The 56,828-nt window shown below is 73.1% G+C and carries 51 protein-coding genes and 2 pseudogenes (2 of these 53 running past the window's edge); 22 read left to right on the top strand and 31 right to left on the bottom strand.

Annotation, left to right across the window (positions count from 1 at the left end; translation table 11 throughout):
* Positions 1-42 carry the 5' portion of a hypothetical protein gene (locus tag B7R87_RS30165; protein ID WP_130584769.1) on the bottom strand. Its footprint begins 201 nt before the window's first position, so 42 of the gene's 243 nt are visible here — the first part of the coding sequence; it begins with the start codon at positions 40-42; its stop codon lies beyond the left edge, outside the window.
* A gap of 375 nt (positions 43-417) precedes the next feature.
* On the opposite strand from B7R87_RS30165, the gene B7R87_RS30170 reads away from it, so the two are divergent.
* Complete coding sequence (locus B7R87_RS30170; RefSeq protein WP_006345223.1) at positions 418-1,026, top strand: hypothetical protein; 609 nt, start codon at positions 418-420, stop codon at positions 1,024-1,026.
* A 73-nt stretch (positions 1,027-1,099) separates the two neighbouring features.
* On the opposite strand, the gene B7R87_RS30175 is transcribed toward B7R87_RS30170, so the two are convergent.
* The 3 genes and pseudogenes from B7R87_RS30175 to B7R87_RS34325 all read right to left on the bottom strand — a co-directional run.
* The gene (locus B7R87_RS30175) at positions 1,100-2,050 is read right to left on the bottom strand and encodes a hypothetical protein (RefSeq protein WP_006345222.1); all 951 of its coding nucleotides are present in this window, start codon (positions 2,048-2,050) and stop codon (positions 1,100-1,102) included.
* Positions 2,047-2,304: an RNA polymerase sigma factor gene (locus B7R87_RS33900; protein ID WP_006345221.1), complete on the bottom strand. Its 258-nt coding sequence runs from the start codon at positions 2,302-2,304 to the stop codon at positions 2,047-2,049. The genes B7R87_RS30175 and B7R87_RS33900 overlap by 4 nt, the downstream gene beginning before the upstream one ends.
* Positions 2,305-2,428: 124 nt before the next feature.
* Positions 2,429-2,665 (bottom strand): annotated as a pseudogene (locus tag B7R87_RS34325) (sigma factor); the annotation flags it as partial.
* A gap of 450 nt (positions 2,666-3,115) precedes the next feature.
* Here B7R87_RS34325 and B7R87_RS30185 point away from each other — a divergent pair.
* Entirely contained in the window at positions 3,116-4,333 is a 1,218-nt protein-coding gene (locus B7R87_RS30185; RefSeq protein ID WP_040913082.1) for a hypothetical protein, read from the top strand.
* A 132-nt stretch (positions 4,334-4,465) separates the two neighbouring features.
* Here B7R87_RS30185 and B7R87_RS34200 read toward each other — a convergent pair whose 3' ends face one another.
* The 3 genes from B7R87_RS34200 to B7R87_RS30200 all read right to left on the bottom strand — a co-directional run bounded on the left by B7R87_RS34200 (position 4,466) and on the right by B7R87_RS30200 (position 7,546).
* Entirely contained in the window at positions 4,466-4,594 is a 129-nt protein-coding gene (locus B7R87_RS34200) for a hypothetical protein (protein ID WP_269847480.1), read from the bottom strand.
* 370 nt (positions 4,595-4,964) lie between these two features.
* Positions 4,965-5,768, bottom strand: a complete 804-nt coding sequence (locus tag B7R87_RS30195) for a phosphatidate cytidylyltransferase (protein WP_006345219.1) — start codon at positions 5,766-5,768, stop codon at positions 4,965-4,967.
* A complete protein-coding gene (locus B7R87_RS30200) occupies positions 5,765-7,546 on the bottom strand; it encodes a histidinol-phosphate aminotransferase family protein (protein WP_040913080.1) in 1,782 nt (593 codons plus the stop codon). The genes B7R87_RS30195 and B7R87_RS30200 overlap by 4 nt, the downstream gene beginning before the upstream one ends.
* A gap of 302 nt (positions 7,547-7,848) precedes the next feature.
* Between B7R87_RS30200 and B7R87_RS30205 the strand changes: the two are divergent.
* The 7 genes and pseudogenes from B7R87_RS30205 (at position 7,849) to B7R87_RS30235 (ending at position 14,644) form a co-directional block, all read left to right on the top strand.
* A pseudogene (locus tag B7R87_RS30205) lies at positions 7,849-7,921 on the top strand.
* Positions 7,922-7,978: 57 nt separating this feature from the next.
* Positions 7,979-9,133 carry a leucine-rich repeat domain-containing protein gene (locus tag B7R87_RS30210; protein WP_006345217.1) on the top strand — a complete coding sequence of 385 codons (1,155 nt, stop codon included), beginning with the start codon at positions 7,979-7,981 and terminating at the stop codon, positions 9,131-9,133.
* A complete protein-coding gene (locus B7R87_RS30215; protein ID WP_006345216.1) occupies positions 9,130-10,938 on the top strand; it encodes an ankyrin repeat domain-containing protein in 1,809 nt (602 codons plus the stop codon). The genes B7R87_RS30210 and B7R87_RS30215 overlap by 4 nt, the downstream gene beginning before the upstream one ends.
* Positions 10,935-12,137, top strand: coding sequence for an AAA family ATPase (locus B7R87_RS30220; RefSeq protein ID WP_006345215.1), 1,203 nt, complete (start codon positions 10,935-10,937; stop codon positions 12,135-12,137). Before B7R87_RS30215 ends, B7R87_RS30220 begins: the two co-directional genes overlap by 4 nt.
* Positions 12,138-12,148: 11 nt before the next feature.
* Positions 12,149-13,348 carry a vWA domain-containing protein gene (locus B7R87_RS30225; RefSeq protein WP_130584770.1) on the top strand — a complete coding sequence of 400 codons (1,200 nt, stop codon included), beginning with the start codon at positions 12,149-12,151 and terminating at the stop codon, positions 13,346-13,348.
* Positions 13,349-13,516: 168 nt separating this feature from the next.
* Positions 13,517-14,077, top strand: a complete 561-nt coding sequence (locus B7R87_RS30230) for an EF-hand domain-containing protein (RefSeq protein ID WP_006345212.1) — start codon at positions 13,517-13,519, stop codon at positions 14,075-14,077.
* Between the two features lie 78 nt (positions 14,078-14,155).
* Complete coding sequence (locus B7R87_RS30235; protein ID WP_006345211.1) at positions 14,156-14,644, top strand: GNAT family N-acetyltransferase; 489 nt, start codon at positions 14,156-14,158, stop codon at positions 14,642-14,644.
* Here the strand turns inward: B7R87_RS30235 and B7R87_RS30240 are convergent.
* From B7R87_RS30240 to B7R87_RS30250, 3 genes are read right to left on the bottom strand one after another with little or no spacing between them, the layout of a single operon-like run.
* Complete coding sequence (locus B7R87_RS30240) at positions 14,625-15,830, bottom strand: bifunctional 2-methylcitrate synthase/citrate synthase (protein ID WP_040913074.1); 1,206 nt, start codon at positions 15,828-15,830, stop codon at positions 14,625-14,627. The two genes, B7R87_RS30235 and B7R87_RS30240, sit on opposite strands and share 20 nt — an antisense overlap.
* Positions 15,831-15,855: 25 nt before the next feature.
* The gene (gene prpB, locus B7R87_RS30245) at positions 15,856-16,761 is read right to left on the bottom strand and encodes a methylisocitrate lyase (RefSeq protein ID WP_006345209.1); all 906 of its coding nucleotides are present in this window, start codon (positions 16,759-16,761) and stop codon (positions 15,856-15,858) included.
* Positions 16,761-18,296 carry an MmgE/PrpD family protein gene (locus B7R87_RS30250; RefSeq protein ID WP_006345208.1) on the bottom strand — a complete coding sequence of 512 codons (1,536 nt, stop codon included), beginning with the start codon at positions 18,294-18,296 and terminating at the stop codon, positions 16,761-16,763. The genes prpB and B7R87_RS30250 overlap by 1 nt, the downstream gene beginning before the upstream one ends.
* A gap of 281 nt (positions 18,297-18,577) precedes the next feature.
* On the opposite strand from B7R87_RS30250, the gene B7R87_RS30255 reads away from it, so the two are divergent.
* Entirely contained in the window at positions 18,578-19,579 is a 1,002-nt protein-coding gene (locus tag B7R87_RS30255) for a GlxA family transcriptional regulator (protein WP_006345207.1), read from the top strand.
* Positions 19,580-19,601: 22 nt separating this feature from the next.
* Here B7R87_RS30255 and B7R87_RS30260 read toward each other — a convergent pair whose 3' ends face one another.
* Entirely contained in the window at positions 19,602-20,042 is a 441-nt protein-coding gene (locus tag B7R87_RS30260) for a PPOX class F420-dependent oxidoreductase (protein ID WP_006345206.1), read from the bottom strand.
* 140 nt (positions 20,043-20,182) lie between these two features.
* On the opposite strand from B7R87_RS30260, the gene B7R87_RS30265 reads away from it, so the two are divergent.
* Complete coding sequence (locus tag B7R87_RS30265) at positions 20,183-20,983, top strand: SAM-dependent methyltransferase (RefSeq protein WP_040913076.1); 801 nt, start codon at positions 20,183-20,185, stop codon at positions 20,981-20,983.
* A gap of 43 nt (positions 20,984-21,026) precedes the next feature.
* On the opposite strand, the gene B7R87_RS30270 is transcribed toward B7R87_RS30265, so the two are convergent.
* From B7R87_RS30270 to B7R87_RS30280, 3 genes are all read right to left on the bottom strand, one after another.
* The gene (locus B7R87_RS30270; RefSeq protein WP_006345204.1) at positions 21,027-21,998 is read right to left on the bottom strand and encodes an NAD(P)-dependent alcohol dehydrogenase; all 972 of its coding nucleotides are present in this window, start codon (positions 21,996-21,998) and stop codon (positions 21,027-21,029) included.
* 75 nt (positions 21,999-22,073) lie between these two features.
* Positions 22,074-22,289, bottom strand: a complete 216-nt coding sequence (locus B7R87_RS30275) for a helix-turn-helix transcriptional regulator (protein ID WP_198965083.1) — start codon at positions 22,287-22,289, stop codon at positions 22,074-22,076.
* On the bottom strand, positions 22,286-22,711 hold the full coding sequence (locus B7R87_RS30280) for a hypothetical protein (protein ID WP_006345202.1): 426 nt from the start codon (positions 22,709-22,711) through the stop codon (positions 22,286-22,288). The genes B7R87_RS30275 and B7R87_RS30280 overlap by 4 nt, the downstream gene beginning before the upstream one ends.
* Before the next feature lie 221 nt (positions 22,712-22,932).
* Between B7R87_RS30280 and B7R87_RS30285 the strand changes: the two genes are divergently transcribed.
* Positions 22,933-23,139 carry a hypothetical protein gene (locus tag B7R87_RS30285; protein ID WP_006345201.1) on the top strand — a complete coding sequence of 69 codons (207 nt, stop codon included), beginning with the start codon at positions 22,933-22,935 and terminating at the stop codon, positions 23,137-23,139.
* A 10-nt stretch (positions 23,140-23,149) separates the two neighbouring features.
* Here the strand turns inward: B7R87_RS30285 and B7R87_RS30290 are convergent, their stop codons facing one another.
* Positions 23,150-24,352: a YncE family protein gene (locus tag B7R87_RS30290; RefSeq protein ID WP_391116895.1), complete on the bottom strand. Its 1,203-nt coding sequence runs from the start codon at positions 24,350-24,352 to the stop codon at positions 23,150-23,152.
* Positions 24,353-24,673: 321 nt separating this feature from the next.
* On the opposite strand from B7R87_RS30290, the gene B7R87_RS30295 reads away from it, so the two are divergent.
* Positions 24,674-25,366, top strand: a complete 693-nt coding sequence (locus tag B7R87_RS30295) for an HNH endonuclease family protein (protein ID WP_006345199.1) — start codon at positions 24,674-24,676, stop codon at positions 25,364-25,366.
* A gap of 161 nt (positions 25,367-25,527) precedes the next feature.
* Positions 25,528-26,106, top strand: a complete 579-nt coding sequence (locus B7R87_RS30300; protein ID WP_006345198.1) for a DUF2165 domain-containing protein — start codon at positions 25,528-25,530, stop codon at positions 26,104-26,106.
* Between the two features lie 38 nt (positions 26,107-26,144).
* On the opposite strand, the gene B7R87_RS30305 is transcribed toward B7R87_RS30300, so the two are convergent.
* The gene (locus tag B7R87_RS30305; protein ID WP_006345197.1) at positions 26,145-26,585 is read right to left on the bottom strand and encodes an RNHCP domain-containing protein; all 441 of its coding nucleotides are present in this window, start codon (positions 26,583-26,585) and stop codon (positions 26,145-26,147) included.
* Positions 26,586-26,640: 55 nt separating this feature from the next.
* Positions 26,641-27,045: an RNHCP domain-containing protein gene (locus B7R87_RS30310; RefSeq protein WP_006345196.1), complete on the bottom strand. Its 405-nt coding sequence runs from the start codon at positions 27,043-27,045 to the stop codon at positions 26,641-26,643.
* Positions 27,046-28,280: 1,235 nt separating this feature from the next.
* Here B7R87_RS30310 and B7R87_RS30315 point away from each other — a divergent pair.
* Positions 28,281-29,174 (top strand): S1 family peptidase, encoded by an 894-nt coding sequence (locus B7R87_RS30315; RefSeq protein WP_040913065.1) that lies wholly within the window; start codon positions 28,281-28,283, stop codon positions 29,172-29,174.
* Between the two features lie 257 nt (positions 29,175-29,431).
* Here B7R87_RS30315 and B7R87_RS34205 read toward each other — a convergent pair whose 3' ends face one another.
* From B7R87_RS34205 to B7R87_RS30345, 6 genes are all read right to left on the bottom strand, one after another.
* Entirely contained in the window at positions 29,432-30,697 is a 1,266-nt protein-coding gene (locus B7R87_RS34205; protein WP_006345194.1) for a TetR/AcrR family transcriptional regulator, read from the bottom strand.
* A gap of 226 nt (positions 30,698-30,923) precedes the next feature.
* The gene (locus tag B7R87_RS30325) at positions 30,924-32,000 is read right to left on the bottom strand and encodes a zinc-binding dehydrogenase (RefSeq protein ID WP_006345193.1); all 1,077 of its coding nucleotides are present in this window, start codon (positions 31,998-32,000) and stop codon (positions 30,924-30,926) included.
* Between the two features lie 47 nt (positions 32,001-32,047).
* Positions 32,048-33,529 carry an aldehyde dehydrogenase gene (locus B7R87_RS30330; protein ID WP_040913061.1) on the bottom strand — a complete coding sequence of 494 codons (1,482 nt, stop codon included), beginning with the start codon at positions 33,527-33,529 and terminating at the stop codon, positions 32,048-32,050.
* 53 nt (positions 33,530-33,582) lie between these two features.
* A complete protein-coding gene (locus B7R87_RS30335) occupies positions 33,583-35,286 on the bottom strand; it encodes a class I adenylate-forming enzyme family protein (protein ID WP_006345191.1) in 1,704 nt (567 codons plus the stop codon).
* A gap of 250 nt (positions 35,287-35,536) precedes the next feature.
* Entirely contained in the window at positions 35,537-36,520 is a 984-nt protein-coding gene (locus tag B7R87_RS30340; RefSeq protein WP_130584771.1) for an esterase/lipase family protein, read from the bottom strand.
* A gap of 283 nt (positions 36,521-36,803) precedes the next feature.
* Positions 36,804-38,060: a helix-turn-helix domain-containing protein gene (locus tag B7R87_RS30345; protein ID WP_130584772.1), complete on the bottom strand. Its 1,257-nt coding sequence runs from the start codon at positions 38,058-38,060 to the stop codon at positions 36,804-36,806.
* 235 nt (positions 38,061-38,295) lie between these two features.
* Between B7R87_RS30345 and B7R87_RS30350 the strand changes: the two genes are divergently transcribed.
* Entirely contained in the window at positions 38,296-38,706 is a 411-nt protein-coding gene (locus tag B7R87_RS30350) for a helix-turn-helix domain-containing protein (RefSeq protein WP_130584773.1), read from the top strand.
* 132 nt (positions 38,707-38,838) lie between these two features.
* Here the strand turns inward: B7R87_RS30350 and B7R87_RS30355 are convergent, their stop codons facing one another.
* The 5 genes from B7R87_RS30355 to B7R87_RS30375 all read right to left on the bottom strand — a co-directional run bounded on the left by B7R87_RS30355 (position 38,839) and on the right by B7R87_RS30375 (position 45,494).
* The gene (locus B7R87_RS30355; protein WP_157997820.1) at positions 38,839-40,764 is read right to left on the bottom strand and encodes a hypothetical protein; all 1,926 of its coding nucleotides are present in this window, start codon (positions 40,762-40,764) and stop codon (positions 38,839-38,841) included.
* A 228-nt stretch (positions 40,765-40,992) separates the two neighbouring features.
* Positions 40,993-42,210, bottom strand: a complete 1,218-nt coding sequence (locus B7R87_RS30360) for a chymotrypsin family serine protease (RefSeq protein WP_006345185.1) — start codon at positions 42,208-42,210, stop codon at positions 40,993-40,995.
* 211 nt (positions 42,211-42,421) lie between these two features.
* Positions 42,422-42,655, bottom strand: a complete 234-nt coding sequence (locus tag B7R87_RS30365) for a hypothetical protein (RefSeq protein ID WP_006345184.1) — start codon at positions 42,653-42,655, stop codon at positions 42,422-42,424.
* Between the two features lie 217 nt (positions 42,656-42,872).
* The gene (locus B7R87_RS30370) at positions 42,873-44,297 is read right to left on the bottom strand and encodes an amino acid permease (RefSeq protein ID WP_389882773.1); all 1,425 of its coding nucleotides are present in this window, start codon (positions 44,295-44,297) and stop codon (positions 42,873-42,875) included.
* A 201-nt stretch (positions 44,298-44,498) separates the two neighbouring features.
* On the bottom strand, positions 44,499-45,494 hold the full coding sequence (locus B7R87_RS30375; RefSeq protein WP_006345182.1) for a hypothetical protein: 996 nt from the start codon (positions 45,492-45,494) through the stop codon (positions 44,499-44,501).
* 1,555 nt (positions 45,495-47,049) lie between these two features.
* Here B7R87_RS30375 and B7R87_RS30380 point away from each other — a divergent pair.
* On the top strand, positions 47,050-48,573 hold the full coding sequence (locus B7R87_RS30380) for a DNA-3-methyladenine glycosylase 2 family protein (RefSeq protein ID WP_006345181.1): 1,524 nt from the start codon (positions 47,050-47,052) through the stop codon (positions 48,571-48,573).
* Between the two features lie 44 nt (positions 48,574-48,617).
* Positions 48,618-48,803, top strand: coding sequence for a hypothetical protein (locus B7R87_RS30385; protein WP_130584776.1), 186 nt, complete (start codon positions 48,618-48,620; stop codon positions 48,801-48,803).
* A gap of 141 nt (positions 48,804-48,944) precedes the next feature.
* Here the strand turns inward: B7R87_RS30385 and B7R87_RS30390 are convergent, their stop codons facing one another.
* The gene (locus B7R87_RS30390) at positions 48,945-49,373 is read right to left on the bottom strand and encodes a cold-shock protein (protein ID WP_006345179.1); all 429 of its coding nucleotides are present in this window, start codon (positions 49,371-49,373) and stop codon (positions 48,945-48,947) included.
* Between the two features lie 512 nt (positions 49,374-49,885).
* Between B7R87_RS30390 and B7R87_RS30395 the strand changes: the two genes are divergently transcribed.
* The 4 genes from B7R87_RS30395 (at position 49,886) to B7R87_RS30410 (ending at position 54,670) form a co-directional block, all read left to right on the top strand.
* Entirely contained in the window at positions 49,886-51,109 is a 1,224-nt protein-coding gene (locus B7R87_RS30395) for an MAB_1171c family putative transporter (RefSeq protein ID WP_130584777.1), read from the top strand.
* Complete coding sequence (locus tag B7R87_RS30400; RefSeq protein ID WP_006345177.1) at positions 51,106-52,563, top strand: FAD-dependent oxidoreductase; 1,458 nt, start codon at positions 51,106-51,108, stop codon at positions 52,561-52,563. Before B7R87_RS30395 ends, B7R87_RS30400 begins: the two co-directional genes overlap by 4 nt.
* 192 nt (positions 52,564-52,755) lie before the next feature.
* The gene (locus tag B7R87_RS30405; protein WP_006345176.1) at positions 52,756-53,397 is read left to right on the top strand and encodes a hypothetical protein; all 642 of its coding nucleotides are present in this window, start codon (positions 52,756-52,758) and stop codon (positions 53,395-53,397) included.
* 7 nt (positions 53,398-53,404) lie between these two features.
* Positions 53,405-54,670, top strand: coding sequence for an MAB_1171c family putative transporter (locus B7R87_RS30410; RefSeq protein ID WP_006345175.1), 1,266 nt, complete (start codon positions 53,405-53,407; stop codon positions 54,668-54,670).
* Here the strand turns inward: B7R87_RS30410 and B7R87_RS30415 are convergent.
* Together B7R87_RS30415 and B7R87_RS30420 are read right to left on the bottom strand one after the other, a co-directional pair.
* Positions 54,654-55,670, bottom strand: coding sequence for a helix-turn-helix domain-containing protein (locus tag B7R87_RS30415; protein ID WP_198965084.1), 1,017 nt, complete (start codon positions 55,668-55,670; stop codon positions 54,654-54,656). The two genes, B7R87_RS30410 and B7R87_RS30415, sit on opposite strands and share 17 nt — an antisense overlap.
* Before the next feature lie 434 nt (positions 55,671-56,104).
* Positions 56,105-56,828: the 3' portion of an oxygenase MpaB family protein gene (locus tag B7R87_RS30420; RefSeq protein WP_130584779.1), read on the bottom strand. Its footprint extends 200 nt past the window's final position; the window shows 724 of its 924 coding nt (coding positions 201-924); the start codon falls outside the window, past its right edge; its stop codon occupies positions 56,105-56,107.

Raw genomic sequence — 56,828 nt, forward strand, 5'->3', positions numbered from 1 at the left:
CCGGCCGGTTCCGTACGCCGCTTCGAACGAACCGCGGATCACTGGCAGGGCGCCGTCGTGCGAGAGGCCCCCCGCGGCCGGTTGACATGCCGGCGCAGCAGCGCGGTCACGGCCCGCTCGCTGGTGAAGACGGTGCCCAAGTCGGCCACCGTACCGTCGTCGTGGAAGGGGCCCGCGGCCTGCGGCCCCGAGTCGCTCCGGAACGGCCGGCCCAGCAGATCCTGGAGCTGCAGCAGTGGGTTCGGGGCGGGTCTTCGACCACCTTGTGCCGCCCGGTGTCCCGGGCACCAGGGACATTCCGCAATTCCCCGGGGAGACGGTCGGCAACGGCGTTTCGCGCGGTGACTACACTGACGGCGGCATGAATCGCGTGCTCACCGCCGGGCCGGACCAGGGACCGTGAAAGAGGTGTGTGCCGTGTTCTCGGACGGGCCGGTGGTCCGGCTCCTCGACCTCGCCGTGTCGGTACGGGATTCGGCGGGCCGCCTCTCCCTCGACGCCGAGCTCCGGCGGTACGTAAGGCTGGTGCGCGGCGACGCGGTCGCGCAGTGGAACTGCTCGGCGTATGCGGCGGCGGGCGCCCTGGAAGCGGCCGCCGACGGTCTCGGTGAAGCCCCGGCCGCGTTCCGTGAGAAGGCGGTACGGGCCGCCGGGGACGCGGATCCGGCGGAATTCCTCAGAACGCTCGCGGAATCGCTCCGCGAAAACGACCGGGCCGGTGCGGCGGAATTCTCGGAACTCCCGATGGAGGGCTGGGAATTCCTCCGGACCTTTCCCCTCCTCTTCGGTCTCGACGCCATCCTCATGGACGAGCCGGGACCGGTCGGCGCGACGGTGCGGACCCTCCTCGACAACGAGCATCCGTTCTGCACCGCGCTGGCCGCCGGATACGCCGGTGAGGCGCAGCGGGCCCGTGTCCTGTTCCCCGGCGCCGACGGGCTGCGCCCCCGGCTGTCCTGGGCCGCGCGGGACGCGCTCCTCGCGATCACGGCCACCGTCGACGACCATATGCGGCGGGAGCACTGAACGACCCGCGGGAAAGCCGCGGTCCCCACCGCCGGGCCCGTTCCCGGTCCGGATCTCCGGCGGTGGGGGAAGGTCAGCCGATCCGGTCGGCGGGACCCGAGGACAGGTAGGTCGTACGCCTGACCTTGCCGCGTTCGACGCCCTTGGTCGTGACGCTGCGGGTCTCCAGCAGCACACCGGTACGGGGGTCGACGACCAGATGGTCGGTGGCGACGGCGCCGCGGAACACCAGCTCCGTCCCGGTACGCCCGGCACTGTCCCTGACCGGGCCGGTGAGCGTCACCCCGTCGAGGCGGGCGACGGCCCGGTAGAGCGCAGCGCGCACTTCGGGCCGGGCCGGGGTGCTGCCGAGGAGGGTGCCGGCCTGGAGGAAGGCCGACTGGCCGCCGTACTCCCGGGAGCTGTTCATCAGTGCCACCAGCTTCGCCGGGTCGGTGGGGAGCCGGTTCAGGGCCTCCCGGCTCTCCAGCTTCCTGGGGCCCAGACGCCAGGAGAAGTCCCCCGGCTTCCTGTGCGTCCGACCGTCCGTGACGACGACGGCGATATCCATGGACCGGTCGAAGTACGTGTCCACGGCGGGGCGCGGCTTCACTCCCGTGTACGCGGACTCCGCCCGCACCTTCCAGTACCGCGCGTCTGCGGTGGCCGGCCGGGTGTGGGCCACCTGCGCGATGCGTTCCAGGAAGACGGCGGCGGATTCCGCCCGCACCGGGCCGGAGGGTTCCCCGGCGGGCCGTGCGGTCTCCGTGCCGGTGCCGTGGAAGGTGATCCCGGCAGCGACGGCGGCCACCGTCACCGCGGCGGCCAGGACTCCCCGCCGGCGGGTGAGATGCCACCACCTGAGCGGGGCCGTGGTGCGGCCGTGCGATGCGGTCTCCCGGGCGGCCGCCGACTGCACCATGGTCAGGGCCCGGGCGACTGCCCACGGGGCGGGGGGCTCGACGCTTCCCGCGTTCCGGAGCGCTCCGGCGCCGGGGAAGTCGAGCGGATCGACGTGGTCGAGTTGCTTCTGCCGTTCGGTCATGCCGGTTCCTTCCGGTCGGTGTCCAACGGGATGGCGGGCGCCAGGGCCGGGCGGTGCAGCGGGGCGAGGCGTTCGCGGAGCCGGCCGCGGGCCCGGTGGAGACGGGAGCGGGCCGTACCGGCCGGAATCCCGACCACGGCGGCGGCTTCCGTCGGCGTCAGCTCCTCCCACGACACCAGCAGCAACAGTTCCCGCTCCTCCGCGGGCAGTCCGGCGAGCGCCCGCCGCAGTTTCGGGCGCCAGAGCCGCGGCATCGAGCCGCTGGTCCACCGCCTGCCACGGATCGACCACGGCCTCACCTGCTACGGCGACCGCCTGTCCGGCCCGCCGGAGGTACCCGGCGAGCACATGGCGGGCCACCCCGAACAGCCATCCGCGCGCCGATCCCCGCGAGGCGTCGAACGTGCGGCGCGCCGCGAAGGCCTGCAGCCATGCCTCCGCGAGCAGATCGTCCGCCGCACCGGGAGCCCGGCGGGCCAGATACCCGTGCAGCGCGGGAGACACCTCCTCCACCAGCACCGCGAACGCGTCCGGATCACGCGCGGCGCGCTTCAACAGCGCATCGCCGCGGCCGTGTTCGTCGTTCGATTCCACAGAGTCTCCGTTCCTGATCACTCGGTGGCGGTCACACCCCCTACTTGTCGCCGGGCCCCCGCAGCGTTCGCACCGTCCGAGGATGCCCGGGCCGGAACGGGGCCCGGAGTGCCGGGCGGATGGCCGGAAGCCGCCGCGGACTCCCGCCCTGAACGGGCGGGACGAGAGCGCTTACCCGCTGCGGGCCGCGTCCGTCGCCGTGGGAGCGGAAGCGCTGCTGGGGCGCCGTCACCCGGCGGTCCGGCCTGCCCCTGGGGCGCGGCGGGCGTGTCGGCGCACGTTGAGGCGAACAGGTGTATGAATTCGGCCGTTGTGGAGATCGGGCTGCCAACCGGCCGTGCGGACCCGGAAACTTGGCTGCGGTTCGGGACCCCTGCCTGGCCTGGAACAGACGAAATGCCCATGCATGTGTACGTCTGCATCTGTCTGCATTTGCACGTCGATGTCACTGAAGAGATCAGGAGTCTCCGGATGGCCCGCTTGCGCGTCCCCCGAACTGCCACCCTTGCCGCCGCTGCGGCAACCACCCTCCTCCTGCTGGCCCCGGCGCCCGTGGCGGTGGCCGAATCCTCCGACCGGCCGCCGAGCTCACGGCTGCTCCCGATCCCGCCCGGAGGAATCCACAGCTTCGTCAGAGGGCTGAACAGCAGCGGCACGGTCGTGGGCGACTATTACGTGGAGGGCTCCGACGGACCGCTCGCGATCCGGTGGAACGCCCACCGCCCCGGCTACACCCGTCTGGCGCCGCTGCCCGGAGAGCAGTTCAGCCGCGCGACCGGGCTCAGCGACCACGGATGGGCGGTCGGCCTCTCCTACAACACCCTGCCCGATACCCACCCCGTCCGCTGGACACCCGGCGCCACCCCGACCCGGCTGACGCTTCCCGCAGGGTCCCGCGGCGGCAACGCGTCGGCCGTCAACAACTCCGGTGTCGCCGTCGGCGACGCATCCGGGGAGAACAACCGCTCCCGGCCCCAGCGCTGGCGGCCCGACGGCAGCAGGACCGACCTGCCCGTGCTCCCGGGCGACAACAGCGGCACCGCGACCTCGGTCAACCATGCAGGCACGGCGGTCGGGTGGACCGAACAGCGCGACGGCAGCACCACCGGCCCCGCGCACCCCGTCCGCTGGAACGCTGCGGGCGCCGTGAGCGCGCTGCCCCTCCCGGCGGGCTTCGTCGGGGCCAGGACGAGCCGGATCACCGACAGCGGCACGGTCCTCGGCCACGGGCGGCTCGCCGGGAGCACGGAGTACGACCGGGTCCTGGTGTGGGCGGCCGACGGCACCGTCCGCGACGCCGGGCGCGGCCGGGGATACGACGTCAACCGGGCGGGCACCGCCGTGGGGGCTTCGCTGGACGACAACCCGTACGGAGACACGGCCCGCTGGAACGCGAACGGCACCCGGACCGTGCTCGCCAATCCGGCGGAAGCGGCCGGGGAAGTGCTGTCGATCAACAACCGGGGCACCGCCGTCGGATACGCGTGGCCCCCGGCAGGCAACCCCGCCCTGGACAAGGCCCTGCTGTGGAAGCCCGACGGAACGGTCGTCCCGCTGCCGCCGACCCCTCTCGGACCCTACGCGGCGGCCTTCGAGGTCAACGACGCCGGAGTGGTCTCCGGATTCGCCGTCGGCACCGACGGCGCGGGCAACGCGACGACCTGGCGCGCGACCGTCTGGAAGCGCTGACACCCACCCGCGCCGCCCCCTCGACGGGAACCCCGGCAGGGGGCGGCCGGGGAAATCCACTGCCGATTCACAGGCGGTATCGGAGAACATTCGGAGGGATTCGGGTACGGAGACCCTCCGGAAGCCACGGCGTCAGTGGCCGAACCGGGCCGCCGGCTCGCGTTCGAGGATCTTTCCACTGGGGCCGAGAGGGAAGCCGTCGACGAACTCCACCACCCGGGGATACTTGCAAGCTGCCGGCTTCTGTTTGCTCCAGGCCACGATCTCTTCGGCCGGTATCGTCTCGGTCGGCTTCGGCCCTGCCGGCGATGGTGGGTAGCCGTTCGCCGGAGGGCTCGTCGCGCGGTACGGGGAAGGGGGCCCGGCCCTCGGTGGGGGTGCCGGACGATGTGTGGGTACGGATCGAACCGCCGCTGCCGGTGAGTCAGGGGCTCTTGAGGAGTCCCGTCCGGCTGCCGTGGGCCACCTGCGGTGCGTACTGTTCGTGCCGCACACCGGGGGCCGGGGGAGAGCCTGAATCCCCGTCGACGCGGACCCCGCTGCGTCCTTCGCGTCGACACCCCGGCCGTCGAAGTCCGGTGAGAGGTCTTCGGCGGTGTCGATCGCCTTCGGCACGACAGCCCGGTGGTGGTCAGCGGAGCAGGAGGAGGACGGCCAAGGCGAGGAGGAGTGAGTCGATGCGGTCGAGCAGACCCCCCGAGCCCGCCAGCCACCGAGCGGAGTCCTTCACCTGCGCTCCTCGTTTGATCATGGATTCGAGGAGGTCCCCCGCCGGGGCGCCGACCGCGACCGCGACCGCCATCGGCAGGCTCAGCGCGGACAGTGCGGTGAGGACGCCGAGAGCGGCTGCGGCACCGCAGAGGGTGCCGCTCCACCGCTTGGCCGGGGAGAGCGGCGACAGCCTTGGCCCGCCCAGCCGCCGGCCCGCGAAGTACGCGACGATGTCACCCACCGAGACGGCGATGAACAGGGCCAGCGCGGTGGCGCCGAGTGGCGCCAGGGCGGCGAGCACGCTCAGCCAGACCAGCCCGAGCAGACCCGCCCCGAGCCGGCGCAGACCATGGGTGGCGTCACCCGACAGCAGAGGGACCGCGGCGACGGCCAGCGCACCGACCGCGACCGCCCGCACCTCGTGTCCGGGTGCCAGCCAGGACGTCAGCACCACCCCGGAGACCGCCGTGGCCAGTACCGCCCGATCCGGCCGGGACAGGCCCATCAGCCCGCCGAACTCCGCCGTCGCGACCACCCCGACCACGAGCGCCAGGGCCGTCACGCCCGGGCTGCCCCACCAGAACGCCCCGGTGACCAGGGGGATCCCGACCGCCCAGTAACACCACCGGACCAGCATCTCCCGGCGCCCGGAGAGTGCCGCGGCGATCCCGCCGAGCGCCAGGGCCCCACCGAGAAAGGGCACGAGAGAGGAGACACCGGTCACCGGGCACGGCTCGCGGCGGCGTCGGTCGGGACCTCGGTGGAGCGCCGGGAGGGCGAACCGGGCCGCAGCGATTCCAGTGCGGCTCCGTACGCCGCGACGATGCGCGCGTTCTCCGCGGTGTCCCTGACCGCGACACGTACGGTGCGCCCTTCGTACTGCGGTGAGAGCGGAGACAGATCACGCAGGTAGACGTCGTGCCGGCGGCACTCCCGCACCAGCCGGGCAGCGGTCGGTCCGTCGTGCGGAAGGGTGATGCTGAGAAAGTTCGCCACACCTTCCTCGACCACGGCGGTGTCGGTCACCCCGGCCAGGTCGGAGGCCAGTTGACGGCGCAGCACACGGGTGCGGTTCCAGCAGGAGCGGTAGTGCCCGGGGTCCCGCAGGGCGGCCACGGCGGCGAGCTGCGCGGGCAGGCTCACCGCCCAGGGCGGCGTCCAGCGGCGCAGCGGCGCCGCGGTGCCGGGCTCGGCCACCAGGTACGCCGCGCGCACCCCGGACAGTGCGTACATTTTGGACAGCGAGGTGCAGACGACGACCCGCGGGTCCACCGCGGCCAAGGGGGCGAGTGACTCCGCCGGGTCCACATAGCCGAGATAGGCCTCGTCGATCCACCAGCGGGTCCCGGCCGGGGCGGCCGCGATCAGAGTGCCCAGCTCGGCCGCGGCTGCATGGCGTCCGGTGGGGTTGTTCGGGTTGACCACGACCACCAGGTCGTAACGGCCCGCCCCGACGACCGAGGCCAGCCGGGCGAAGTCGATCCGCCACCCGTCCTTCCGCTGCAGCCGGAAGCGGTCCACCCGGCACCCGATCACCCGTTCGGTGACATGGGCGTACTCGCCGTACCCCGGGTCCAGCAGAAGCACCCTGCTCTCCGGGGTCAGCCACCGGCCGAACGCCCTGAAGATCAGATCCGACGAGCCGGCCCCGGCCACGAGCGTCTCCACCGGCAGCGCCCGGTCCTTCGCGAGCTCCGACATCAGGCCCTCGGCGCCGGTCGGAGGCGAGGTCCTGGCGGTCCAGGCCGGGTCTTCCGCGATGGCCGCACCGGCCCCCGGAGCGGGCGGGAACCAGGCGTCCAGCACATCGGCGGCGACCACTTCATGGCGCCGGTGCAAGGTGCGGAAGTCCGCCCCGATGGCGGTGAAGGAGGCGCCGCCGTGTTCACAGCCGTCCGGCCCGGGAGCCCACTCCATGTCCAGCTGCCAGTCGACCATGGAGCCGAACCGCTCCGACACGGTGCGATAGCGGGTGGTGGCCGTGCGCGTCAGCTCGGCCACCTCGCCCGTCAGCACCTCGAAGGAGACCGCGCCGCTGCGCACGGTACGTCCGACGGGCCGCAGGCCCACCGCCAGGTACAGGCCGAGCAGTTCGGTGCGGCCCATCGCCACCACCGTGCGGCCTCCCCGGGAGGAGACCCAGCGCAGGGCCGCGTACATCAGAAGTGCTGCCGCGACGGTGCCTCGCCGGCTCGGCTCCACGGTCAGGATGCGTACCTCGAAGACTCCCCCCTCGGAAAGCAGCGGCAGCTCACCGCGGGTCAGGTACTTGTCCAGGCCGTACCGTCCCAGCCACGGCGGGGTCAGACTGACGAATCCGATCCGGGCCGCTCCCCGGGCCGCGACGAGATAGACGTTGTCGCCGTCCAGCGCGTCCTCCAGCCGCTGGTCCGGCCGTGGCGCGTGCTGGCCGAGCTCCTCGGCGTACACACGGTGCCTCAACTCGTGGATCCAGCGCATGTCGTCAGGGGTGGCGGCTCGTATCTGAAGGTCGCGACTCACGCAGGTCTCTTTCGACAGAGGGGGGAGTTCCCCCGGTGGCAGGGGAACGGCCGGCCCCGGAGCTCCTTCCCGGGGAGCGTCGATGCGCACAGCCCTTCCCGTCCAGGGCTGTGCACCATGGGGTCCATGCTCGGAGGAGTCCGGCGGGTGCACATGAGTACGCGTACGTGAGTACCCGAGGCTTGCCGTGGTGCCGCTTCGGGCCCGGTGCGAAGAGCGTCCGACTCCACGGCCCGGGCGCGGCCGCGGAAATCAAACTGCTGATCCAAAAACGTGACGTCTATGACTATGATCACCGCAGCAAGGCCGTAGCGCAGAGGTCGTCGCGCCCACGCATCGAGCTGGAGGACGTCGGTTCGAATCCGACCGGTCTTGCGCCTTCTTGATGTCGACGCGGACGCCGGGCCCCGGCGGAGGACCGGTGGAGTGGTGATGGACCAGCCGACAACGCCCGTACGCTGCCCCGCGATCGAGCACCCCGATCTGCCGCTCGCCGATCCCGCACTGCTCACACCGCTGCTGGCCCGGCTCGCCGACGCGCGGCCCGTCACCGGGGACGAGACGTTCCCGCTGGGCACCCTGCGCGCCGACGGGCGGGTGGACCTGTGCAAGCAGGGACTCGGCCCCGGGGGCGCGGCGCACCTGCTGCCCGCGGCCACCGGCTCCCCGCACGCAGCGCACCTGCTCCTCGGCACCAACTCACTCGGTGACGAAGGCGTGCGGTCCGTCGCCGGTGCCCTGACCGCCGCACGGGACGCCGGAACCCCGCACGGCATCCGGACCCTGTACCTCGGCTGCAACCGCATCGGCCCGGACGGCGTCACCGCCCTCGCGGACGCCCTCGCGGAGGACACCACGGTGCGCGCCCTGTGGCTCAAGCGGAACCCGGTCACGGTGACCGGCGCCCGTACCCTCGCCGTACTGCTGCGCCGCAACAGCGCGCTGCGCACCCTGGACCTCGTCAACTCCGGGATCGGTCCCGAGGGCGTACGGATCCTCCTCGACGCCCTCCTGGACCGCGGGTCCCCGCTCGAACGGCTCTTCCTCGGGGGCAACGGACTGACCGCCTCCCACGCCCCGCTCCTGGCCGCCCTCGTGCGCGACGCCGGGGTCCGCGAGCTCTACCTGCCGGCCAACCACCTCGGTGACGAGGGCACCGCCGTCCTGGCCGCCGCCACCGACCCGGCCCGGCCCGTACGCCTCGGCCTGGGCGGCAACGGCATCGGCCCCGCCGGAGCCCGCGCCCTGGCCGACGCCCTCGACGGCATCGAAACCCTCGACCTCGGCCGGGCGATGTCCGAACGCAGCCTCGGCTCACCCGGCAACACCACCGGCGACGACGGCGCCCGGACCCTGGCCGCCGCCCTGCCCGGAAGCCCCCTGCGCCGCCTCGAACTGCGCCACACCGGCATCACCGGCCGAGGCGCCAAGAGCCTGCTCGCCGCCCTCCCCGCAGCACACCGCCTCGAATACGTGGGCCTCGGCCCCGGCACACCCCGCCGGGTCAAGCGGTCCTTCACCGAACGACTGCGGCCCGCCCTGCCGACCCACCCCGACCTGCTGGCGATCGGGAGCGTGTACCGGTGACCACCCGTCCGGACCTGCCCGGCGGCCTCACCCCCGAGGAGCTCTCCTCCTGGGCCCGCGTCCGCCGCTACGCCGTACCCCGCTGGATGATCGAACAGGCCACGGAGGCCCGGGAAGCGGGCGACTGGCGGACCGCCTGCGCCGTGGCGGCCGTGGACGTGCCCGACGACCTCGACCCCGAGCGGATCGCGGTCCGGTACGGCACCGAGGTGGCCGCCCGCGTCACCGACGACCTGCGGCACCTGGCGCCCGACCTGCTGCGCTGGCACCTCCCGCGCACGCTCGGCGGCCACACCACCCTGGCCTGCTGCCGCCGCGTCGTCCTCGCCGCCTACGGGCACCGCGGCCCCGTACTGTCGCTGACGAACACTCCGATGCTGGCCGGGCCGCAGCGGCTCCGCCTGCACTTCGGCCCGGCCGTCGAGCCCGGCGCAGACGACCTCCACGGAGTGCGGTACCTCACCGAGGACTGGACCGCCGCCCGCCGCTTCTGGGACGCCCGCCGCAGCGGCGAACTGCGCCTCAGCGCGGGCGGCGTCGACTCCGCTCCCCACGGCCGGCTGCCGTTCTTCCACCTCGACGGAACCCCCCTCACCCCCGAGGAGCTCCCGGACGAGCACCCCGGCGGCTCCGACCCGGCCGCCCTCGCGGAATGGGTCGCCGTCCTCCAGGCACGCGGCGAGCACACGGAGGCGTACGCCGCGGCCGGACTCGGCCCCACTCCGCCACCGGAGGGCCCGCACGACCTCCCCCGGCCCGATATCGCCGGGTCGACCTCGTTCCTCGTCCCCGACCTGACCCGGCTGGCCGGAGAGATACGCCTCCTCGCCCGTGCGGGACGCGGGGCGCGCTTCCTCCTCACCCGCAGATGGCGCGCCCGGCTGCGGGCCGAGCTCGACCCGGCCGACCCCGACGGCGCCCCGCCGCACGTCACCGGCCACCAACTCGACGTGGAGGACGGCAGCCCGCGCCTGCCCCTGTACGCCCGGGAGCGGCTGCCCGACATCGGTCTGCTGCGGGCCGGCCGGATCCGGCCCGAGGAACTGCACCCGCTGGTCGCCGCCGCCCTGTTCCCGTCCGCCGGGCCCGTCCCCGGCCCGCCCGGGCCGCGGCTGCCCGAACCCGTGAGGGTCCGCTGCGGCAGCGCATGGCACGAGGTCGTGTCCCGCGACGGCGTACTGGCGGGCCCGCACACCGAACAGGAACGGCAGCGCGAACTGGCGCTGCGCGCCTTCGGCGGCACCATCAGCGGCTGCTTCGCCGCACAGGCCGCGTGGACCAGCGGCAAGGGGCCCCTGCCGAAGGCCCTGCGGGAACAGCGCAACGCACTCTTCCTGCACGCCCAGCACGGCGACACGCCCGCCGTGACGGCACTTCTGGACGCCGGAACCGACCCGCATGTCCGCGACCGCAAGGGCCGCGGTCTGCTGCACGTCCTCCATCTCCTCGACCACCGCGAACTGCTGCCGCGCCTGCTGGCCGCCGGACTGGACCTGGAGGCGAGGGACGCGGCCCGGCGCACCCCCCTCCACAGCGCCGTCCACGAGGGCGGCTCCGCCGAACTGGTCGGGGATCTGCTCGCGGCCGGCGCCCGGATCGACGTCGTCGACGAGCTGGAACTGTCCATCGCCCAGTCGATCCGCCGCTACGAGCGCACCGACCTGGCGTTCCTGCGCCGCCGCGTACTGCGGGAGCACCCGGGCATCGGCTCCGCGTGGTTCGACGACTACATGGACCAGAAGGACTCCTCCCTCGTCGACTGGGACGAGGCCGACGCCGAGGAAGACGAGGCCATCCAGCCGTGAACGCCCCCGCACCCGCCCCCGTACCACCGGCCCTCGCGGCCGCCGACGCCCTCAACATCCGCCTCGGCGCCACCAGAACCGAACCGGCCGCGAACCCCCAGCTGGAAGCCCTCGCCCTGGCGGTGACGGCCAACCAGCCCGTCCTGCTGTGGGGTGAGCCCGGCATCGGCAAGTCCGCGGGCATGGAACAGCTCGCGGACGCCCTCGGCGTACATGTGGAAACGGTCGTCGCCAGCGTCCACGAACCGTCCGACTTCGCCGGACTCCCCATCGTCGGCGAGGACCCGGCCGCCTCGGGCGTGCCGATGGCGCCGCCCGACTGGGCCGTCCGCCTCGCCCGCACCGGACACGGCCTGCTGTTCTTCGACGAACTGTCCTCCGCGCCGCCCGCCGTACAGGCCGCCCTGCTGCGCGTGGTCCTCGAACGCCGGGTCGGCAGCCTGGCGCTCCCCGCTTCGGTACGCATCGTCGCCGCCGCCAACCCGCCGTCCAGCGCCGCCGACGGCTGGCACCTCAGCCCGCCGCTCGCCAACCGCTTCGTCCACATCGACTGGGTGCACGACCCGCGCACCGTGGCCCGCGGCATGGCCGGCACCTGGCCCGAAACGGTCCTGCCGACGGTGGATCCGGCACGTGTGTCCGGGTCGGTCGCCCGCGCCCGCGGCGTCGTCAGCGGTTTCCTGACCGCCCGTCCGGGCCTCGTCCACCATCTGCCGAAGGACGCCGAGAGCCGCGGCCGCGCCTGGCCCTCACCCCGTACCTGGGAGATGGCGCTGCGGCTGCTGGCCACCGGATACGCATCGGGCGCCGGGCGCGAGGCCCAGGCCACCGCCCTGATGGGCGCCGTCGGCGAGGGCGCAGGCATCGAATTCCTTACCTACCTGGAGAATCTGGACCTCCCCGACCCCGACCGGGTGCTCGCCGACCCGTCGGCCTTCGCCCTGCCCGAACGCGGCGACCGCCAGCTGGCGTTCCTCATCGCCGTGGTCGCCGCCGTACAGAGCGAACCGACCCGCCCCCGCTGGGAAGCGGGCTGGGAGGTCCTCGCCAAGGCCGTGGACGCCGGAGTGCCCGACGTTGCGGCGCGGGCCGCCCGCGACCTGGCCGCGATGCGCGAACCGCAGTGGCCCATCCCGCCCGGTATCGACGCCTTCCTCGAACTGCTCCGGCTCGCCGGTGCGCTGCCGGGCGCCCGCTGACCGGCCACCACATGACCACCCCCGTCCCCCTCGACCGCGCCAAACTGCTGGCCGCCCGCTACCGGGCCGCCGAGGCACGCCCGTACCTCGCCTCCGCCCTGTACGCCCTCACCGTCGTACTGTCGGAACGAGTGAGCACGATGGCGGTGGACCGGTACTGGCGCTGCTACGTCGCGCCCGCCTTCGTCGACGCGACCCCCGTCGACGAACTGGCCGGGGTGTGGATCCACGAGGCGGCCCATCTGCTGCGCGACCACCACGGCCGCGCCGACCGGCTGCCCGCCGCCGAACAGCGGGACCACCGGCGGGTCAACATCGCCCAGGACTGCGAGATCAACGACGACCTCCTCACCGACGGCCTGCGGCTGCCGCCCGGACGGATGGAACCGCGGCTGTTCGGGCTGCCGGGAGGCCGGCTCTTCGAGGAGTACCTGCGGAACCTTCCGGTGTCCCTTCCGCACCCCCCGGACTGCGGATCCGGCGCCCACGGCGTGCCCGCCCCATGGGACCTGGGCGAACCTTCCGGCACCGGTACGGCCGGACTCGGCCCGGTGGAGGCCGAGGCCCTGCGCCGGACGACCGCCCAGGCGGTCCGCGCCCACACCCGTACCCGGGGAACGGTCCCGGCGGGCTGGCGGCGCTGGGCGGAAGAGGTCCTGGAACCCACCGTCGACTGGCGCAAGGCACTCACCGGCGCCGTCCGCGAAGCCGCGGCGTGGGCGGGCGGCGCGGTCGACTACACCTACCGCCGGCCCTCGCGCCGCACCCCCGCCCTCGGCGGCCGGGTGGTCCTGCCCAGCCTGCGCCGCCCGCTGCCCCGCGTCGCCGTCGTCGTCGACACCTCCGGCTCGATGGGCGACGACGACCTCGCCGCCGCCCTCGCCGAAGTCTCGGGCGTCCTGCGCGAAGTGGGCGTCGGCGGGAACCGGGTCACCGTCCTCGCCTGCGACGCGGACGTCCACGCCGTAGCCCGCGTGACCGCCGTCGACCAGGTCGAACTCGCGGGCGGCGGCGGTACGGACATGACCGTCGGCATCCGCAGGGCCCTCGCCGCCCAGGACCCGCCGAACATCGTCGTCGTCCTCACCGACGGCTACACCCCCTGGCCCCCGGAACCCGTCTCCGCCCGCCTGATTGCCGCGCTCATCGGCCAGGACGCCCCGGAGCCCCCGCCGTGGGCCGAAACCGTACGCATCCCCACCACCCGCTGACGGCCGCCCGGCCCGCGGCGATGCCGTATCGGTACACCTGTGTGCTGCCCGGTGTTCGGTTCCCGCCGCCACTCCGACGACGTAGCTTGCGGTCAAGCGGAGATCCTTCCACGGACCCTCGGATCGCGCAGGGCGGCGGACGGAAGACCCACGAGAACAGGAGACCTCATGTCACAGGACTTGCTGCTCCGGAAAATCCAGCACGGCTTCGACCGGTTCGACGCGGACCGCAGCGGCGAACTGACCGAGGCCGACCACGTACTCATGGGCGAGCGGTCGGCGCGGGCGCTCGGGCATGCGCAGGGCTCGGACGCCGAGGCACGCATCGTGGACGCCTATGTGGCCGTCTGGCGCCGTCTGCACCTTCCCCGGCTGCAGTCCGGTGCCGATGCGATGACCCGGGAGCAGTTCGTGGAATCCATGCTGCGCCTGACCGACGACCCCGCGGCGGGGGAGGCCACCGTGGGGGCGCTGGCCGAGGCCTTTCTGTCCGTCGCCGACGCGGACGGCGACGGCGTGGTGGATCCGCGGGAGTACTTCTGCTTCCTCAGCGGCCACTTCCCCGGGATCACCCGCGAGGAGACGGACCTCGCCTTCCGCCGTCTGGACCGGGACGGGGACGGCACGCTGTCGCACTCCGAGTTCACCTCGGCCATCGTCGAGTTCTGGTCCAGCCGGGATCCGCAGGCTCCGGGCAACTGGTGGACGGGCCGGGACTTCAGCGAGTAGCGTTCCGCGCGCTTGTTCCGCGCATCGCGCCGCGGCAATCCGTTTGGTGCCGCGGCGCCGGACCGGCATGCTGTCCGGATGCTGATCAGGGAAGCCACCGCCGAGGACTGGCCCGCCGTCTGGCCCTTCTTCCACCGGATCGTCGCCGCGGGCGAGACCTTCACCTACCCGACGGACCTCGGTGCGGAGCAGGGCCGCGACTGGTGGCTGCTGCCGGCCCCGAACCGTACCGTCGTCGCCGTCGGCGAGAGCGGTACGGTCCTGGGCACGGCGAAGATGAACAACAACCACATGGGCAACGGCTCACATATCGCCAGTGCCAGCTATATGGTCGACCCGGCGCACTCCGGGCACGGCGTCGGCCGGGCCCTGTGCGAGTACACCCTGGAGTGGGCGCGCGCCGCCGGTTACCGGGCGATGCAGTTCAATGCCGTCGTCGAGACGAACACGCCCGCGGTACGGCTCTACCGGTCCCTGGGCTTCGAGGTGCTGGGCACCCTGCCGGAGGGCTTCCGGCATCCCGTGGAGGGCTATGTGGGGCTGCACATCATGTACCGCACTCTCTGATGCCCGGGCCGGGAGCGGCGCCGACGGCCACCGGTACGGCGGCCACTGGTACGGCGGCCACCGGTACGGCCCGCTGCTCGGGCCCCGCGTACGAGGCCAGGGGCCGGATCAGCGCATTGTCGGCGAGCTGTTCGGTGATGTGGGCGGTCCAGCCCGTGATCCGGCTCATCACGAAGATCGGTGTGAAGGTGGGGGTGTCGAAGCCCATCAGCCGGTAGGCGAGACCCGCGGGGTAGTCCAGATTGGGATGGATGCCCTTGCGCTGGAGCATCGCGTGGCGCAGGGCCGCGTGGAGGGTGGCCTTGCGGGTCGTCTCGGGGTCGGCGGCCCGGGCGACCAGACGGTCCAGCGCGGCCTGCATGATCGGCACCCGGGAGTCGCCGTGTTTGTAGACGCGGTGGCCGAAGCCCATGATCCGGCGCCGGGCGGAGAGGGCCTCGTCCAGCCAGTCCCCGGCGCGTTCGGGATCCCCTATCTCGTCCAGCATGTGCATCACGGCCTCGTTGGCGCCACCGTGTAAGGGGCCCTTCAGGGCGCCGATCGCGGCGGTGACGGCGCTGTAGAGGTCGGAGAGGGTGGAGGTCACCACGCGTGCGGTGAACGTCGACGCGTTGAAGCTGTGTTCCGCGTAGAGCGTGAGGGATATCTCGAAACAGCGGACCACATCGGGATCGGGAACGGCACCGAAGCACATGTGGAAGAAGTTCTCGGCGTAGCCGAGCCCGGGGTCCGGGGGGATCGGGCCGAGCCCCCGGCGGCGGCGCTGGTCGGCGGCGACCACCGTGGGCAGCTTCGCCAGCAGCGTCATGGACTTGGCCCGGTTGGCGGCGGGACTGCCGTCGTCCTCCGTCGGGTCCTCGGCGCCGAAGAAGCTCACGGCGGTCCGCAGCACGTCCATGGGGTGACAGGTGGCGGGCAGCCGGGCGAACAGCTCGGAGGTGGTGCGGTCCAGGGGCCGCAGGGCGCGTTCACGAGTCCGGAAGTCGCGGAGCTGGTCCGGATCGGGCAGATCCCCGTACCAGAGGAGATGGGCGACCTCCTCGAAGGAGCGGCGGGCGGCCAGCTCCTGGACCGGGTAGCCGCGGTAGGTGAGGGAGTTGGTCTCCTGGATGACCGTGGAGATCTCGGTGGTGTCGACCACGACACCGGCGAGACCCCGGTGGATCACGGGGGGTGGGCTGGACATGGGTGCCTCCGGTGCGGCGGATGCGTCAGGTTCCGTGCGGAAGGGTGAAGTCGAAGACGGCCGAGTCGAAAGCCGTGTACTCCTCGTAGCCGAGGAGCCGGTAGAGCCGGGAGCGGGTCTGCATACGGGGCAGCAGGGATTCCTGGGTGCCCTCGGCCGAGAGCGTGCGCAGTCCGTCCTCGACGGCCCCCATGGCCAGGCGCAGCAGGGTGACCGGATAGAGCGCGATGTCGTAGCCGAGGTCGTGCAGGGTACGGGCGTCCAGCAGTCGGCCCTTGCCGAACTCGGTCATGTTGGCGAGCAGGGGAACGTCGATCGCGGCGCGGAACGCCGCGAACTCGGCCTCGTCCGCGAGCGCTTCGGGGAAGATCGCGTCGGCTCCGGCGTCGACGTACGCCCTGGCCCGGTCGATCGCCGCGTCCAGCCCCTCGACGGTACGGGCGTCGGTGCGGGCCATCAGGAGGAAGCCGGGGTCGCGGCGGGCGTCGACGGCGGCCCGGATGCGGCGGACCATGTCCTCGCGCGGTACGACCGACTTGCCGTCCAGATGGCCGCAGCGCTTCGGGTTGACCTGGTCCTCCAGATGCAGCCCGGCCAGTCCCGCGTCCTCCATCAGCTGGACGGTCCGCGCGGCGTTCACGGGCTCGCCGAAGCCGGTGTCGGCGTCGACGAGGACCGGCAGATCGGTGGCCCGGGTGGTCTGCTGGGCGCGGGCGGCCACCTCGGTGGCCGTGGTCAGCCCGATATCGGGCAGTCCGAGGTCGGCGGCGAGAACGGCGCCGGAGAGATAGGCGGCCTCGAAGCCGGTGTCCTGGATGAGCCGGGCGGAGAGCGGATTGAGGGCGCCGGGCATCATGAGCAGCCGGTCCTCGGTGAGCCGTTTCCTCAGGGCGCTGCGGCGTTCCGCGGGGGTGGTGCGGGTGTGCAGCATCAGAAGACGCCCTTCGGCAGGCCCGCGTCGTACGCGGCGACGGCCTCAGTCTCGACGGCGGGAAACAGGCTGTCCAGGTCCGAAGTGGCCAGCTCGGCCAGGCGTTCGGCGGCGTCGAGGAAGCGATCCTGGTCGGCCGGGGTGACAACGTTCTCGGTGAGAGTCCGGAATTTGTCGGCGTACCCGGGGCGGTCGAAGGGCCGGGCGCCGGCCGGGTGGGCGTCCGCGACGGCGAGTTCGTCCTCGATGGCCGTACCGTCGTCCAGGGTGATCACCGCGCGTCCGCCGAAGGCCCTGCGGCGGGGGTCGGGATGGTGGTAGCGGTGGGTCCACTCCGGGTCCTCGACCGTGGTGATCCGGCGCCACAGTTCGACGGTCCCTGCCCGGCGGGCCCGCTCGGGGGCGTAGGAGCGTTCGTGGTGCCAGGTGCCGTCCTCCAGGGCGACGGCGAAGATGTACGGCAGCGAGTGGTCGAGGGTCTCGCGGCTGGCTTCGGGGTCGTACTTCTGCGGATCGTTCGCACCGGAGCCGATGACGTGGTGGGTGTGGTGGCTGGTGTGCAGGACGACGGAGCGGATCCGCCCCCAGCCCCCGGCCGGGGGTGCGCCCACCAGTGACACGGTCTTCTCCCGCAGCCGCCGGGCCAGGTCGATGACTGCCTGGGCCTGGTACTCGGCGGAGTGCTCCTTGGTGTACGTCTCCAGGATCGCGCGCCGCGGCTCGCCGGGTGCGGGGAGACGGACGGTGTAGTCCGACTGCGGGCCGTCGAGCATCCAGGCGAGGAAGCCGTCCTCGCCCTCGTAGACGGGGGACGGTGAGGTCTCGCCGCGCATGGCCCGGTCGATCGCCTCGACGGCGGCCTTGCCCGCGAAGGCCGGGGCGTACGCCTTCCAGCTGGAGATCTCGCCCTTGCGGGACTGCCGGGTCGCGGTGGTGGTGTGCACGGTCTGCTGGACGGCCTGGTGGACCGTCTCCGTCGGCAGCCGCAGCAGGGCCCCCAGACCGCAGGCCGTCGCCGCGCCGAGATGGGCGACATGGTCGATGCGGTGCTCGTGCAGGCAGATGCCCTTGACGAGGGCGACATGGACCTCGTACGCGGCGATGATGCCGCGCAGCAGGTCGGCGCCGGTCCTGCCGGTGTGCTGGGCGACGGCCAGCAGGGGCGGGATGTTGTCGCCCGGGTGGGAGTAGTCGGCGGCGAGATAGGTGTCGTGGAAGTCCAGTTCGCGTACCGCGGTGCCGTTCGCCCAGGCCGCCCACTCCGGGGAGACCCGGGCCGGGGTGCCGAAGACGGATGCCCCGGGAGCGGCGCCGGTATGGGCGGTGGCCTGGGCCCGGGCGACGGCGACGGGGCGGCGCACCAGGGACGCGACGGCGACCGCGGCGTTGTCGATCACGCGGTTGACGGCCATGGCGGCGGTATCGGCGTCCGGTTCGCCGGTGGCGGTGGCCACGGCCGCGAGTTTCCAGGCGAGCTGGTCCTCGCGAGGCAGCCGGTCGGCGCTGGGGTGGACACGGACGTGGTGCTCGATCACGGGACTCCTCGTGGATATCGGGCTGTCCTTGCGGAAGTGATGTGATCGAGCCTGCCCACGCGGACGCCCGCGGTCACCGGTCCCCGCCGGGAAATCCGTGCACCGCCGGATCCGCGCTCACGTCCCGCCCGGAGCCTCCGGTGCGCCGCAGGGTGAGGATTGCCGGGACGGCGCAGGGGGCTGCGGATTCGGTGCCGACCGGAGCGGACCGGCCCCGCCGGTGTCCCGAACCGGTGTCCCGAACTGGTGTCCCAAAAGATATGAGTGGGTACTTTGACGCCATGACACCCCGCCCCCTGCCGAAGTCCCCGGACCTGCACCGGGTCGTGGCCCTGCTCGGGTCCCCGCAGCCCGCCTTCCCGCTGGCCTGCGCGAGCGAAGTGTTCGGAGATCACGGACCGGCGGTCCCCGCCCGCTACTCGTTCGGGGTCTGCACCGAGCACCCCGGTCCGGTGCGCACCGAATCCGGTTACGACATGCTGGTCACGGCGGGCCTGGACGCGCTGGAGCGCGCCGACACGGTGGTGGTCCCCGGCTGGCGGCAGCCGACCGGCGCCGAGGTGCCGCCGGCCGTGACCGACGCGGTCCGCCGGGCGCACGGGCGCGGCGCGCGGATCGTCGGTATCTGCTCGGGCGCCTTCGTACTCGCCGCCGCGGGGCTGCTGGACGGCCGACGGGCCGCCACCCACTGGGCCCGCGCCGCCGAACTGGCCTCCCGTTACCCGAAGGTCCGGGTCGACCCCGCGGTGCTCTACGTGGACCACGGCGATATCGCGACCAGCGCCGGGGCGGCGGCCGGTGTGGACCTCTGTCTGCATCTGGTGAGCGCCGACCAGGGCGCCGCCCACGCGCTGCGGATCGCCCGGCAGATGGTGACGTCGCCGCACCGCGAGGGCTGTCAGCTGCAGTACGCCGAACTCCCCGCGTCCGGACCGGTCGGAGACTCGCTGGCACCCCTGCTGGACTGGCTTTCCGGGCAGTTGGACCAGCCGGTCGGCGTCGCCGATATGGCGGCCCGCACCGGGGTCTCGTCCCGCACCCTGACCCGGCGCTTCACCGAACAGCTCGGTATCAGCCCCGGCCGCTGGCTGCTGGACCGCCGGATCGCCGCCACCCGGGCGCTGCTGGAGGAGACGGATCTGCCGGTGGAGACCATCGCCCGCCGGGTCGGCCTCTCCTCGGCCGTCAATCTCCGCCGCCGTTTCCACGAGGCCCTGCGCACCACCCCCGCCGCCTACCGGCGCCAGTTCCGCGCGAACAGGACCGGACAGGGCGTGCGGTGAGACGGCCCGGCGGTCCGGGGTTTCAGGAGGAGCTTCCCGGGGCCCGGGACGGCAGCGGCTCCACACCGATCACATGGCTGACGCGCAGGGGCTCGACGAGGACGATGACGCGCTGTTCGCCCGGGATGCGCCACTCGAAGCGGTCGGTGCCCAGATAGCTGCGGGCCAGTTCGTCGATGTTCCGGTCGGCCTCCGGCCCCTCGACGAAGCGGACCACACGGCCGCTGATCCGGATGCGGTCGTACGGGTTCGAGGGGGACGCGTGGCAGAGGGCGACCCGGGGGTCGCGGTGGAGGTTGCGCTCCTTGACACGCCCGACGGCCGTGTTGAACAGCACCAGGTCCCCGTCGAGGCCCACCCACATGGGGCTGATATGAGGGGAGCCGTCGGCGTTGACCGTGGCCACGTACCAGATGTTCGGACCGGCGATCCTGGGGCGCAGATCATTCGGCAGGACGTCCATGGGGAAGGACGGTAGCCGCTGCCGCCGCTGAGACCGAACAGCCGTGCCGGGTGGTCCGCGTGGTTGCTCCTGTGGCCGGTGAGGAAGGATGGCGATCACTCGTACGGCCGTACGGCATGGAGATGCAGGGGGAGACACCGATGGACGCGCAGAAGACCCGGGTGCTGCCGGAGCAGATCGACACCGGCACACCCCATTCGGCGCGCGTCTGGAACTTCTGGCTCGGCGGGCGCGACAACTACGCCGTCGACCGGGCGCTCGGCGCCCGGCTCGGGAAGAGCTATCCGCAGATCGTCGACATCGCGCGGGAGTCGCGGCGGTTCCAGACCCGGGCCGTACGCCATGTGGCCCGGCAGTGGGGTATCCGGCAGTTCCTGGACCTCGGCACCGGGCTGCCCACCGCCGACGCGACGCACGAGACCGCCCAGGACGTCGACCCCGGTGCGCGGATCGTGTACGTCGACAACGACCCGATCGTCCTGGCCCATGCCCGGGCCCTGCTCGTCGGCCACCCCGACGGCGTCACCACCTATGTCCACGCCGACTTCGGCGATGCCGAGACGGTGCTCGCGGAGGCGGCGACCGCGCTGGACCGGGAGCGGCCCGTCGCGGTGATGCTGCTCTCCACCCTGGGGCACATCACGGACGACGACCGGGCCGCCGGACTGATCCGCGCCTATCTCGGGGCCTTTCCGCCGGGGAGCGCGCTGATCCTGTGCGACACGGTGGAGACACCGGAGACCCGGGCCGCTTCGGAGGACTACGCCAGCGGGGGAGCCGCGCCGTACGTGTCACGGCCCGCCGAGACCCTGCGGTCCTTCGGCGACGGGCTCGAACTGGTCGACCCGGGCTTCGGGTCGATCAGCCTGTGGCGCCCCGACGCCCCGCCGTCCGGCACCCCCGTCGACCAGTGGGGCTTCGTCGGGATAACCACCCCTTGACGGCGAGCGGCGAGCGGCGGACGGACGGTCAGGGGATGGGCGGTCAGGGGACGACGATCGCCTTCCCGCAGAGTGCGCCCGCGCGGAAGCGGTCGATCAGCTCCGGTACCTCCGCCAGCGGATGGACCCCGCTGAGCACCGGGGTGAGTTCGCCGCGTTCGGCGAGCCCGGTGACGTACGCGAGGTCCTCCGTCCGCTCCGATGCCATCAGACCGAGCAGCCTGTGGCGGGTGAAGGGGGAGAGCAGGGCGGCGCGGAGCACCCGGTCGGTGCCCCCGAGCAGCCGTCCGGCGGTCTCGCCGCCGACGATGACCAGGGTGCCGCCCGGGGCGAGCATCCGGCGCAGTCCGCGCAGCGGCCGGCTGCCGCCGGTGTCCACGATCAGGTCGTACCGTTCCGGGCGGGCGGTGATGTCCTCGGCGGTGTAGTCGAGTACGGTCTCGGCGCCCAGCGAACGGACCTGCTCCGTCTTGCCGGTGCTGCACACCCCGGTGACCCGCGCGCCCGTGGCCACGGCCAGCTGGACCGCGTACGTCCCCACTCCGCCGCCCGCGCCGATCACCAGCACCCGCATGCCCGCCGCCACCCGGCCCCGGTCGCGGACCGCCTGGAGCGCGGTCACGGCGGAGATCGGGAGCGCCGCGGCCTGTTCGGCGGTGAGCCCGGCGGGCCGCGGCAGCAGCCGGTCCTCGGGGACGGCGGCGTACTCGGCGAACGCCGACTCGCAGTAGCCGAACACCTCGTCACCGGCCTTGAACCGGGTCACCCCCGGGCCGGTCGCCACGACCCGGCCGGCCGCCTCCCGGCCCCGGACCGCGATCCTGGGGGCCCGGAGTCCGTACCCCATCAGCCGCAGCAGCAGGGGCAGCCCCGTCATCAGATGCCACACCCCCGCGTCGAGCCCGGCGGCCGCCACCCGGACGAGCACCTCGCGCTCCCCGGGCTCCGGTTCCGGGATCTCCCGCAGGGCGAGGACACCGGTGTCTCCGTAACGGTTCTGGACGACGGCCTTCATGTGTTCCTCCCGGGGGGAACGGCCCGCCGGAGGGCCCGGCGGGACTTCGACGGACGGGTGCGGGGGCCAGGGGGGTCAGGACTCCGGATACTGGAAGACCTCGTCGAGCGGGACCCCGAAGACCCGCGCGATCCGGAAGGCCGTCTCCAGAGAAGGGGAGTAGCGGCCCTTCTCGATGGCGATCACCGTCTGCCGGGTGACGCCCAGCCGGTCCGCCAGCTCGGCCTGGGTCATATCGCCGTGGGCCGCGCGCAGCGTACGGATGCTGTTGGTGATGCTGGTCGGCTTCACCACGGCAGTCCCCGCCGGTAGGAGACGATCCTGGCCGCCGAGCCGAGCAGGGCGGAGAGCACGAAGGCCAGATACAGGGTCTGCGCGATCCAGAACCGGTCGGCCTCGGCCATCGCGAGGGCGAGCGCCCCGACCGCCCCGACGACGAGGAACGACTGTCCGACGTGCTCGCCGAGCCGGCCGATCTCGCGGTCCCTCATATCGGTCCGGTGTCCCGCACCCGGCGCGATCACCGCGGCGGCGATCTCCAGCAGGACGGCCGCGGCGATCGCGCAGCCGACGGTCCACAGCAGCACCGGCGCATACCGCACGGCGGTCAGCGGCCCGCCGTCCGCCCGGCCGAGGACGACCAGCAGATAGACCGTGTACCCGGCCACCGCCACCAGCGCGGTGATCCAGGCGCGCCGCTCTCCGAGACCCATGACCACACCCCCGTCATGTAAAAGAAACCTGACATGACGACGGTAGGGCCATCCCGGTCCCGAGGTCAAGAATTCTTTACATGGCCGGGGGTGACGTCCGGGGGGCGGGTGCGTCGTCACCCGATCGGACCGGCCCGGGGCGCGGCCCGCACCGGCAGGCGGTCGGCTGCCAGTGCCGGTCCCGTCCGCCGGGCGGGCGCCCCTCGCCGAAGGAGAGCAGCATGCCCACGCAGACCGTCGAGCGCTTCCTCGCCGCCCTGGACCCGGAGCACCGGGACGACGTCGCCCGGCGGCCGCGGGAGGAGCAGGAGCGGCTCGCCGCCGCCTGGGAGTCCGAGCTGGCGAAGGACGACCTCGACACGCTGGACGAACTGTCGCCGCCCGCGGCCGAGCGGGAGGCCGCACGGCGCGTGGTGGCGGGAGAGTAACCCGCCCGGACTACAGCACCGCGATGCCCAGGGGGCGTTCGCCGCCCGGGAGGCGGCGGGTCGCTGCCGTCGTCAGATCCACGACCGTGATGCCGTTCCAGTAGCCGTCGCGGGTGAAGCCGCCCGTCACATAGGCCGTACGGCCGTCCCGGGCCACCGCGACGTCCTCGTGCGGGCCGTCGAGCGGCACGATCCGCTCACGCCCGTCCGCCGTACGGATCGTCAGCGACGCCTCCTCGTCGGACGAGCCGATCGGGCCGGTCCCCACGGCGAGCAGCGTGCCGTCGGGGGTGAGCGCCGCGCCGTGCTGATGGGTGTTCGCGGTCATCCTCTCGACGGTGACCCGCCCGGTCCGGGGGTCCAGCACGGCCAGCCGCTCCCCCTCGAAGGGCAGCAGTAGCCTGCCGTCCTCCCGTACCACCGCGTAGTGCGGCTTGAGCCAGGAGCCGAGACCGCCCTCGGTGCCGTACGGCGCGACCTCGAAGCGCCGGGGCGCGAGGGTACGGGTGTCGACGGCCGTCACATCGAACGAGTCGTGGTTGGTGGCGTACACCGCGGAACCGTCGCGCGCCACGTCCACATCGAAGGGGCGGCGGCCCACGGGGACGGCGGCGACGGTACGGCGGGACGCGGTGTCGATCACCTCCAGGGTCCCCGGCCCGTCGGGCACGTTGACGCCCACGTAGAGCCGCTTGCCGTCGGGGGCGAGCGCGATGCCCATACCGCCGCCCCGGTACTCGCCGCCGGTCACCGGGCCGGTCGCCGTCCGGTACGGGATCCGGCCGAGGCTTTTGCGGGTGCGGGTGTCCACGATCGCGACGCCCTCGGCGGTGGCGACCCACGCCCGGCCGTCCGCGCCCACGGCCAGTCCGTACGGGGCCGTGCCGACCGGCACGGAGCCGAGCGGGCCCCGGGCGGGGTCGACGAAGGTGACGGTGTCGGCGCCGAAGTCCGCGACGAGGAGGGTGCCGGGCGGGGTGCCGGTCCCGGCGGGCAGCGGGGACGGCCGCGGCGCCGATGCCGATGCCGATGCCGGGGCCGGTGGTGCGTCGGCCCCCGGCGCCGGGTCGGCGGACCCCGTACCGGCGCATCCGCTCAGCACCGCGGCGGCGAGAGCGACGGCCACGGCGGTGCGGCGGACCCCCGGGCCGGGGCGGTGTGCTTCCGCCCCGGAGCGGCGGCCGTCGGCGGACGGGGCGTTCTCGGCGTTCACGGGCAGCCTCCTGGGGTCGTGCGGGCGGTGCAGGAGGGCACCGGCCGCCGTGGCCTCCAGCCTGCCCCCGCGGCCACCGGGCGCCCGTCGCCGCTCCGGTCGCCATCCTCTCCCCGGCCGGAGGACGCCCGTGTCGTCCGATCGTCGGATGCGCACCGCCGGGCCGTCCCGGTACTCCCCGGTCACAGGCCCGCTCACCCGCTTGATATGTCATGTGCACGTCGCCATGCTGTTGCCCGGCGCTCACCCCCGAACAACCGTGCGCCTTCAGCATGTTTGTGCGCCAGACGATCGTGCTCCCCCTGTCGAAGGAGTCCCCGCATGTCCGGTAACACCCTGCGCAACCTCATACGCACCTCGCGACCTGTGCGTCACGTCCGTATCGCGCGCCGTACGGGAGCGCTCGCCGCGGCCGGCGCGCTCGCCGCCACCGCTCTTCTCGCGGGCGCCCCCGCCGCCCAGGCCGCCCCGCCCACCCCGGTGAGCGCGGCCACCGCCCGTACCTACCTCGGTCAGCTGGCCGAACGCCCTGAGGGCTCGGGCTCCGGATACAGCCGGGACCTCTTCCCGCACTGGATCACCCAGTCCGGTGCCTGCAACACCCGGGAGACCGTACTCAAGCGGGACGGCACCGGCGTCGTCCAGGACGGGTCCTGCGCCGCCGTCTCCGGCAGCTGGTACTCCGAGTACGACGGGGCGACCTGGTCCGCGGCATCCGACGTGGACATCGACCACGTCGTCGCCCTCGCCGAGGCCTGGCGCTCCGGCGCCGACGCCTGGACCACGACCCAGCGCCGGACCTTCGCCAACGACCTCGCCCGGCCCCAGCTGATCGCCGTCACGGACAACGTCAACCAGGCCAAGTCCGACCTCGACCCCGCCGAATGGCTGCCCCCGCGCACCGCGTACCGCTGCACGTACGCCCGGATGTGGGTCCAGGTGAAGCACCACTACCAGCTGAGCGTCGACACCGCGGAGAAGAACGCGCTGGCCGCCGTGCTCAACGGCTGCTGACGCGCCGTCGCGCGAGCCGCCGTCCGCGCGGCGGACGCCCCGGGCCGCACGGCCGGGGTGAACGGCCCCGTCCCGATGCGGTGTTGGCCACCGCTCCCGGCGTGGCACGATGCCGGCATCCGTGTGCCGAGAGGTGCGCACGGGACGGGAGAGGAGCAGTCGTGACAGACGACGACCGTACGGGGACCGCGGCGGACGGAACCGGCGACAGGGCGTTGGACCGGGTACTCGCCCTCGGCACCCTGCCCGTCGCGGCGGCCGTGCTCACGGCCGTCGTCGCCGGATACATGGCGCTCGTCGCCTTCGGGAACATCACCGACTTCGGGACGAACAGGGAGTTCGTCCGCCATGTGCTGGCGATGGACACCACGTTCCGCGACGAGGACGTCATGTGGCGGGCCGTCGAGTCCCGTACCGTCGCCGATATCGCCTATGTCGCGATCATCGTCTGGGAGACCCTGGCCGCCGTCGTACTGCTCGTGGCGGTGGGGCTGTGGGCCGGGGCGCTGCGCCGCGGCCGCCACCCGGAGCGGGCCCGCCGGGCGACCACCCTGGGCCTGATCATGGTCCTGCTCCTCTTCGGGCTGGGCTTCATCGTCATCGGCGGCGAATGGTTCCAGATGTGGCAGTCCGCCGACTGGAACGGTCTGGAGCCCGCGGGCCGCAATGTGATGGTGGCGGCCTTTGTGCTGATCGTCGTGCATCTGCCCGGCGGGCAGGGCGGGGAGGGGCGGCGCTGAGCCGTCCCCTCCCGGCCCTCACCGGGCGGGCGGAACCCTCAGAGGGTGAGCAGTGCCCGGAACGGCGCACCGCTGTCCGCGAGGGGGCGGGTCGCCAGCCTGATCAGGGGGAGCGGATGGTCGTCCCCGGCGATCCGGTTGGCGCTGAGCCCCTCGCAGGACAGACAGAGGTGGATGATCAGCCACTCGCCGTCCGGCCGGACCGACAGCCCGACGGCCGTCATCCGGCCCCGGCACGCCGAGGCGCGGTCGCCCGGTATCCGGGCGTCCAGATGCAGGCTCGCCAGACACTGGGGGCAGTGGTTGCGGTGGGCGGTGCCGGGGGCGTCCACGGACACGTCCAGCCGGCACGCGACACAGCGGAACGACTCGCCCCGCTCGCCGCCGCGGCCGTGCAGGACGTCCTTGGGCCGCTGGCGGCGCGGCCCCCGCTGCCGTCCGCGGCCGCCGTCGTCCGGCCCGCCGGCGGCTCTTCTCATCCGTCGTGGCACGAGAGCTCTTCCTTTCCTGGAGTGAGCGGGTGGGGAGGCGGGTTCACAGTTCGCCGAAGACTTCGAGCGGGAACGGCGGGGAAGCCAGTGGCCTGACCGCCATCCGCATCAGGATCAGATGGTTGTCGTCGGGGCTGATCGGACTGGACGTCAGTTCGCCGCAGCGGGTGCAGCGGTGGACGACGGTCCAGTCGCCCCCGCGCAGTACGGCGATGGCGATGGGGCTCATCCGCGACCGGCAGTCGGACGGGCCGCCGTCCACGTGGCCGTCGAGGTGCTGCGAGTGCAGACAACTCGGGCAGTGGTTGCGGACGGCGCCGTCGGGGTCGAGGACGCCGACGGTCAGCCCGCAGCGCACACAGGTGAAGGTGTTGGTGCGCTGCACGGGGTGCGGCCGTGGTGCGGAACGGTGGCCGGACGGATGGTGCGGACCCTGGTGGGTGGACACGGTGGTCTCTCCTGGCTGGATGCATGGGCGATGACAGCGCGAGGAGGCCGGGCGGCACTCGGGGAGCGATGGCCGGAGCGGTCCGCGGACGGCGTACGGGGGCGGCCGGATGCGGGGCGCACCACGGCAGCCGTACGGCGACGGCGGACGGAAAGGGGCCGGCGGGACACCGGAGGGCGGGCGGAAGGACCCGTACGACGGGTACCGGCGGAGCGGCCGGGGACCGATCGGTCCCGGACGTCCGCAGGGGACGGTCGGGGGGTCAGCTGCCGGACGCGCTCATGGTGTTACGAGGCACGCTCGGCCCGGGCCGGGGCATACATCAGGCCTTTCCAGGGCCGTGAGGCCCGAACAGTGATACCCCGAACGGGGTGCCACAACAGCGAGGACGCCCCACCGCAGGGCGCGCCGGAACGCTAACAGGCAGGTGGAGCGGCGGACAACGGATTTTCCGGCGCGGTCACTCCGGTCCCGTACGGCGCTCCGAACCCCTCAGACCCTGCCGTGTTCGCGCACGGTCGGCGGGAAATCGGCGGCTGCCGCGGGGAAGTGGCAGAACTGGACACGGCGCCGGTGAGGTAAGAAGGTCAATCCGCCCATACGGGCACCGGGGGCGTCGGGGTGCCGGGATATTTTTTGCCGCCACCGCGTCGGAGCGGGGCGCCGGTCTCCGCGGTGCCGCTGCGGGTGTTGGGGCCCCCGGGGCAGAAGACCTGTGTATGTGTTCTGCATCACAAGGCAGAGCGGAATCCTTTGCCGTGCCTTGGTGAACCGGACTCGCGTTCCTTGCGTGGGGGAAAGGGGTCGCTTCACGTCGGCCCGCCTTCGCCGCCCTGAGCTGCCGGTGCCGGGCGCCCGCTGCCGCCGCCGGGCCCATGGCGGCCCCCGGGCCCGTGCGCGGGCGGGGCGCCGCGACGGTCGGCTAGCGGAACGGGGAAAGCGGTTGCTCGTGAAAGCGGGCGGCCCCTGTGCCGCGGTTCCGCCCCGCGGCCGCCGTCGGGCCGGGGCAAGAGCGTGTTCCTGCCATCAGTGACCGAGTGTGTGCGGTCATGAGCGGCGCGTCCAAAAGTCGAGCTTGTTGCAGAGGGCCGATCCGGCCCAGGATCCCCATCACGTGATTTGGCAGGCACATGACCGAAGCATGGTCTCCGGGTCCGCCGGTCGCGTACTGAGGGGCCCGTACACCGGACGGGCCCCGGACTCCCGATGGAGGATCCGTGAAGGTCAAGTCGCTGCTGTCACCCCTCGTCAAGCGGCCCGTCGGCCGAAGAGGCTCCGCCGCCGTGATCGCCGGTCTGGCGACCATCGCCGCCCTCGTCGCCCCCACCGCGGTGGCCGCCGAAGCACCCGCGGGCAAGGCGTCCGCCGCCCAGTTGGCCACGGCCAGCAAGGCCGTGCTCACCGCCGATGTGGCGGGCACCGCGTGGTACACCGACAAGGCGTCGGGCAAGATCGTCGTCACCGCCGACAGCACGGTCTCCCAGGCGGCGATAGCCAAGATCAAGAAGACCGCCGGTTCCCAGGCGGGCAATCTGGTCGTCAAGCGCACCCCCGGCAAGATCAGCCGGCTGATCGCGGGCGGCGAGGCCATCACCTCCGCCGGTGTGCGCTGTTCCCTCGGCTTCAACGTCATCGGCCCCGGCGGCTACCACGCCCTGACCGCGGGTCACTGCACCGTGGGCCGCCCGAGCTGGAGCATCGGCACCACCGTCACCTCGCCGAACCAGCAGGTCTTCCCGGTCTACGACCACGGCGTCATCCGTCACTCCAACCCGGCCGCCGCCGACGGCCGGGTCTACCTGTACAACGGCACCTACCGCGACATCATCAACTCCGGATACCCCAGCGTCGGCACGCGCATCGAGCGCTCCGGCAGCACCACCGGCTACCGCACCGGCAGCGTCACCGCCCTCAACGTGACCGTCAACTACGGCGGCGGGCAACTGGTCTACAACACGATCCAGACCAACGCCTGTGCCCAGCCCGGTGACAGCGGTGGCCCGCTGTTCACCGGCAACACCGCCCTCGGGCTGCTCTCCGGCGGCAGCGGCAACTGCTCCATCGGCGGCACCACCTTCTACGAGCCGGTGCAGCGGCCGCTGAGCCTGTACGGCTACAGCGTCTTCTAGGCACTCCCCGCAGCACGGAGGTACGGACCGCCGGTGGCCACGGACCCGTCAGGGCGTGACACCGGCGGTACGGCCCCGGTGCACGACCGGGCGCGGAACGGACCGCGGCCGGACCGGCGGACCCCGACTCGGGCGGGCCGGTGCGAGAAGGGGCGCACACCCCCGGCCCTTCTCGCACCGCCCGCCTCGTCCGCGTTCCGGGGGCCGGGCGGCGCGCCCGGAACAGTGCGGAACGCCCCGGGACCGCCGGGACGGGGTCAGTGCGACCGCAGCAGAGCCGTACCGAGCTCCACGAGCCGGTCACCGAGATCCGGCCGGGCACCCAGCCGTCCCGTCCGCACCGTGTTGTCCACCACCGTCAGCACCGCGCTGACCACGATCCGGGCCTCCGCCGGATCGGTGCCGGGCCGGGTCTCCTCGTAGAGCCGCCCCCACAGCGCCAGATACTCGCGCTGCGCCTGACGGGACGACCGGCGCTCCTTCTCGGGCAACTGGTCCAGCTCACCGAGGATCAGCCCGATCAGATGCCCGTGCCCGAGCGCGAAGTCGACGTACGAGCGCAGCAGCCGGACCAGCGTCTCCTCGGGAGTGCCCGGCGTCCGCAGCGCCCGCTCGGTCCCGGCCCGCCGCTGCTCGCCACCCCGGACGACCCCGGCGATCAGCAGATCGGTCTTGGTGGGGAAGTGCTTGTAGATACTGGGGCCCGAGGCTCCCGCCGCCTCCCCGATGTCGTCGGTGCTCACCGACTGGAAGCCCCGCTCGTCGAAGAGCCGGATCGCGGCGCCCAGGATCTCCTCGCGCCGGGAGACCGCGAGTGCCGCGTACGCCCCCGGCCCGGCCGTCGCTCCGCCGCCTTCCGCCGCGGCATCCGCGGTGCCCAGTTCGCAGCGGACCGCCGCGGACGCCAGCCGCCGCAGCACTTCCTCGAACCGCCGGCGCGGCAGCGAGGTCCGGTGCCACGAGATGGACCCGGCCACCGAGAGCACCGCCCAGGCGAGCAGGGTGCGGTCCTCGGCGGTCAGCTCCGGGCGCTCGGTGCCGATGAGTTCACCGAGCCGCCCCGCCGCCGCGCTGAGCTCCTGCCGCGACCGCTCCCGGTGCTCCTCGGGCAGATGACGGGCCTCCCGCTGCCAGATCACGGCCGCGCCCCGGCGTTCGATGCTGTGGGCGGCGGCCGCGGCGAGATACGCGTCGAGGTCCGTGGCGTCGGAGGTGGCCGCGGTGACCGTCCCGACGGTCCGGTCGACGACCTGCGCCAGCAGATCCGGCTTGCCGCGGAAGTGGCGGTACAGCGCGGGCGCGGTGATCCCCACGGCTCCGGCGACATCGGCCACCGAGACATTGTGGTAGCCCCGGTCGCGGAAGAGCTCCGCGGCGGCCGTGACGATCCGTTCCTTGCGGTCCGGCGGCCTGCGCGTGACCGCGCGCCGGGTGCTCCCGGCCCGTACGGCCGACCGTCCCCCGCCCGGCTCGGCCGTTGCGGGGGAGGTACGGGGACCCGTGCGGTCGGCGGCGTCGTTCATCCGCACAACGTACCCCAATCGGTGGCTGCGGTGACCCGTTCTTCACCTGTGGTCGGCGGGTCCGGGAGGGCGCTCCGGCTCCAGGAGCCTTGTCCGGACGGGAGTCGCGGCGGAACGTCCCGAGGGAAGTGAAGCGGACATAACGTCGGGCCCGGTGTTCCGGGGTGCGGCAGGTCCGGACCGCCGCCGCGGTCCGGACCGGGTTCCCGCCGCCGCGGGCGGTCCGTCAGACGATGTCGACGACCGTGCGCAGCGCCTCGCCGGAGTGCATCTGGCGGATCGCCTCGTTGATCCCGTCCAGCGGGACGTGGTGGGTGATCATCGACTCCAGGTCGATCCGGCCCGACCGCCACAGCCGGGTGATGGTGGCGTACGTCCGCCGGATGTCGCCGCCGCCGTAGAACGACGGCAGTACCTTCTTCTCGTTCATCACCAGTTCGGCGAGGTTGAGGTCGGTGAGGTCGCTCCGGCTGCCCGCGCCGACCAGACAGACCGTGCCGCCGGGCCGGGCCGCGTCGTAGGCGGCACGAAGGGTTCCCGGCCGGCCGACGGCCTCGAAGGAGTAGTCCGCGCCGAGGCCCCCGGTGGCCCGCTTGACGGCCTCGGCCAGTTCCTCCGGAGCGACCGCCTCGTCCGCGCCGAAGCCGAGCGCCATGCGCCGCCGGTTGGCCGTCGGGTCGACCGCGATGATCCGGGCGGCCCCCGCGACCCGGGCGCCCTGGAGGATGCTCACCCCGACGCCGCCGAGACCGATGACGACGACCGTCGAACCGGGCCGTACCCGTGCCGTGTTCAGGGCGGCACCGATCCCGGTGGTCACCCCGCAGCCGATCAGCGCGGCGATGTCGTACGGCATGTCGTCGGGCACCGGGATCGCGGCGTACCCGGCTATCACGGTCTCCTCGGCGAAGGTCCCGGCGCCCATCATGCCGGGCAGCGGACGGTCCCCGGCCCGGAAGTTGGGGACGGCGAGATTGCCGAAACCGCTGCGGCACAGATGGGTGTCACCGGTCGCGCAGACGGCGCATGTGTCGCAGGGCGGCATCCAGCAGACGATGACCCGGTCGCCCGGCTTCACATGGGTGACGCCCTCGCCGACCTCGACGACCTCGCCCGCGCCCTCGTGTCCGGGCACGAAGGGCGCCGGATGGGCCAGTACCCCGCTCATCGCGGACAGGTCCGAGTGGCAGAGCCCGGCCCGGTGCATCCGGACCCGGACCCGGCCCGGCCCGAAGGAGACCGGGGTCACCTCGGTGACATCGAGGTTCTCGTCCCCGGTGGTGTGAAGAACGGCTGCGCGCATGAAACGTCTCCCGGTGTACGGAGTGGATGAACGATGGGTCGGGGAAATCAGGCCGACGGGGCCGGGGCCGGGGCGGCGGGCTGCGGCAGATTGACCGTCTGGTACTCGACGTACGCCGACAGTCCCTCCGGGCCGAACTCGCGTCCGATCCCGGAGTTCTTGAAGCCGCCGAACGGCGCGGCGAGGTCGAGCCGGAAGCCGTTGACGGAGATCGTGCCGGTGCGCACCCGGCGGGCCACCCGCGCCGCCCGCTCCGGGTCGGCGGAGAACACCGCGCCGGAGAGCCCGTACGCGGAGTCGTTGGCGATCGCCACCGCCTCGTCCTCGGTCTCGTACCGGATCAGACAGACCACCGGGCCGAAGATCTCCTCCCGGGCCACCCGCATATCGTTGGTGACATCGCCGAGCAGGGTCGGGGACACGTACCAGCCGGTGGTGCGGTCCTCGGGCACTCCGCCGCCGGTGAGGACGGTCGCGCCCTCCTTCTTCCCGGTCTCTATCCAGTCGAGGTTGCGCTGCTGCTGGGCCCGGCTCACCATCGGGCCGACGACCGTCTGCGGGTCGGCCGGGTCGCCGACCCGCAGCCCGGCGAAGGCCCGGCCGAGCGCGGCGGCCACCGCGTCGTAGCGGGACGAGTGGACCAGGACCCGGGTCAGCGCGACACAGGCCTGGCCGCTGTTGGCGGCGCAGGTGCCCGCGACGATCGCGGGCAGGGCCACGGCGAGGTCGGCGTCGTCGAGGAGGATCGCCGCCGATTTGCCGCCGAGTTCGAGGGAGACCCGGGTCAGCCGTTCGGCGGCGGCGGCCATCACGGCCCTGCCCGCGGCCACCGAACCGGTGAACGCGATCTTGTCGACGCCGGGGTGGGCCACCAGCGCGGCGCCGGTCTCCCGGCCGCCGGTGACGACGGAGAGCACGCCGTCGGGCAGCCCCGCCTCCGCGCACAGCTCCGCCAGCCAGTTGGCGTCGAGCGGGGTCTCGGCGGCGGGCTTGAGGACCACGGTGCAGCCGGTGAGCAGGGCGGGTGCCAGTTTGGCGGCGATCGTCAGCTGCGGCACGTTCCACGGGGTGACCGCGGCAACCACGCCGACCGGCTCCCGGCGCACCAGGACCGGCCCCCCGGTGCCGGTCCGCTCCTCCTCCGCCACAAACCCCTCGGCGGCGGCCAGCGCGGCCCCGAACGCACCGACGGCGGAGAGCGCCTGGCCGCGGACCGAGAACAGCATCGGCGAGCCGTTCTGAAGGCTGACCAGCTCGGCGAGCTCCTGGTGGCGGGCGGCCAGCAGATCGCGGATCCGGGCGACCACCGCCACCCGTTCGGCCTGCGGGAGGCGCGGCCAGGGGCCGTGGTCGAAGGCCTCACGGGCCGCCGTGACGGCCCGGTCGACGTCCTCGGGCCCGGCCTCCGGGACCCGGCCGACGATCCGCTCGGTCACCGGGGACACGATCTCGACGGTCCCGGATCCCGAGGGGGCGGTCCACCGGCCGCCGATGAACAGCTTGTCGTACTCCACTGGTGCGGTGGTCATGCGGAACTCCTCGGTACGGCGGAACGGTGGTGAGGGTGAAGGGACAAGCAGGCTCAGCAGGCCCCGGCGGCGGGGTCCAGCCTGCGGCGGAGCTCGGTCTTGAGGACCTTGCCGGTCGGTGTCAGCGGCAGTGCGTCGACCAGACGCGCCTCGCGGACCCGCTGGTACGGCGCGACCCGCTCGGCGACATGAGCCAGCAGTTCGTCGATGAAGGCGTCGGAGTGCGCCGCCCGGTCCCGGGCGGCGGGTTCGAGGACCACGAAGGCGACGGGGATCTCCCCGGCGACCGGATCGGGCCGTCCGACGACGGACGCCTGGGAGACCGCGGGGTGCGAGCAGAGCACGTCCTCCAGTGGCTGCGGATAGACGTTGTAGCCCTTGTAGATCAGCATGTCCTTGGCCCGGCCCACCAGGAACAGGAATCCGTCGGTGTCCAGCCGCCCGATATCGCCGGTGCGCAGCCAGCCGTCCACGAACTGCTCGGCCGTCAGCCCGGGTTCGTCCTGGTAGCCGTCCGTGACCTGGGGGCCGCGTACCCAGATCTCGCCCGCTTCCCCGACCGGGCGGACGGTGGTCCCGTCCTCGGCGCGGATCTCCAACTCGGTCCCGGGGACCGCCGAACCGACGGACCCCTCGGGCGGCCGGACGCCCGGGGCCGCCATCGTCACGCCCATGGTCGCCTCGCTCAGCCCGTACCCCTCGTTGACGGCGGCGTTCGGCAGCGCGGCGCGGAGCCGGGCGAGGGCGCCCGGGTCGATCGGCGCGGCCCCCGAGGTGACCATCCGCACGGACGACAGATCGCGCCTGCCCAGCTCGGGGCTGCGCAGCATCGCGTAGTACATGGCGGGGGAACCGGAGATATGGGTGACGCCGTGGGACTCGATGTCCTGAAGGAAGCGGTCGGCGTCGAACCGGCCGCCGGTGATCACACAGACGGCGCCGAGCAGGGTGTTGGAGTTGTGGCCGATCAGCCCGAGCCCGTGGAAGAGGGGAGCGACGGCGATGTTCACACAGTCGCCCGGAACGATGCTCTGGTCCAGCGCGTCGGCCGACCGTTCGAGCCGCAGGCCGCCGTTCTCGTCGAGGAAGAACCGCGAGCAGGAGCGCAGGGGCACGGACTGGAGCACGTTGGCGACGATGTTGCGGTGAAGGACCCGGACGGCCTTGGTGCGCCCGGTGGTGCCGCCGGTGAGCTGGAGGTGGGCGACCAGATCCGGGTCGGGACGGTAGCCGTCGAGGGGGGCCGCGGCCAGCAGCGCGGCGAGCGGAATCCAGGTCCCGGGCAGTTCCGTGTCGTCGGGGGCGGGGCTGACGGCGGTGCCGGGGACGTGGATCACCGGTCCGGCCGCGGTGAGCACCTGCGCGGTCGCCGCGGAAACGGCGGCCGACGGATGGGTGAAGACGGCCCGGGCCCCGCAGTCGGCCAGCTGGCTGCGGAGCGCCTCGGGCGGCTGCGCCGGGTTGAGGGGCGCGACGGTCAGCCCGGCACAGAGCGCCCCGTAGTAGGCGACGACGTACCAGAGGGTGTTGGGCAGGTGCATGGCGACGACATCGCCGGGGCCCAGCCCTCGGGCGCGCAGTCCGCCGGCCACCCTCAGGGCCGCGTCGTGCAGTTCGGCGTAGGTCAGTGTCTCCGCGCCGTCGCGCAGGGCGATGCGCTCGGGGTACGCACCGGCCGAGCCGGTCAGGAAGGCGTCGGCGCCGACCCGGGGCAGCTCGGGGAGGGAGGTCGGATACGGGGGCCGGGCAGGGGTCACGGGTTCTCCTGGTGACTGGCGGAAGGAGTTGGTCCGGTGCGCGTTCAGTGAACAGTCGATAGCTGCTATGTCTCGCAAGTGCCCAGGGGAAACAGGGCTGTTGGCGAGTGAAAGCCGAGGAAATGGTGGCTTTTCGGGCTGCTTGATAGAGACGAAGTTAATTCACGCTAACGGCTCTGTCCATGGTTGTCGCGAGATCTTTCGGGCCGGGCGGCCGGCGGGGCAGACCGGCCCGGCCGCCCGGCGGTCCTCAGGACGCGTACGGGCGCAGCGGCGGCTCGTCGCGGACCCGGGGAGCGGTCGCCGCGGCCGTGGCGGCGGCCGGTGCGACCACGGCCGCCGCGTACGCGATATCGGCCGCGCCGACCCCGGGGAGATAGGGGGCGCCGAGGCAGGCGCCCGCCGGCAGCCGCCCGGGATCGGCCGGACCCGGGCGGTCCAGGGCGTCGCGGACCAGCCGGAAGGTCACGGAGTCGTAGACGAGCCCGATATGGGTCACCAGCCGCACCCCGCACACGTCCTGCACCTTGATGTTGCGCGCGCCCTGCCGTACCGACGTCCGGTACGGGGTGACCACCAGGTCGTCACGGGTGTAAATGCCGGTGTACGACACGTCGCCGGGCGTCGGATCGCCGGAGTTCAGGGCCTTCAGGAACGCCGATCCCGGGCTCATCTGGTGCAGCGCCGGGGCGCAGGACAGGATGCACGCCAGACCTCCGGCCGCCGCCCCGTACTCGGGAGTGCCGAGGCTGACCACGTCGTCGACGGAGCCGCGCAGCGACGGCCAGTAGGTCAGCGCCCAGCGCAGCTGGAGTCCGCCCTGGCTGTGCCCGATCGCGTCGACCTTGCGGCCGGTGGCCGCGCGCATCGTGGTCAGGGCGTGGACGACGTACTCGGCGGACTCCTGGACGTCCACCAGGGACCGGCCGGGGAGATCGACCGTGCAGACGTCGTAGCCCAGTTCGCTCAGGGCGGGGGCGTAGTTCCAGCCCCAGTTGAGATCGGCGTCGACCCCGGTCCCGTGGACCAGCAGCACGGCGTCCCGCGCGGAGCCGCCGAGGTCCGGCGGGCAGTCGAGGGCCGCGGCCAGCCGGTCGGCGGGGACGCTCAGCGGCGGGTCCCCCATCGGGGTCGCCGCACTGGGGGCGGCGGGGGACAGGGTGAGCAGGGCGGCGCAGAGCGCGCCGAGGGCGCGCCATCGCAGGGGGCGGGGAGCCGGTGCGGCGGTCGGCATGGAGGACTCCTTTGTCCGGTGCGTACGGGGTGGCCGGAGCCGATCTGTTCGGGGGCGGGGGCGGGGGCGGTGGTACGGCGTGCGGCGTCCGGGGGCCGTGGGGGAGGGGCAGGCCCGGTCGAGCCGAATGTCACACGGTGTCCGTCCGGCGAGAACCCGCGCGACGGCCGGAAGGCCGGGACGTGTGCGGGGGCCCGGGCAGGGGGCCTTGCGGTTGTGCGGCGGCCCTGCGGACGGTGCTGTCCGGGCCGGAGCAGGCCCGGCCCGGAAGGGGCGCCGGGGCTCAGGGAATGCGGACCGCCGGGGCCGTGATGTCCTCCGCTTCGAGGGCCATCGCCAGGTCGACCACGTCCCGGGGGTTCGACAGGGTACGGCCGGTGAGCCGTTCCAGGCGGCGCAGACGGTTGAGGACCGTATTGCGGTGGCAGTACAGCAGCTCGCCCGCCCGGCGGGTGGAGCCGCCCCGGTCCAGCCAGGCCGCCAGCGTGGTCAGCAGCTCCGCGCGCTCGGCCGGGTCCAGCGTCCGCAGCGGGCCGAGCACCTGGTCCGCGACGGCGCCCGCCAGATCGGGGCGGGCCACCGCGAAGGCCCGCGACAGCCGGTCGCCGAGCCGGTGCAGCGTACCGTCCGCGGGGCAGGCGGCCAGGGCCAGCCGTGCCAGCTCGTGCCCCCGGCCCAGCGCCGCCAGACCGTCCACCACGGTACTGACCCCGCCGCGGTCCGCCGGTCCCGGCGCGATCAGCCCGGCCGGCAGCTCCGGCCGGTCGCCGAGGTGCGCCACGACCGCGGTCGCGCCGTCCAGCGGACACCAGTACAGCGGTACGCCGTCCCGGATCTCGCGCACCGGATCCGTCTCGGTCCGGGCCGCGCCCGGACCGGCCAGCAGCACGACCGCGTACCGGCCGGCCGCCGGCAGCCCGAGGGAGACCGCGAACGCCGATACGTGCACCGGATCCGCGTGCCCCCGCAGCAGCATCCGCAGCACCGGCAGATGGCGCCGGACGGCGAGGTCCGGCAGCCGGGCGGCCGCCCGCCGGTGCGCCTCCGCCAGCAGGGCCGTGTCCCGGTCCACCCGGCGCCAGACGTCGCTCGCCGCGAAGGCCAGCGCCGAAGCCCGCTCCGGACGCTCCCGGACGACGAGGGAGACCAGCGCCTCCCAGAGCCGGACCCCGCCGATCCGGTAGGCGTGCAGCACGGCCCGGAGCGGTACGCCGTCGGCCGCCCTGCGCAGGCCCGTCCGCCACGCGTGCTCGCCCGATTCGTCCGTCCGCTCCGGGTCGACCAGCCCCCCGACGAACACATCGAGGGCGTCCCGCGCCGACTCCGCCAGGTCCGGCGGGGCCAGTACCGGATCGCCGTAGTACGCACTGGCCGTCCGCAGTTCGGCGAGCGTGCCGTCGACCAGTTCGGGCAGTACGGGGCGGAGCAGGCCGCCCGCGTACCGCAGAACGGACCTCTCGCCGCCCGGGGAACCGGTCTCCGCGAAGTCCGGGGGGAGCGGGGCGAACGGACCGGGCCGGGGCGGGGACGGTGGTGGCACGGTCTGACTCCGTTTCCGGGCACACCGACTGCTGATGGTCCGTAAGCCGGGTGAGAGCGGAATGACCTATCGGTCCATCATGACCAGAAAGGCCCGCTGATGATCTTTTCATAGGACGAGGTATCGGATTCACTTAAGGCGTTGTTGCCCAGAACGTCGGGGAGGGGAGCGGAGTATGGAGCCGGGGCGGAGAGGGCCTACGGACGCAGTGGACGCAGCGGGCACAGTGGACACGGTGGACGGCCCCGGTACGGGGACCGGCCGCGCCGCTTCCGGAGATACGGCGGCGACGGCCGAACTCGCCGACTTCTACCGGCTCATCGACTCGGCCATCGGCGCCTGCGGCGATTTCCGCCGTGCCGCCCGGCGGGTGGAGGACTCCCTCGCCGAACTGCGGGACCTCCGGCGCCCCGGCCCGCCCCCCGGCCTGCTCGGCGGCACCGACCTGCGGCGGGCCTGGGCCGACTTCTCGGCGGCCCTGCAGGATGTGAACAGTGCCGTCACCCATGCCCGGGCCGAGGGCTACCGGGCGGCCGTCGACGACGGCGGCGTCAGCCTCACCGAACTGGCCCGGATCTCCGGCCACTCCCGGCAACAGGTGACGCGCCTGGTCAACCGGGGCCGGACGGCCCGCGTCGAGGACTGACGCCGGGCTGCCCGGCGCGCGGAGGGCTGACCCTGTCCTTCGGATCCTGCCGGGCCGGCCCGATCCGGCGGAGCGGACCCGGCCCGGCTCCCCGCCGGAGCGGGGAGCCGGATGCCGCCGTACCGCCTCCGGTCAGAGGCCGACGCCCGCGTCGAGCGCGGCCTTCCTGGCGTCCTTCGGCAGCCCGGTGTCCAGCGGGGCCCGCTTGCCGCCCGGCGTCAGCCGGTTCAGCTCCCAGCCGCCGCGGTCCTTGGTGGTGGCCCGCAGATTCCAGGACGAGGCCATGCCCGCGTACAGGAATCCCTTGTCCTCGAAGGGCAGGAAGACCCGGACGCCGTGCTGGGAGCGGTTGCCGAAGCCGTCGAGGGTCTCCGCCACCGCGGGCTTCGCCGGGTCGTCCATCCGCCAGACGTCGCCGCCGCCGAGGGTCGCCTTCATCGACGGGCCGACCACGGACTCCAGCTTCTTCCGCGTCAGATCCGAGAGCCCGTTGTTCACTGCGGTGAAGCGGGCGCCCGGGCTTATCAGACCGGTGCTGTCGAAGGTGGCCATGTAGAGCCGGTCCTGGAAGACGGTGAAGGTCCAGGAGTAGGCGTTGCCGACGTTGCCGTTGAAGCCCGAGGGGCCGAACTTCGGGCTCTGGCCGAGCAGATTGGGCTTCTTGGTCCAGCTCTTGGTGTTGGGGTTGTAGACCGGCAGGGTCCGCTCCCCGTACAGCAGGGTCGTCCGCTGCTTCTCGGTGCCCGGATCGCTGATCCGGAAGACCGTGGTCGGCCGGGAGGCGGAGATCATGTCGCGCTCGCGCAGCACATCGCCCTTGGGCTGCCCGTAGGTCTTCCACATCGTCTGGACGGCGCCGACCGCGGCCTGGTTGTAGCTGCCGACGTACAGTTCGCCCTTCCACTCGGCGAGCGCACCCCACGCGACACCCTTGCTGAGTGCCGGGTCCGGGTCGTACTGGTCCCAGGAGAAGACGGGCTGCCAGGCCGCGGCGCCGTCGAAGGTCAGGCCCGTCTCGGGGATCGGCGGACTCATCCAGATCTTGGCCGCACCGCCGCTGACCGCGCCGTTGTCGCCCGGGACCTGGGTGCCCCAGCCGGAGACCACGAGCCGGTTCTTGAAGGTGGTGAGGTAACCGGGGTCGTTCTCCAGCTGTGCGACGGTCTCGAAGGCGAACGGGTTCGCCTTGTCGCCGGTCCAGCGGAGCACCCGGCCGCCGTTCACACCGGGGGCCCGGCCCGCGAGATAGAGATTGCCGTCGGAGGCGACGGTTCCGCCGCGGGCGCTGACGAGGTCGGTGTAGGCCTTGGAGCCCAGGAAGCGGCCGGTGCTGCCCTCGAACGCGAACATCGACAGACCGTGTCCCACGGTCTGGCCCTCGGCCACCAGCTGGCCGAAGAGGAACACCACGTCGTTGTGGGAGGCGGCGCCCCGCAGCCCGACGGTGCGCTTGATCAGCGGGTCGCCGGCCGGGGTGATGTCCTCGGTCTTCTGGGTGTCGGCGTTGACGCGCAGGATCTGCGGGGTACGGGCGTCGCCGTAGACCGGCCCCAGCGCACCGGCGTTGGCGCCCTTGCCGTACTCGCAGACGTCCGCGTTCTTCACCAGATGGGGGGTGATGTCCCCGTTGTAGGTGGAGGACGCGTTGCAGGTGACATTGGCGAGGGTGCCGAAGTAGGCGTAGTCGCCGGAGCGGGCGGCGCTCCAGACGTACGAGCCGTTGATCTTCGGCTGGTACCCCGAGGGGCAGACTCCGCCCCGGGGTGCCGGGCGCGGGCCTCCGATGCTGCGGAAGCACTCGTCGACCTGTGCCCGGGCGGTCTGCTCGGCCTTGAGGACCGGACCGCGGTCGAACAGGCCTGAAGTCTTGGGGGTGGCCTCGGCGGTGGTCTCGGCCGGGGCGGCCGTGGCCGTGACGTTCGGGGTGAGGAGGGCGGCCACGGACGCCAGCCCGGTGGCGAGCAGCGCGACCCGGCTGCGCCGGCCGGCCCTGCCGGTTCCCCGGGCTCTTCTGCTCAGGACGTTCTTGCTGCGGACTTGAATACTGCGGACATTCACGACAGGCACACCTTCGGTCTCTCCGTCGACCCACTCACCGGTGGGCTGGTGGAGAGCATCGGTGCGCACGCCCGGGGTGCGTCAACGGTCCTGGGGAATCCGTGTTCGTCGATGACGCGATGAGCACGCGGTGCGGGCTTCCGACGGGCCGCCCCGCGGTGCCGTGCGGGGTCGGCCGCGCCCCGGACCGCGACCGCGTTGCGGCCCGGGGCGGCCGGCCGTGGCCGGTCAGGAGGGGTTCAGCTTGATCGCAAAGTTGTTGAAGACGGACCAGACGTCGACCCAGGCGACCCCGCCGCTGCACTCCTTTGCTGCGTTGCAGCCCGTGCCGTAGCTGATGATGCCGTTCAGCTGGCGGGAGTCGGGATCGTTGACGGTGATGACCGGGCCGCCGCTGTCGCCGCCGCGTCCGACGATGCCGCCGTAGTGCGGGACGCCGTAACTGCCGACGATGTTGTAGCCGTTGACGGGCCAGGTCGCGTTGCCCGCGTAGACGGTGCGGATATTGCAGACGACCTTGGAGTTGTAGCCGAGCTGGCAGGTGAAGTCGCCCACGGCCACATTGCGGACGCCGTTGAGATAGCGGACGTACCCGGTGGCGTCGACCCCGTCCCAGGTGTAGCGGTAGGTCCTGGTCTCGATGAACGCGGCGTCGATCTCGGGACGCTTGAACTTGACCTGGCCGATGTAGTTGCCGCCGACCGTGTAGACGTGGTCGTTGACGTTGTAGCAGTGGCCCGCGGTGGCCAGCCACTGCCGGCCGTCCCAGGTGCTGATCGCGGGGATGCCGCTGGTGCAGTGCGACCGGCCGCCGTAGTTCGGGCCGAGTGCGGCGCCCGCGTAGAAGGGTGCGCTGTCGTTCTCCCGGGTGAGCGGGCGGGCGCCGGTCGACTTGGTGATCCGGACGGGGGTGGCTTCGGCCTCGGCGCGGGCGTTCGCCACGGCGGGGGCGGCGAAGTGGGCCCGGGCCGCGGCCGGATCGTCCACCTGGAGGTCGATGGCGCTGCCGTCCACCGCGGGACCGGCCAGCGCGATGTCGAAGGGGAGGTTCCGGTCGGAGGTGAGGGCGGTGATCTCGGCCGAGAGCTGCTTGCGGGTCTTCCGGCCGGGGAGCACGTCGACGAGTCCGGTGTCCACGCGGGGGGCCGCCCTGCGCACGGCCGCGAGGAAGCTCTTCCCCTGCGAGACATCGGTGAGATAGAGCTTGACCGAACGGTAGTCGGAGCCCAGGGCGACCTGGGTGTAGACGTCGGAGCGGGTACCGAGGCCGACCTTCGCCACGGCATCGGCGGTGGCGCGCAGCGGCGCCAGCACCCTGGCTTGTTCTTCGGGCGCCATGGCGGCCACCCGGTCGGCGGAGAGCGGCGCACCGGTCTCGGCCCGGGCCGAGACCGCTACCAGCGGAAGCAGGAGCAGGGCTCCCGCGATCGCCGAGGAGCGCCGCATGCTGATTCTCATCCGTCCCGGAAGTCTCACGCTTACCCCTTGTGAACAGCCCCTGGGGGCAGGGTCTTTCTGTGGTCGCCCCGGACGGTATTGACATGTACAGGGGTCGACAAGGGGGTGCGAAAGGGGGTGTTGTGGACTTCGGGGGCGTGCGGAGTGCCGTGCGGCGCTCACCCCGGGCGGGGCGGGCCGGAAGCCGCCGGATCCGCCGTCAGCGCACGGGGCCGCCGTCGCGGGGAAACGGCAGCACTCTGCCGACCAGGGTGAAGAAGGCGGCTTCGTTGCCCGCCATGCCGAGCGCGTCGAGGGCCTCGTCCGCCTCCGCCATCGGCGCCGTGAGCAGCGGGAGCGCGGCCGGGGGCCGGCCGGAGCCGTCGAGGACGGCCCGGGTGGCACCGAGCAGTCGGACGTACGCCTGGGCCGCCATGGTCTCCGGATCGGTCATATCGCCTTCTCTCTCGGGAAAGTGCCGGTCCGTCAAGCATGGCGGGTACCACTGACAGTCCCCGGGGAGGGCTCGCCGTACCCGGCGGCAAGGGGCCGCGGACACACCCGTGGGGGCCGGTTCCAGTCGGCGGGGCCGGCCCCCAGGGAAGGTGCCGCAGCGAGGACCCCGGGGGGTTCCCGTACGGAGGAGACGTCGCGTGTCGGCGAACGGGACGTCAGACGATGTGCTCGGCGATCTCCGCCTGCTCGCGCGCCGAGCCGTACGGCGGCGGTGTGCTGTAGGAGCGGCGGGCCACGAACCACCAGACGGTGGCGAGCGTCAGTACCGCGGCCAGCGCCACCGACGCGTAGTTCATGGTGTCCACGGTCACCGGGCTGGACTGCGGCAGCAGGAACAGCACCGTCACACAGACCACCCAGACCACGGCCGTCCAGCCGATCGGTTTGCTCCACCGGCCCAGGGTCCACGGTCCCGGCTGGAACCGGTCACCGGCCCTGAGCTTGAGATAGACCGGAATGATGTAGGCGGGGGTGATGCCGATGACATTGATGGCGGTGACCGCCCCGTACGCCGTGGTCGACCAGAGAGAGGGCAGCGCCAGCACCCCGGCGAAGCCCACCGACAGCCAGACCGCGGGCACCGGCGTCAGCGTCCGGCGGCTCACCTTGCGCCAGAGCTTCGAGCCGGGCAGCGCGTTGTCGCGGCTGAAGGCGAACACCATCCGGCTGGCCGCCGCGACCTCGGCGTTGCCGCAGAACAGCTGCGCCACGATCACCACCAGGAGGAGTGCTGCGGCGCCGCCCGAGCCGAGCGCGTCCAGCAGGATCTGCGCGGGTGGCACACCGGTCTCGCTGTTGAGCGCCCCGTCGTAGTCCTGGATGGCGAACGTCAAGGCGGTGAGCAGGACGAACCCGGCGATCCAGGAGACCCAGATGGCCCGGACGATGCCCCGGGCGGCGGACACCGAGGCGTTGGACGTCTCCTCCGACAGATGGGCGGAGGCGTCGTATCCGGAGAAGGTGTACTGGGCGAGGAGCAGTCCGATCGCCGCGACGTAGAAGGGGTTCTCCCAGCCCGTGTTGTTCACGAACTCCGTGAACACGAACTCCGGCGACTGGTGGTTGTCGGGGACGAACGCGATCGCGCCGACGATCAGCCCGACACCGCCCAGATGCCACCAGACGCTGACCGAGTTCAGCAGGCTGACCAGCTTCACGCCGAACAGATTGAGCGTGGCGTGCAGCAGCAGAATGGCCAGGAAGATCAGGAAGGTGGAGCCCGGGGTGGGATCGAATCCCCACTGGAGATTGAGGAAGGCGCCGATGAACAGGGCCGCGCCGTAGTCGATACCGGCGATCGCGCCGAGCAGGCCCAGCAGATTGAGCCAGCCCGTGTACCAGCCCCATTTGCGGCCGCCGAGCCGGTCGGCCATGTAGTAGAGCGCTCCGGAGGTGGGATAGGCGCTGGTGACCTCGGCCAGGGCCAGCCCGACGCAGAGCACGAACAGCCCCACGCCCAGCCAGCCCCAGAGCATGACCGACGGTCCGCCGGTGTTCATGCCGAAGCCGTAGAGGGTCATACAGCCGGAGAGGATGGAGATCACCGAGAAACTGATGGCGAAGTTGCCGAAGCTCCCCATCCGGCGGGCGAGCACGGGCTGATAGCCCAGCTCCCGCAGCTTCGCCTCCTCGTCGATTGGTTGGTGGGGTTGGTGGGGTTGGTGGGTGCTCCGCGTGTCCTGGCGGGCGGAGCGGGACCACCGTGGTGGTGGCATGGACATGATGAACCTCCGAGTGGACGGATCCTGCGGATGTACGCCGGGTGAGCGACCGTGCCGCGCTCAGTAGCCCGCGTCACGCGCGGCGGTGAAGCACCGGCTGCGGGCCCGGAGGAAGATCTCCTCGGCCAGGCTCGGTTCGCCGGGGTTCTGGGAGCGGTACTGCCAGGGCGGCGGGGTGTAGAAGGGCCCCAGCGCCTCGAAGACCCGGGAGGCCTCCACGAACCGGCCCGCGCCCCAGAGCGCATGGGCCAGATGGTTCAGGTCGAGCAGTGAGGTGCCGATCGGGTCGGTCCGGTCGAACCAGCCGTCGAGGGCGAGTACGGCCTCCCGGAGGGCGTCCTCGGTCACCCAGTGCAGGTCGAGCGCGCGTTCGTGACCGCGGTCCCGCCGGTAGCGCTCGACCCGGACGAAGAGGGGCAGCACCAGCAGGGCGGAACCGGCCGGAGCGGTGGAGGCCGCCCACTGGACGAAGTTCACGGCCTCCGACAGATGGCCGCCGGATTTGCGGGCGTAGACGAACTGGAGCATCCGGTGGTACGCCTCGCGGTTGTACGGATCGCGGCGGTGCGCCTCCGACAGCAGGCCCCACGGCCCGGGGAAGAGCATCGGCCCCGGCGGCAGCTGCCGGTGCTCCTCCAGCTTCTGCTTCTCGTCCAGCTGGGACAGGGCCAGCAGACAGACCCAGGGAACGGGGTCGTCCGGGCCGTGCTGGGCGGCGATCCGGCAGGCCTCCCAGGCCTCGTGCCACCACTCGGGGGTACGGGGGTGGTTCTCGCGGTGCGCCCGGAGCGCGCGCTCCACGGACACCCGGCACTGCATCACATGCCCCGCGACGGAGTCCGGTTCCTCCGTGAGCCAGGCCTGAACGGCGTCCGAACCGGCCGCGACCGCGCCGAGCACCTGGGTGCGCTGGGTCCAGAGCCCCCAGCCGGGGGTGGAGTTCAGCAGATTCCGCATCGACAACCAGCGGCCCGTCCGTAAGTCCGCTACGGCGGTGCGCAGTTCGTTGTCGTGGCCCGCCGGATGGTAGACCGGGCGGAACTGGTCCGGGGCCATCAGCCCGTCGCCGTTCCCGCAGCTCCGCGACGGCCTGCGGAAACGAGCAGGCAGCATTGTCTCAAAGTGGTCGTCATGAGCCCTCTTGAAACGGTGGGGGGTGGCTTCGGCGGGTGGAGACTCCGCTCCACCCCCTGTTGCGCGCCGATCTTACTCATCCCGTCGATTCCGACAAGAAGGTGACGAGGATCTATCAACAGGCGAGACAACTCATGTTCAACTGCGACCGGTTGAACGCTTTGCGATGGATTTCTGACGGTCGTGACCGGGAACGGCGACTCGCCGGATCCGGCGGTGCCCCCGCTTCTTCGCGCGGTGCGCGGGGCTGCCCGGAGAGCGTCACCCCGCCCCGGTGGGCCCCCTCCGGGGCCCCGGGGCACCTCGCCCTGGTGGGGCGTTCCTCCCTGGCGGGATCGCTTGGGGGCACGCCTGCCGCGCGCCGGGCCGCTTGGGGGCATGCCCGCCGCGTGCCGGGCCGCTTGGGGCGCGCCCGCCGCGTGCCCCGCGCACCGGAGCGGTCCGGCGGGTGCGGGTCCACCGACGCGTGGATCGTCCGCCGCTACGGGCAGGGCCCCGCCGGGGCCGTGGACGCATCCGCCCGCGGCTTCCGGGTCGTCTCTTCCGCGACCCTGCCGGGCGCGCGTGCCGATTCCGGCTGGCCGCTGGGGTTGCCCCTGGCCACGCCCTCCCCTGTGCCCTTCGGGCCCGGGTGGAGGCTCCCCGAGCGGTGAGTCCAGGGCCGGGGGTTCCCCACGGTGGGAGTCCCCGGGACGGTACAGGGTGGGGCCCCGGGGTGGCAGCCCAGGGGGAGTACCGCCACCGCGTGGACTCGCCCCCTGGGCCCGACGGGCCGGGGGACCCCCTCCTGCGCCTTGTGATCGGAGGCGCCGGACCCTCCCCCTGTGGCCTTCGGGCACGGGCCGGCTCCCCGGGCGGGGGTAGCCCAGAGCGGGGGTCCCCCGAGCGGTAGCCGGGGCGGGGATGCCCCGGGCCGGGGTAGCCCAGGGTGGAGATATCTCGGGGCGGTTGCGCACGCCGGGGGGGGTCTCTCCAGGCGGTGCCCCACGTGGGGGTTCCTCTGGGTGGTAGTCCAGGGGAGTACCGCCACCGCGTGGACTCGCGCTCCGGGCCTGGCGGGCCGGGGGATCCCCGGCTTCGCCTTGCGATCGAAGGGGCCAGACCCTCCGCCCAAGCCCAAGCCCAAGGGCGTGGGTGGGGTTCCTCCGAGCGGTAGCGCAGGGGGGCGCCCACTCGATGATCCGGACCGGTCGAGAGAAGCTCCCCGGGCCGCGCAACCGAGTCCGTCCGACGCCGTGCGTCGTCCGTCCGGAGGGCGGGCCCGAGGTTCCCGGCCCTCCGGCTGTGCGGGCCCGCGCAGCCGCCGGCGGGGGAGCGTGACCGGGGTCCGGTCCGGTCCGGCCCGAGCCCGGGGAGCGAACGGCCCCGGCGAGCCCGGCGCCGTAGCCGACGGCGGCACAACGGCCGATTCCGGTGGCCGCAGCGCCATGTCCGATTCCCGCCGGAACCCGGCCCCGGGCCCGCCCATACTGGCCGTATGACCACCGAGGACCGCGCCGCCGCCGACCGCGCCGACGACAGCCGCTACGAGGCCGTGGCCAGCCGGGACGCCCGCTTCGACGGCGTGTTCTTCTTCGCCGTCGCCACGACCGGGATCTACTGCCGGCCCAGTTGCCCGGCGACCACCCCCAAACGACGGAACGTGACCTTCTACCGCACGGCCGCCGCCGCACAGGGCGCCGGATACCGCGCCTGCCGCCGCTGCCGCCCCGACGCCGTGCCCGGCAGCGCCGAGTGGAACGCCCGCGCCGACGTCGTCGGCCGCGCCGTACGGCTCATCGGCGACGGCATCGTCGACCGGGAGGGCGTCACCGGACTCGCCGCCCGCCTCGGCTACAGCGCCCGCCAGGTACAGCGCCAGCTCAACGCCGAACTCGGCGCCGGACCCCTCGCCCTCGCCCGCGCCCAGCGCGGCCACACCGCCCGCGTACTGCTCCAGACCACCAGCCTCCAGGCCGCCGACATCGCCTTCGCCGCCGGATTCGCCAGCGTCCGCCAGTTCAACGACACCATCCGCGCCATCTACGCCGCCACCCCCGGCGAACTGCGCTCCGCCCGCCCCGGCCCGACCGGGCACCCGGTCCGGATCGCCCCCTCGGGAGGCCGCGCCGGCATCCCGCTGCGCCTGGCCCACCGCACCCCGTACGCCACCGCACCCGTCTTCGACTCCCTCGCCGCCCGCGCGATCCCCGGGGTCGAGGAGATCACCGGCACCGCCGGCCAGCGGATCTACCGGCGGACGCTGCGCCTGCCCGGCGGCCCCGGCATCGCGGAGGTCGCGGAGCAGCCCGGACCCGCCGGAGGCTGGCTGGAATGCAGGCTGCACCTGAGCAGTCTGCGCGATCTGACCGCCGCCACCCAGCGGATCCGCCGGCTCTTCGACCTCGACGCCGACCCCCGCGCCGTCGACGAGAGACTGGGCGCCGACCCCGCACTCGCCCCGCTTGTCGCCGCCCGCCCCGGACTACGCGCCCCCGGTGCCGCCGACCCGCACGAGACGGCACTGCGCATCGCCGCTTACCCCGCGGGGCCCGCCGCGGCCGCCGCCCTCGTGCGGACGTACGGCGAGCCACTGACTGAACTGACCGAACCGACCGAACCGACCGAACCGAGCGGTGGACTCACCCACCTCTTCCCGGACCCCGCCGCCCTCGCCGGGGCCGCCCTCGACGAGCTGCCGCCGGACCGGCGCGAACCGGTCCGTGCCCTCGCCACGGCCCTGGCCTGCGGAAACATCCTTCTCGACCCCGGCGCCGACCGCGATACCGCGGAAAGGCTGCTGGCTGCGATCCCCGGGATCGGGCCCGGCCGGGCCGCCCGGATCCGGATGCGGGCCCTCGGTGACCCGGACGTCTTCCCCGGCGCCGACGAGACCGCCGCCCACCGGAGCGGAGAGGGCGATGCGCCGGGCTCGGAGGCATGGCGTCCCTGGCGTTCCTACGCCTTCCACCAGCTCCGGACCGCCGGAGCGGACCGGCCCCTGACCGCCGCGGAAGAGTAGAATTCAGGAGAAATCAACCAGCCGGCTCGTGGCAGGTGATCGTCATGGCCGATCAGGACTTCTATTCGCACGACCGCCCCCCGGACGCCCGGCTCCCCGAGGACCGTCCGCGGGGTACGGGCGCCGGACCCCCCGGACCCAAGGCGGTGCACAGCCGTCTGTGGCGGGCCGGGATGATCGCACTCGCCGTCCTGGTGGTGATCGCCTTCGGGATCATGCTCTTCCCCTGACCCGCAGGGACCCCGGACGCGCGGCGCAACGGTCGCCGCATACGGTCACGGATACCGATCGAACGTGACTGCCTAAGCGGCTGCAACGGACACGACCGGTCCGGGCCGGACGGCCCGGACCGGTCGTGTCCGGTCAATGGCTCAGCCCTCGGTCCAGCCGTGGTTCTTGCCGAACTGGAGCAGCCCCTGGCGGATCTGGAGGATCTGCTCGGCGGTCAGCGTCGGCGCCGACCTCAGCAACAGCTCCGTGATCTCGCTCTTGAACTCCTCCGGAGTGAAGACGTCGCAGAGCGGGTCGTCGCCGTCCACCACAGGCCGCGATACGGACACCGGAGCCACAACCGGCGGGACGGTCTGGCCCGCCGTGCCGTCCAGGAACTTCACCGACGAGGCCTTCAACCCGCGGTCACCCTCTTCGATCTCGAACTCCACGGCCAGCCCCGAGCGGACGTACTGCTCGGGAATCAGCAAATCGTTCACATGAAGGAAGACATCCTCCCCACCGTGATCGGGAGCGATGAAGCCGTAACCCCGCATACCGTCGAACCGCACCACACGACCGGCAACCATGCCAACAACCCCCAAACAGATCCGGACCCTGTGCCCGGATGAACACCTTGCGATAGACCATAAGCCACAGCGCCTTCCGGGAGCACCCCTCACCGCGGCGGAGGGGACCGCTGTCAAGCACCCCCGCGGTATCCGCGGTCGACGCGCCCCGGTGACCGCGACGGCGGTCCGGGACGGCGGTCCGGGACGGCGGTAGCCTCCTCCGGGCGGCCGCGCTGCCGCTGTGGTCAAATGTGAAGAGCCGTACGGAAAGCGGAGGTTGTCACCGGCCAGGGGAGGCCGGGGGCGATCGGCCGGACGGTGCGAAGGCCGACGGGCGGAGCCAGGGGGAGTGGTGGCAGGTGGGCCAACGGCACGGACGAGCAGTATCCGGGGACCCGCTGTGCCTTCGGGCGTCTCGGGCGTCTCGGGCGTCTCGGGCGCCTCGGTCGCAGCGGGGTGCCCGGGCGCGGCAGCGGACGCCGGGCCGGGCCGGCCCGGTCCTCGGTGCGCCGTCCGGCCGGTGCTGAGCCGTGCGGAGCACTGACTACTACCTGCCCGCCGCGGCCCTGACGATCGCCTTCGCCGCCAAACTGCCGTCCCTGCGGCACAACTGGCGGGACCCGCTGGTGCGTTGTGTCTGCTTCCTGGTCTTCACCGCCGCCATCTGCTTCTTCTTCGCCGCGCCGCCCACCATCACCGCGGTCAACCGCATCACCGGCGTCCCGAACTTCTCGGGACCGCTGGTGTACGTGATCATGGGGTCCTTCAGCTGTGCCTGTCTGGTCCTCGTCGTCAACTGGCGCGGCGGCCCCGAGGACCGGGTGCGCCGCAGCTCCCGGACCTGGCTGGCGCTGTACGCGGTCGTCATCACCGCCCTCCCGGTGCTGTTCGCGCTCGGGGACGCGCCGGAGGAGCGGCTGCGCGATCTGGACACGTACTACGCCACCACCCCGTACATCCGCGAGATGATCATCACCTATCTCGGTGCCCATCTGGTGTCCGCCGTGGTGACGACGTCGATGTGCCTGCGCTGGGCGAGAGCGGTCACCGGCTGGCTGCGGGCCGGACTGATCGTCCTCGTGGCCGGGTTCGGCCTCAATCTGGCGTTCGCGGTCACCAAACTGTCCGCCGTGGTCGCCCGCTGGACCGGCCGGGACTGGGACCACCTCAGCACCACCGTCGCACCCCCGATCGTCGCCCTCGGCGGATTCGTCGTCACCTGCGGCTTCCTGCTGCCGCTCGTCGGCCCCCGGCTCGGCGCGCTGGCCGGGGGCTGGACGACGTATCTGCGCCTGGGCCGGCTCTGGAAGCTCCTGAACAGCACCCGCGGCGGCACCGACACCGCGTTCCACTCCGCGATCCCCTGGTGGGCCGATGCCGATATGCGGCTGACGGTCCGGGAGACGGGCATCCACGACGCCCTGCTCCGGCTCCACCCCCGGCTCGACGACGGGGTCCGCCGACGGGCCCTCGACGCCGCCCCGGCCGCCGCTCGGCCCGAGACCGCGAACGCCGTCGCCGTCGCCGCGATGATCCGGCACGCGGCGGAGGCACCGGAGCCCGGCGGCGACCCGGCCCCGGAGCCCCGCGGCGATCACGACGGCGCCGGGGCCGACGCCCTGGCGGAGTTCCTCGGCCCCGGCCGCCGCCGACTGCTCCTGCTCTCCAAGGTCCTCACCTCGTCCGCGGTCAACGCCGCACTCTCCGTCGCGCCGGAGCCCCCGGCCCGCCCAGAAAGCCGATCCGCGTCATGACTTCTCCGTCCTCGCCCGCACCCGTCCGCCCGGAGGGCACCCGGGCCCCGCGCCGCCCCGGCCGCGCCGTCGTCATCGGCGGCGGAATGGCCGGAATGCTCGCCGCGCAGGTCCTGACCCGCCACGCCGACGAGGTCACCGTGGTGGAACGGGGCGAACTGCCGGACGGCCCCCGACCGCGCCGGGAACTGCCGCAGGCCCGGCATGTGCACGTGCTGTACTCGGGCGGCGCCCGGGTCGTCGAAGAGCTGATACCGGGCATCACCGAGGACTGGATATCGGCCGGGGCCCGCCGGATCCCGCTCCCCACCGGGCTGGTGTCGTACACCGCCCAGGGCTGGCTCAGGCGCTGGCCCGTCGAGATGCAGTACATGATCGCCTGCACCCGTGATCTGCTGGACTGGGTGGTGCGCCGGCGGGTGCTGAGCCATCCCCGGATCCGGCTGCTGGACCGTCATGAGCTGACCGGTCTGCTCGGCACCCGCCACGGTGTCACCGGGGTCCGGGTGCGGACCTCGGAAGGCGTCGTACGCCATCTGGACGCCGATCTCGTCGTCGACGCCTCGGGCTCCTGCTCCCGGGCCCGGGCCTGGCTGACGGAGATCGGCGTCGGCGGGGTCGACGAGGAGACCGTCGACTCGGGGCTGGTCTACGCGAGCCGCTTCTACCGGGCCCCGGCCGGGGCGGAGAACTTCCCGGTCGTCAATGTGCAGTCCGTACCGCGGGAGCCGGTCCCGGGCCAGACCGCCACCATCGTGCCCGTGGAGGACCGCCGCTGGCTGGTCACCCTCTCCGGGACCCGTGGCGGCGAACCCACCCGGGACCCGGAGCTGTTCGAGGTCTTCGCGCGCGGGGTCCGGCACCCCGTCGTCGCGGATCTCCTGTCCCGTACCGCCGCGCTCCCCGGTGACATCGCTGTCAGCCGGAGCACGGTCAACGGCCGCCGCTTCTTCGAGCGCGCAACCCACTGGCCGGAACGTTTCCTCGCGATCGGAGACTCCGTTGCCACGTACAACCCGCTGTACGGACAGGGCATGAGCGTCGCCGCCCAGGGCGTGGCCGCGATGGACCGGGAACTGGCCCGCGCGGGACGGCTCTCCGCACCGGGTCTCGCCCGCCGGGTGCAGCGCGCGGTCGCCGAACCCGTCTCCATCGCCTGGCAGATGGCGACCTCCCAGGACATCCTCTACCCCGGGGCGAAGGGCAGACGGCCCGGCCGTTCGACGGCCCTCGTCGGGGCGTACGCCGACCGGGTCACCCGGGCCGCCACCGGACGGATGAGCGTCACCCAGGCGTTCTTCGACGTCATCACCCTCTCCGAACCCGCCACCCGCTGGCTCGATCCGGACGTCGTGGTGGCCACGCTCCGCGGCCCCGGCCGTCCGAGCCTCACCGCTCCCACGCTGACCGCCAAGGAGTGGGAGGCCGTCGGCCCGACCCCCGGCGCGCGTTAGCCGCGCCGGTCCCCGGTTCCGGAACCGCCCGCTCACCGCGGTATACCGGCCACTTTTCCTGCGCTGTGGCGGAGCACCCCCGGCCGTCCCTAGAGTGAATGCGGACCATCCCCGCCCCGGGCACCGCGGCGGGGAGGCCACCGGGCGAACGGACCTCCGGCCCGTCCGATACGAGCATCCGGGGAGTGGCACGTGGGCACCAGGCGCGACATGCGCAGACTCCGGGGCGAGCTGGCGCGGGCGGTGGAGCGGGAGCGTCCGGCAGCGGAGCCCGGGGCCGTGTTCACCGTCTTGTGCGACCGGCTCAGCGTGCTCCGCGACCGTCCCGTGCTGCACCGGCTCGTCCCCTTCCCGCCGGGGACCGCCAGCGGCCTCTACCTCGACACCGCCGACCGGGACATCATCTGCGTCGAGGAACGCACCAGCCTGCTGCACCAGTTGGTGATCTTCGGGCACGAGGTGTGGCATATGACCGCAGGACACTGTTCGGGCCACCCCGACCGCACCACCATGGCCGCACGGGTCCTCGTCCGTGACGCGGATCTGACCGCCGTCGTCCAGCGGCTCGCCCTGCGCACCGGCTTCGTGGCCGCGGAGGAGGCCGAGGCCGAGCAGTTCGGCGTCGGCCTCGCCACCCGGCTGCGGTCCTGGGCGGAGCAGGACGGCACCGCCCCGTACAGTCCCCTGGCGCGCCGCATCGAGGAGACGCTCGCCCACACCGGGCCGTACGGCGGGCCCCCGCGCCGCCCCGGCCACGACCCCTTAGCCGGACCGGGACGGTTCGCCCGGCCACCGGGGAAGACCACCGCAGGCCGCCCGGGCGCGACGGACTGACCGCACCGTGCGCAGCAGCGACTACTACGTCCCCTCAGCCTTCCTCGCCCTGGTGTTCGTCGCCAAACTGCCCGCGCTCGTCCGCGGCAGGAACAATCCGCTCATCCGCTCCGTGTGCGCCCTCGTCGGCACCGCGGGCCTCTGCTTCTTCTTCGGGGCGCCGCCCACCATCTCCGCCGTCAACGAACTGACCGGCATCCCCAATGTCTCCGGCCCCCTGGTCTATATGATCATGGGGGTCTTCGACTGCTCCTGCCTCGTCCTGATCGTCAACTGGCGGGGCGGGCCGCCCGACCGGGTCCGCCGCCGCACCCGGCAGTGGATCGCGGTGTACGCGGTGGCCACGGTCGCCCTGCCCGTCCTGTTCTTCCTGGGCGAGGCGCCCGAGGAGCGGCTGCGCGATCTGGACACGTACTACGCCACCACTCCGTACATCCGCGAGATGATCGTCCTCTACCTCGGCGCGCATCTGCTCTCCGCCACCGTCACCACCGTGCTCTGTCTGCGGTGGGCGCGGCACGTCGACGGCTGGCTACGGGCCGGACTGACCGTCCTGGTCTGCGGATTCGTCCTCAACTGGGCCTTCAGCGCCACCAAGCTGACGGCCGTCGTCGCCGCCTGGTCGGGCCACGATCTGTCCGGCCTGAGCACCGGCGCGGCACCGCCCGTCGCTGCCGTCGGCGCCCTCGTCACCGCGGTCGGCTTCCTGCTTCCGCTGGTCGGTCCCCGCCTCGACGACCAGGCGACGTCCTGGACCGCCTACCGGAGGCTGGCGCCGCTGTGGCGGCTGCTCCGGACGACACCGGGGGAGGCCGGAGGACCGGCCGGCGCGTCCTGGTGGGCGTCGCCGCGCACCCGCCGTACCGTACGGGAGACCCTGATCCACGACCGGCTGCTCACCCTCGGGCCCCGTCTCGACGACGGGGTACGGCAGCGGGCCACCGAACTCGCCGCCGCGGAGGGGGCGTCCGCCGGGGACGCCGCTGCCGCCGGGCTCGCCGCGATGGTCCGGGCGGCCGTCGCGGAGACGGAGACGGGGGCGGCGGAGCCCGAACCGGAACCGGAGCAGACCGGGACGGCGGACCATCCCGGCTGGGGCGTCTCGGCCGGGGCCGCGGCCCTGACGGCGGCGGTACGGCCCGGCAGCGGCGGCCTCGTCCCCTTGGCCCGGGCGATGGGACGGTCGGAGCCTTCGGAGTGCAGAGAGTGCGGAGACGGCGGCACCGCGGGCCCCGGAGTGCGCCGCCCCCCGCCCGTCAGATCGGGTCGATGACGAAGATCTGGTGGTCGGCCGCCGTACAGCGGCCCATCACGGCCTCGGCCCCGGCGTCGGGGCTGCCGTCCCTGATGCCCACACAGCCCTGTCCGTCGACCCGCAGGACGAAGGTGTTCCCGCCCGGCGGCCCGGACAGTTCGGCATGGAAGCGGCTGCTGCGCGTGCAGTCGTCCCAGGGTTCGAGGAGCCCGCGGCCGGTGCCCTCCGTGAGGACCTTGAGACAGCCCTTCCCGTAGTCCGGGTGGTGCCAGACGATGCGGTAGCTGTCGCCGCCCAGCGATTCGAGGGTCGTGGCCTGCGGTGTCACCGTGCTGCACAGGTCCTGCACGGCGACCAGCGGGGTGTACCGCCCGTCGGTCACCCGGCCGTCGGTCAGACAGAACTGGGGCGCCGAAACCGGCCGCAGCCGCACATAGCCGTCCGGCGGCAGGGAGGCGGGAGGGGGCCCTGACACGGCGGGCGGATCCTCGGCCCTGGCCGTCTCGTCGTCGGAGGCCACCACGGCCAGTGCGGACAGTCCGATGAGGACCGCGGCCAGGGCCGGTATCGCATAGACCGGCAGCCTGCGCCGGACCGGACGGGGGCGCTGTTCCGGCGGCCCGCCTGACGCCGCCCCGGGCGCTGCCGTGGCCGGCTCGGGATCCGGCTCCGGTCCGGAGGGCGTGTCCCCGGGCTCCGCGGACGCGTCCCGCACCGGCGCGGGCGGTCGGTCGGCGGGCCGGCCCGCGATCCGCGCCCGGGCTTCGAGCCACTCGTCGACCCGCGAGCCCTCGCCGCAGGCCCGGACGAAGGCGGCCAGCAACTCCGGGCGCGGCAGCCCGCGCCCGCCCAGAACGGCGGCCAGGGTACTGCGGGGGAGGACGTCGCCCCGGCGGGCGGCGGCTTCCTCCAGCGCCCGGTACGTCAGCCCCGAACGCTCCTTCAGATCCCGCAACAGAGCCGCCAACTCGGCGGTGTCCCGCGCCTCGCGCGGTGACCGTTCTCGCTGGTTAGCCACCTTCGTCATCCTTGCGGACGCCTTGACGGGCCAACAGGAGACTTTCGGTCACGCCCGAAAGACGCGGGTTCTCCGGCGGGACAGGGGGACGGGACACCGGACCGTCCCGGACGCGGAGCGGGACAGGGCCCGGACGGCGGCTCCCACCAGTGGCCGGGAGCGTCCCGCCCGGGACGGGACGGGCCGGCCGCGCCCCCGGGACGGGACGAGCGTGTCCGATACGGCCTTTCGGCGGCCGCGGGCAGCAGCAGAAGGGGAGGGCCGCGGTCCGCGGGGGCCGCGTCCGGCCGTGCTCAGCACACTCCCGTCACCGGCTGCCGGACGCCCCGCCCGCCGGGTGCCGTGCCCGACCGTGAACGCCCCGCCCGCGACGGTATGACGCCCGGTCGCCGGGCGTCCCACCCGCGACGGCCGGGCGCCCCGCCCGGCCTCCCTCAAGGGGCCGGTGCCACCGGCGGCTGCGGGGGCGTCGCCTCCCGGGAGCCGTGCGGCACCGGGCAGCCGCGGACCCCGGGCACCGGGAACGTACCGAGCTCCGCCAGTCGGTAGCCCTGCCGATAGCCCTTGATCTCACGGTTCTGCCGGGCGAAGTGCGGTGCCCGGCGCGGGGGCAGCAGCCGTACCGCCCGCCCGCGCAGCTTCAGCGCCCCGTCGACCGTCCGGCGCAGCGCCGGGGAAGGCGCCGGGAAGCGGAAGGCCTCCCGCAGCGGCGGGTCCAGCAGTGAGATCGTGGCCGCCCGCAGGCCCGGTGCCAGCGGGCCGGGATACCAGGACGTCATCAGGTCCAGCGTGGCATCGGCGACCGCCCGGCCGCCCTCGTCCCAGCCGAAGTGCCGGGCCTCGTAGTCGTCGAGGCACCGCTCGAACTCCGCGAAGGTCTCCGGGATCTCCGTGATCCCCATCCGACGGCCGAGCTGCCGGTAGTAGGCGGTACAGGCCCGCAGCTCGTGCGGGGTCAGCCGGCGCCAGCCGTAGAGGTCCAGCCAGCGCTTGGGCACCACGACGAAGGTGGAGAGCACGTACCGCATCTCGTCGTTGCTGATCTCGTAGCTGCGGTGCATCCCGTTGATCCGGCGGATCGCCGTCCGCCCCTGTTCGCTGGCGAAGCCGTGCTCCACGACCGCGTCCAGGAGCAGCGCGGTGTCGTCGTACCGCTTC

It is taken from the genome of Streptomyces tsukubensis (genome assembly GCF_003932715.1).
Taxonomy (GTDB): domain Bacteria; phylum Actinomycetota; class Actinomycetes; order Streptomycetales; family Streptomycetaceae; genus Streptomyces; species Streptomyces tsukubensis.

Bases quoted from the DNA above. Each gene is read 5' to 3' on its own strand.
- B7R87_RS30175 (WP_006345222.1), bottom strand. From the start codon at position 2,050: ATGACCGAACGGCAGAAGCAACTCGACCACGTCGATCCGCTCGACTTC.
- B7R87_RS30185 (WP_040913082.1), top strand. From the start codon at position 3,116: ATGGCCCGCTTGCGCGTCCCCCGAACTGCCACCCTTGCCGCCGCTGCG.
- B7R87_RS30400 (WP_006345177.1), top strand. From the start codon at position 51,106: ATGACTTCTCCGTCCTCGCCCGCACCCGTCCGCCCGGAGGGCACCCGG.
- B7R87_RS30295 (WP_006345199.1), top strand. From the start codon at position 24,674: ATGTCCGGTAACACCCTGCGCAACCTCATACGCACCTCGCGACCTGTG.
- B7R87_RS30240 (WP_040913074.1), bottom strand. From the start codon at position 15,830: ATGTCCAGCCCACCCCCCGTGATCCACCGGGGTCTCGCCGGTGTCGTG.
- B7R87_RS30325 (WP_006345193.1), bottom strand. From the start codon at position 32,000: ATGCGCGCAGCCGTTCTTCACACCACCGGGGACGAGAACCTCGATGTC.
- B7R87_RS30270 (WP_006345204.1), bottom strand. From the start codon at position 21,998: ATGAAGGCCGTCGTCCAGAACCGTTACGGAGACACCGGTGTCCTCGCC.
- B7R87_RS30370 (WP_389882773.1), bottom strand. From the start codon at position 44,297: ATGGGGAGCTTCGGCAACTTCGCCATCAGTTTCTCGGTGATCTCCATC.
- B7R87_RS30255 (WP_006345207.1), top strand. From the start codon at position 18,578: ATGACACCCCGCCCCCTGCCGAAGTCCCCGGACCTGCACCGGGTCGTG.
- B7R87_RS30265 (WP_040913076.1), top strand. From the start codon at position 20,183: ATGGACGCGCAGAAGACCCGGGTGCTGCCGGAGCAGATCGACACCGGC.
- B7R87_RS30390 (WP_006345179.1), bottom strand. From the start codon at position 49,373: ATGGTTGCCGGTCGTGTGGTGCGGTTCGACGGTATGCGGGGTTACGGC.
- B7R87_RS30380 (WP_006345181.1), top strand. From the start codon at position 47,050: ATGACCACCGAGGACCGCGCCGCCGCCGACCGCGCCGACGACAGCCGC.
- B7R87_RS30230 (WP_006345212.1), top strand. From the start codon at position 13,517: ATGTCACAGGACTTGCTGCTCCGGAAAATCCAGCACGGCTTCGACCGG.
- B7R87_RS30305 (WP_006345197.1), bottom strand. From the start codon at position 26,585: ATGAGAAGAGCCGCCGGCGGGCCGGACGACGGCGGCCGCGGACGGCAG.
- B7R87_RS30260 (WP_006345206.1), bottom strand. From the start codon at position 20,042: ATGGACGTCCTGCCGAATGATCTGCGCCCCAGGATCGCCGGTCCGAAC.
- B7R87_RS30285 (WP_006345201.1), top strand. From the start codon at position 22,933: ATGCCCACGCAGACCGTCGAGCGCTTCCTCGCCGCCCTGGACCCGGAG.
- B7R87_RS30280 (WP_006345202.1), bottom strand. From the start codon at position 22,711: ATGGGTCTCGGAGAGCGGCGCGCCTGGATCACCGCGCTGGTGGCGGTG.
- B7R87_RS34205 (WP_006345194.1), bottom strand. From the start codon at position 30,697: ATGAACGACGCCGCCGACCGCACGGGTCCCCGTACCTCCCCCGCAACG.
- prpB (WP_006345209.1), bottom strand. From the start codon at position 16,761: ATGCTGCACACCCGCACCACCCCCGCGGAACGCCGCAGCGCCCTGAGG.
- B7R87_RS33900 (WP_006345221.1), bottom strand. From the start codon at position 2,304: ATGCCGCGGCTCTGGCGCCCGAAACTGCGGCGGGCGCTCGCCGGACTG.
- B7R87_RS30375 (WP_006345182.1), bottom strand. From the start codon at position 45,494: ATGGCCCCGGACCAGTTCCGCCCGGTCTACCATCCGGCGGGCCACGAC.
- B7R87_RS30235 (WP_006345211.1), top strand. From the start codon at position 14,156: ATGCTGATCAGGGAAGCCACCGCCGAGGACTGGCCCGCCGTCTGGCCC.
- B7R87_RS30225 (WP_130584770.1), top strand. From the start codon at position 12,149: ATGACCACCCCCGTCCCCCTCGACCGCGCCAAACTGCTGGCCGCCCGC.
- B7R87_RS30340 (WP_130584771.1), bottom strand. From the start codon at position 36,520: ATGCCGACCGCCGCACCGGCTCCCCGCCCCCTGCGATGGCGCGCCCTC.
- B7R87_RS30385 (WP_130584776.1), top strand. From the start codon at position 48,618: ATGGCCGATCAGGACTTCTATTCGCACGACCGCCCCCCGGACGCCCGG.
- B7R87_RS30330 (WP_040913061.1), bottom strand. From the start codon at position 33,529: ATGACCACCGCACCAGTGGAGTACGACAAGCTGTTCATCGGCGGCCGG.
- B7R87_RS30365 (WP_006345184.1), bottom strand. From the start codon at position 42,655: ATGACCGATCCGGAGACCATGGCGGCCCAGGCGTACGTCCGACTGCTC.
- B7R87_RS30360 (WP_006345185.1), bottom strand. From the start codon at position 42,210: ATGCGGCGCTCCTCGGCGATCGCGGGAGCCCTGCTCCTGCTTCCGCTG.
- B7R87_RS30210 (WP_006345217.1), top strand. From the start codon at position 7,979: ATGGACCAGCCGACAACGCCCGTACGCTGCCCCGCGATCGAGCACCCC.